The organism is Streptomyces sp. NPDC015242, from assembly GCF_043079125.1.
Lineage (GTDB): Bacteria > Actinomycetota > Actinomycetes > Streptomycetales > Streptomycetaceae > Streptomyces.
The window spans coordinates 997,307-1,054,231 of record NZ_JBIBUF010000002.1 but is presented as its reverse complement, the minus strand read 5'-3'; the positions used below and the strand labels follow the sequence as shown (position 1 = coordinate 1,054,231).

50 protein-coding genes (2 of these 50 only partly in view) are annotated in these 56,925 nt (G+C 73.4%); 35 read left to right on the top strand and 15 right to left on the bottom strand.

All coding sequences use genetic code 11. The features are described from left to right. On the top strand, nt 1-863 hold the 3' portion of the coding sequence (locus ACF07N_RS10210; RefSeq protein ID WP_392110557.1) for a hypothetical protein. 163 nt of this gene lie to the left of the window's left edge; 863 of the gene's 1,026 nt are visible here — the last part of the coding sequence; the start codon falls outside the window, past its left edge; it ends in the stop codon at nt 861-863. Between the two features lie 103 nt (nt 864-966). Here the strand turns inward: ACF07N_RS10210 and ACF07N_RS10205 are convergent, their stop codons facing one another. Together ACF07N_RS10205 and coaA are read right to left on the bottom strand one after the other, a co-directional pair. Further along, nucleotides 967-1,902, bottom strand: a complete 936-nt coding sequence (locus ACF07N_RS10205) for a DUF389 domain-containing protein (protein ID WP_392110554.1) — start codon at nt 1,900-1,902, stop codon at nt 967-969. A 16-nt stretch (nt 1,903-1,918) separates the two neighbouring features. Next, on the bottom strand, nt 1,919-2,887 hold the full coding sequence (gene coaA / locus ACF07N_RS10200) for a type I pantothenate kinase (RefSeq protein WP_392111124.1): 969 nt from the start codon (nt 2,885-2,887) through the stop codon (nt 1,919-1,921). A 232-nt stretch (nt 2,888-3,119) separates the two neighbouring features. On the opposite strand from coaA, the gene glmS reads away from it, so the two are divergent. Beyond that, complete coding sequence (gene glmS / locus ACF07N_RS10195) at nt 3,120-4,967, top strand: glutamine--fructose-6-phosphate transaminase (isomerizing) (RefSeq protein ID WP_392110551.1); 1,848 nt, start codon at nt 3,120-3,122, stop codon at nt 4,965-4,967. Between the two features lie 58 nt (nt 4,968-5,025). Here glmS and ACF07N_RS10190 read toward each other — a convergent pair whose 3' ends face one another. Continuing rightward, the gene (locus tag ACF07N_RS10190; protein ID WP_383335003.1) at nt 5,026-5,373 is read right to left on the bottom strand and encodes a hypothetical protein; all 348 of its coding nucleotides are present in this window, start codon (nt 5,371-5,373) and stop codon (nt 5,026-5,028) included. Nucleotides 5,374-5,571: 198 nt separating this feature from the next. Between ACF07N_RS10190 and ACF07N_RS10185 the strand changes: the two genes are divergently transcribed. Next, entirely contained in the window at nt 5,572-5,943 is a 372-nt protein-coding gene (locus tag ACF07N_RS10185; RefSeq protein WP_383335005.1) for a holo-ACP synthase, read from the top strand. 14 nt (nt 5,944-5,957) lie between these two features. On the opposite strand, the gene ACF07N_RS10180 is transcribed toward ACF07N_RS10185, so the two are convergent. Further along, complete coding sequence (locus tag ACF07N_RS10180; protein ID WP_392110547.1) at nt 5,958-6,230, bottom strand: hypothetical protein; 273 nt, start codon at nt 6,228-6,230, stop codon at nt 5,958-5,960. 92 nt (nt 6,231-6,322) lie between these two features. On the opposite strand from ACF07N_RS10180, the gene ACF07N_RS10175 reads away from it, so the two are divergent. Continuing rightward, the gene (locus tag ACF07N_RS10175; RefSeq protein WP_392110544.1) at nt 6,323-7,312 is read left to right on the top strand and encodes a BtrH N-terminal domain-containing protein; all 990 of its coding nucleotides are present in this window, start codon (nt 6,323-6,325) and stop codon (nt 7,310-7,312) included. 44 nt (nt 7,313-7,356) lie between these two features. On the opposite strand, the gene ACF07N_RS10170 is transcribed toward ACF07N_RS10175, so the two are convergent. Then, nucleotides 7,357-8,517, bottom strand: coding sequence for a hypothetical protein (locus ACF07N_RS10170; RefSeq protein WP_392110541.1), 1,161 nt, complete (start codon nt 8,515-8,517; stop codon nt 7,357-7,359). A gap of 160 nt (nt 8,518-8,677) precedes the next feature. Here ACF07N_RS10170 and ACF07N_RS10165 point away from each other — a divergent pair, with 160 nt between their 5' ends. The 5 genes from ACF07N_RS10165 (at nt 8,678) to ACF07N_RS10145 (ending at nt 13,953) form a co-directional block, all read left to right on the top strand. Next, nucleotides 8,678-10,240 carry an NAD(P)H-hydrate dehydratase gene (locus ACF07N_RS10165; RefSeq protein ID WP_392110538.1) on the top strand — a complete coding sequence of 521 codons (1,563 nt, stop codon included), beginning with the start codon at nt 8,678-8,680 and terminating at the stop codon, nt 10,238-10,240. Between the two features lie 335 nt (nt 10,241-10,575). After that, the gene (gene alr, locus ACF07N_RS10160; protein WP_383336958.1) at nt 10,576-11,745 is read left to right on the top strand and encodes an alanine racemase; all 1,170 of its coding nucleotides are present in this window, start codon (nt 10,576-10,578) and stop codon (nt 11,743-11,745) included. A 128-nt stretch (nt 11,746-11,873) separates the two neighbouring features. Next, on the top strand, nt 11,874-13,130 hold the full coding sequence (locus ACF07N_RS10155; RefSeq protein WP_392110535.1) for an alpha/beta fold hydrolase: 1,257 nt from the start codon (nt 11,874-11,876) through the stop codon (nt 13,128-13,130). Next, entirely contained in the window at nt 13,096-13,620 is a 525-nt protein-coding gene (gene tsaE / locus ACF07N_RS10150; protein WP_392110532.1) for a tRNA (adenosine(37)-N6)-threonylcarbamoyltransferase complex ATPase subunit type 1 TsaE, read from the top strand. The genes ACF07N_RS10155 and tsaE overlap by 35 nt, the downstream gene beginning before the upstream one ends. 165 nt (nt 13,621-13,785) lie before the next feature. Beyond that, a complete protein-coding gene (locus ACF07N_RS10145) occupies nt 13,786-13,953 on the top strand; it encodes a hypothetical protein (RefSeq protein WP_392110529.1) in 168 nt (55 codons plus the stop codon). Here the strand turns inward: ACF07N_RS10145 and ACF07N_RS10140 are convergent, their stop codons facing one another. Then, nucleotides 13,954-14,508, bottom strand: coding sequence for a hypothetical protein (locus tag ACF07N_RS10140; protein ID WP_392110527.1), 555 nt, complete (start codon nt 14,506-14,508; stop codon nt 13,954-13,956). Between the two features lie 136 nt (nt 14,509-14,644). Between ACF07N_RS10140 and tsaB the strand changes: the two genes are divergently transcribed. The 4 genes from tsaB to ACF07N_RS10120 are packed head-to-tail and all read left to right on the top strand — an operon-like array spanning nt 14,645 to nt 17,151. Next, nucleotides 14,645-15,298: a tRNA (adenosine(37)-N6)-threonylcarbamoyltransferase complex dimerization subunit type 1 TsaB gene (gene tsaB / locus ACF07N_RS10135; protein ID WP_383335025.1), complete on the top strand. Its 654-nt coding sequence runs from the start codon at nt 14,645-14,647 to the stop codon at nt 15,296-15,298. A gap of 41 nt (nt 15,299-15,339) precedes the next feature. Then, nucleotides 15,340-15,813, top strand: a complete 474-nt coding sequence (rimI, locus tag ACF07N_RS10130; protein ID WP_383335139.1) for a ribosomal protein S18-alanine N-acetyltransferase — start codon at nt 15,340-15,342, stop codon at nt 15,811-15,813. Then, nucleotides 15,806-16,897, top strand: coding sequence for a tRNA (adenosine(37)-N6)-threonylcarbamoyltransferase complex transferase subunit TsaD (gene tsaD, locus ACF07N_RS10125; protein ID WP_392110523.1), 1,092 nt, complete (start codon nt 15,806-15,808; stop codon nt 16,895-16,897). Before rimI ends, tsaD begins: the two co-directional genes overlap by 8 nt. Beyond that, complete coding sequence (locus ACF07N_RS10120; RefSeq protein WP_383335029.1) at nt 16,894-17,151, top strand: hypothetical protein; 258 nt, start codon at nt 16,894-16,896, stop codon at nt 17,149-17,151. The genes tsaD and ACF07N_RS10120 overlap by 4 nt, the downstream gene beginning before the upstream one ends. Here the strand turns inward: ACF07N_RS10120 and ACF07N_RS10115 are convergent. Next, nucleotides 17,102-17,632 (bottom strand): hypothetical protein, encoded by a 531-nt coding sequence (locus ACF07N_RS10115; RefSeq protein WP_392110520.1) that lies wholly within the window; start codon nt 17,630-17,632, stop codon nt 17,102-17,104. The genes ACF07N_RS10120 and ACF07N_RS10115 overlap by 50 nt on opposite strands. Nucleotides 17,633-17,647: 15 nt before the next feature. Then, nucleotides 17,648-19,966 (bottom strand): glycoside hydrolase family 3 N-terminal domain-containing protein, encoded by a 2,319-nt coding sequence (locus tag ACF07N_RS10110; protein WP_383584865.1) that lies wholly within the window; start codon nt 19,964-19,966, stop codon nt 17,648-17,650. Nucleotides 19,967-20,151: 185 nt separating this feature from the next. Between ACF07N_RS10110 and ACF07N_RS10105 the strand changes: the two genes are divergently transcribed. The 4 genes from ACF07N_RS10105 to ACF07N_RS10090 all read left to right on the top strand — a co-directional run bounded on the left by ACF07N_RS10105 (nt 20,152) and on the right by ACF07N_RS10090 (nt 24,419). Continuing rightward, on the top strand, nt 20,152-21,213 hold the full coding sequence (locus ACF07N_RS10105) for a LacI family DNA-binding transcriptional regulator (RefSeq protein ID WP_383335034.1): 1,062 nt from the start codon (nt 20,152-20,154) through the stop codon (nt 21,211-21,213). A gap of 343 nt (nt 21,214-21,556) precedes the next feature. Then, on the top strand, nt 21,557-22,615 hold the full coding sequence (locus ACF07N_RS10100; RefSeq protein ID WP_392110515.1) for an LCP family protein: 1,059 nt from the start codon (nt 21,557-21,559) through the stop codon (nt 22,613-22,615). A gap of 125 nt (nt 22,616-22,740) precedes the next feature. Continuing rightward, nucleotides 22,741-23,097 (top strand): YciI family protein, encoded by a 357-nt coding sequence (locus ACF07N_RS10095; protein ID WP_383335038.1) that lies wholly within the window; start codon nt 22,741-22,743, stop codon nt 23,095-23,097. Between the two features lie 47 nt (nt 23,098-23,144). Continuing rightward, the gene (locus ACF07N_RS10090) at nt 23,145-24,419 is read left to right on the top strand and encodes an RNA polymerase sigma factor (RefSeq protein WP_392110512.1); all 1,275 of its coding nucleotides are present in this window, start codon (nt 23,145-23,147) and stop codon (nt 24,417-24,419) included. A gap of 3 nt (nt 24,420-24,422) precedes the next feature. On the opposite strand, the gene ACF07N_RS10085 is transcribed toward ACF07N_RS10090, so the two are convergent. Next, nucleotides 24,423-25,583 (bottom strand): methyltransferase domain-containing protein, encoded by a 1,161-nt coding sequence (locus ACF07N_RS10085; protein WP_383335042.1) that lies wholly within the window; start codon nt 25,581-25,583, stop codon nt 24,423-24,425. A 119-nt stretch (nt 25,584-25,702) separates the two neighbouring features. On the opposite strand from ACF07N_RS10085, the gene ACF07N_RS10080 reads away from it, so the two are divergent. From ACF07N_RS10080 to ACF07N_RS10060, 5 genes are all read left to right on the top strand, one after another. Then, nucleotides 25,703-26,629 carry a polysaccharide deacetylase family protein gene (locus tag ACF07N_RS10080; RefSeq protein ID WP_392110509.1) on the top strand — a complete coding sequence of 309 codons (927 nt, stop codon included), beginning with the start codon at nt 25,703-25,705 and terminating at the stop codon, nt 26,627-26,629. Then, entirely contained in the window at nt 26,626-27,336 is a 711-nt protein-coding gene (locus ACF07N_RS10075) for a polysaccharide deacetylase family protein (RefSeq protein ID WP_392110506.1), read from the top strand. The genes ACF07N_RS10080 and ACF07N_RS10075 overlap by 4 nt, the downstream gene beginning before the upstream one ends. 225 nt (nt 27,337-27,561) lie before the next feature. Continuing rightward, complete coding sequence (gene groES, locus ACF07N_RS10070) at nt 27,562-27,870, top strand: co-chaperone GroES (RefSeq protein ID WP_053135717.1); 309 nt, start codon at nt 27,562-27,564, stop codon at nt 27,868-27,870. Nucleotides 27,871-27,986: 116 nt separating this feature from the next. Continuing rightward, nucleotides 27,987-29,612 carry a chaperonin GroEL gene (gene groL, locus ACF07N_RS10065; RefSeq protein WP_383335049.1) on the top strand — a complete coding sequence of 542 codons (1,626 nt, stop codon included), beginning with the start codon at nt 27,987-27,989 and terminating at the stop codon, nt 29,610-29,612. A 197-nt stretch (nt 29,613-29,809) separates the two neighbouring features. Continuing rightward, a complete protein-coding gene (locus ACF07N_RS10060; RefSeq protein WP_392110501.1) occupies nt 29,810-30,862 on the top strand; it encodes a hypothetical protein in 1,053 nt (350 codons plus the stop codon). Between the two features lie 62 nt (nt 30,863-30,924). Here ACF07N_RS10060 and ACF07N_RS10055 read toward each other — a convergent pair whose 3' ends face one another. The 3 genes from ACF07N_RS10055 to ACF07N_RS10045 all read right to left on the bottom strand — a co-directional run bounded on the left by ACF07N_RS10055 (nt 30,925) and on the right by ACF07N_RS10045 (nt 33,335). After that, nucleotides 30,925-31,632, bottom strand: a complete 708-nt coding sequence (locus tag ACF07N_RS10055; protein WP_392110498.1) for an ester cyclase — start codon at nt 31,630-31,632, stop codon at nt 30,925-30,927. Between the two features lie 166 nt (nt 31,633-31,798). Beyond that, nucleotides 31,799-32,572: an SDR family NAD(P)-dependent oxidoreductase gene (locus tag ACF07N_RS10050; protein ID WP_392110496.1), complete on the bottom strand. Its 774-nt coding sequence runs from the start codon at nt 32,570-32,572 to the stop codon at nt 31,799-31,801. A 94-nt stretch (nt 32,573-32,666) separates the two neighbouring features. Further along, entirely contained in the window at nt 32,667-33,335 is a 669-nt protein-coding gene (locus tag ACF07N_RS10045) for an MOSC domain-containing protein (RefSeq protein WP_392110493.1), read from the bottom strand. A 90-nt stretch (nt 33,336-33,425) separates the two neighbouring features. Here ACF07N_RS10045 and ACF07N_RS10040 point away from each other — a divergent pair, with 90 nt between their 5' ends. Continuing rightward, nucleotides 33,426-34,322 (top strand): LysR family transcriptional regulator, encoded by an 897-nt coding sequence (locus tag ACF07N_RS10040; protein WP_383336988.1) that lies wholly within the window; start codon nt 33,426-33,428, stop codon nt 34,320-34,322. A gap of 98 nt (nt 34,323-34,420) precedes the next feature. On the opposite strand, the gene ACF07N_RS10035 is transcribed toward ACF07N_RS10040, so the two are convergent. Continuing rightward, nucleotides 34,421-34,750, bottom strand: coding sequence for a WhiB family transcriptional regulator (locus ACF07N_RS10035; protein WP_031119978.1), 330 nt, complete (start codon nt 34,748-34,750; stop codon nt 34,421-34,423). Nucleotides 34,751-35,130: 380 nt separating this feature from the next. Between ACF07N_RS10035 and ACF07N_RS10030 the strand changes: the two genes are divergently transcribed. From ACF07N_RS10030 to ACF07N_RS10015, 4 genes are all read left to right on the top strand, one after another. Beyond that, complete coding sequence (locus ACF07N_RS10030; RefSeq protein WP_003948568.1) at nt 35,131-35,742, top strand: response regulator transcription factor; 612 nt, start codon at nt 35,131-35,133, stop codon at nt 35,740-35,742. A 481-nt stretch (nt 35,743-36,223) separates the two neighbouring features. After that, nucleotides 36,224-36,811 (top strand): sigma-70 family RNA polymerase sigma factor, encoded by a 588-nt coding sequence (locus ACF07N_RS10025; RefSeq protein WP_383335062.1) that lies wholly within the window; start codon nt 36,224-36,226, stop codon nt 36,809-36,811. A 149-nt stretch (nt 36,812-36,960) separates the two neighbouring features. Next, entirely contained in the window at nt 36,961-38,463 is a 1,503-nt protein-coding gene (gene guaB / locus ACF07N_RS10020; RefSeq protein ID WP_383335064.1) for an IMP dehydrogenase, read from the top strand. Between the two features lie 105 nt (nt 38,464-38,568). Continuing rightward, nucleotides 38,569-39,693, top strand: a complete 1,125-nt coding sequence (locus tag ACF07N_RS10015) for a GuaB3 family IMP dehydrogenase-related protein (RefSeq protein WP_365093145.1) — start codon at nt 38,569-38,571, stop codon at nt 39,691-39,693. A 644-nt stretch (nt 39,694-40,337) separates the two neighbouring features. Here the strand turns inward: ACF07N_RS10015 and ACF07N_RS10010 are convergent. After that, the gene (locus ACF07N_RS10010; RefSeq protein WP_392110488.1) at nt 40,338-41,546 is read right to left on the bottom strand and encodes a nucleotide sugar dehydrogenase; all 1,209 of its coding nucleotides are present in this window, start codon (nt 41,544-41,546) and stop codon (nt 40,338-40,340) included. Between the two features lie 271 nt (nt 41,547-41,817). Here ACF07N_RS10010 and ACF07N_RS10005 point away from each other — a divergent pair, with 271 nt between their 5' ends. Further along, a complete protein-coding gene (locus tag ACF07N_RS10005; protein WP_392110485.1) occupies nt 41,818-43,524 on the top strand; it encodes a glycerol-3-phosphate dehydrogenase/oxidase in 1,707 nt (568 codons plus the stop codon). Between the two features lie 85 nt (nt 43,525-43,609). Here ACF07N_RS10005 and ACF07N_RS10000 read toward each other — a convergent pair whose 3' ends face one another. After that, a complete protein-coding gene (locus tag ACF07N_RS10000; RefSeq protein ID WP_392110482.1) occupies nt 43,610-44,653 on the bottom strand; it encodes a serine hydrolase domain-containing protein in 1,044 nt (347 codons plus the stop codon). A gap of 304 nt (nt 44,654-44,957) precedes the next feature. On the opposite strand from ACF07N_RS10000, the gene ACF07N_RS09995 reads away from it, so the two are divergent. The 7 genes from ACF07N_RS09995 to ACF07N_RS09965 form a co-directional block, all read left to right on the top strand. Next, nucleotides 44,958-46,979, top strand: a complete 2,022-nt coding sequence (locus ACF07N_RS09995) for a serine/threonine-protein kinase (protein WP_392110479.1) — start codon at nt 44,958-44,960, stop codon at nt 46,977-46,979. Between the two features lie 153 nt (nt 46,980-47,132). After that, nucleotides 47,133-49,640: a protein kinase gene (locus tag ACF07N_RS09990; RefSeq protein ID WP_392110476.1), complete on the top strand. Its 2,508-nt coding sequence runs from the start codon at nt 47,133-47,135 to the stop codon at nt 49,638-49,640. A gap of 167 nt (nt 49,641-49,807) precedes the next feature. After that, a complete protein-coding gene (locus ACF07N_RS09985; RefSeq protein ID WP_392111120.1) occupies nt 49,808-51,805 on the top strand; it encodes a protein kinase in 1,998 nt (665 codons plus the stop codon). Nucleotides 51,806-51,897: 92 nt separating this feature from the next. Then, nucleotides 51,898-53,133, top strand: coding sequence for a serine/threonine-protein kinase (locus tag ACF07N_RS09980; RefSeq protein ID WP_392110473.1), 1,236 nt, complete (start codon nt 51,898-51,900; stop codon nt 53,131-53,133). Nucleotides 53,134-53,217: 84 nt separating this feature from the next. Next, on the top strand, nt 53,218-54,594 hold the full coding sequence (locus tag ACF07N_RS09975) for a protein kinase (protein ID WP_392110470.1): 1,377 nt from the start codon (nt 53,218-53,220) through the stop codon (nt 54,592-54,594). Between the two features lie 135 nt (nt 54,595-54,729). Beyond that, entirely contained in the window at nt 54,730-56,367 is a 1,638-nt protein-coding gene (locus ACF07N_RS09970; protein ID WP_392110467.1) for a succinic semialdehyde dehydrogenase, read from the top strand. Nucleotides 56,368-56,420: 53 nt separating this feature from the next. Further along, nucleotides 56,421-56,925 carry the 5' portion of a GMC family oxidoreductase N-terminal domain-containing protein gene (locus ACF07N_RS09965; protein ID WP_392110464.1) on the top strand. The gene runs 1,280 nt beyond the window's last position, so 505 of the gene's 1,785 nt are visible here — the first part of the coding sequence; its start codon is at nt 56,421-56,423; its stop codon lies off the right edge, out of view.

The following is a 56,925-nucleotide window of genomic DNA, read 5'->3' as shown; positions in this document are numbered from 1 at the left end:
AGCCGTGGCCGCATTGCGAGGAACCGCATGTGGTGGATGGCATCAACCCAGCCCTGTCCCCGGCGGATCTGCGGCTGGAACGAAGGATCTTCGCCGCCTCGCACGGCCGGGACCTGACTTCGGAAGAACGGGAGACTCTCGAGCGGATCCGGCCCCCTCGGACGTATCCGGTGAGGCTGGCGGTCCAGTCGTACGACGGCCCCATAGCGATGCTGCCCGTCGCGCAACTGTACGCACGGGATGTGCCCGATCTGAGCCCGCCGGAGGGCAAGGACCTGCTGCAGGTTCTGTGGTGCCCTTTCGATCATCCGATCATGCCCAGGACCCTGCTCTTCTGGCGTTCGGCGGCCGCCGTCACCGACATTCTCGACACGCCCCCCGAGCCGCCCGCAGTGCAGTTCGACGGCTATCTGCCGGATCCGTGCGTGCTCGAACCGGAGCAGATCACCGAGTACCCAGACCATCTGGAGCTGAGCGAAGAACTGCGGGAGCAGCTCAAGCGATGGAGTGTGCCGCAGGCGGCAGAGGAAGACATGGACCCGGTCACGTACTACGACTGTGTGTTGTCCAACGCACCCGGCTGGAAGGTCGGCGGCTGGCCCGCTTGGAACTCCACCGACCCCAGCCCTCTGCCCTGCTCCGAGTGCGGCACCGGCATGGAGGTCCTGATGACCGTCGCCACGTTCGAGGAAGGGGACGACGCCGGGAACAGCTGGTCTCCGCACCCCCACCCAGGTGCTGGACCGTACCCCGGCCACCGCGGCTACAACGCGACCGGGGTCCAGATAGGCAGCGGTTACCGGCAGCACCTGTTCGTCTGCCCGGCGGAGCCCGAGCATCCGCATATCGAGTTGATGACGTAGCCCGTCCGCAGTGTGGAGCCGGGGCGTCACGGCGCGGGCATGCCGTGACGCTGGATGGCCGCGAGGCTCAGGGTGCCTACCCGCGGTCTTTGCGGGACAGCCCCTAGGCGCGCTGCCGTTGCCGCTGGCGTCGCCAGAGCCACTTCTGGGTCAGCAGGGTGAGGGTGCCGGCCAGGATGATGCCCAGCAGGTTGAGCAGGAGCTGTTCCGTCGAACCCAAGGTCTGCTTCATGTCGCCGTAGCTGAGGGCCACCGCCGCGTTGGCGGCGGCCGGGACCGTGGTCACCGAGATCGCGACGCCGACCAGGGCGCCGGACTTGGCGGAGGTCAGCGAGAGCGTGCCCGCGGCGCCGGCGAGGACCGCCACGACGAAGGAGAACCAGTCGGGGGCGTAGACGAAACCGGTGTTGGGGCGGTCGCTCTCCAGCTTCTCCTCGCTGAACAGGTCCACCGCGTCCATGAAGTGGCTGAAGCCGACCGTCACCACCATCGCCACGGCGAAACCCACCAGCAGGGCGGTCAGCGAGCGCAGCGCCAGGCGGGGCGCGCGCTGCACCACCGCCGTGCAGATGCCCGCGAGCGGGCCGAACTCCGGGCCCACCGCCATCGCGCCCACGATCAGGATGGCGTTGTCCAGCACCACGCCGCAGGCCGCGATCATGGTGGCCAGGGTGAGAAACGCCAGGTAGGTGACCGACAGCGTCGACTCCTCGTGCGTGGCGTCGGTCAGGTGCTCCCACAGCACCGCGTCCGCGCCCTCGCCCGGCGCCTCGGCCTCCGCCTCGTCGGCCCGCTTCGACATCGACAGGTCGATGTTCTCCACGGAGATCGAGCCGCACTCCTCCAGTTCCAGTTCCCGCAGGCGGTCGAGGAGTTCGTCACCCGCCTCCCGGGCCACGTCGCACATCACGACGTCGCCGGCGGGGTCACGGGCCGCGCCCGGCAGCACGACGAGGTGCGTGGTGCCGACCGTCCCCTCGATCAGACGGACCACGTCACCGGTCTTCTCGGACGGCGTGATCAGGCGCAGATGCAGCATGGCGGCAGCGTAACGGTCACAGCTTGCGCAGGCTCAGGCGCTGCACCTTGTGGTCCGGGCCCTTGCGCAGGACGAGGGTGGCGCGGCCGCGGGTGGGGGCGATGTTCTCGACGAGGTTCGGCCGGTTGATCGTGCGCCACATGGTGCGCGCGTAGTCGAGGGCCTCCTCCTCGGAGACCTGGGTGTACTTGCGGAAGTACGAGGACGGGTTCTGGAAGGCGGTCTCGCGCAGCTTGCGGAAGCGGTTGAGGTACCAGTGCTCGATGTCCTCGACGCGGGCGTCGACGTAGACGCTGAAGTCGAAGTAGTCGGCGAGGCCGACCCGGGTGCGGCCGTCCTTGCCGGGCAGGGCGGGCTGCAGCACGTTCAGGCCCTCGACGATCAGGATGTCCGGGCGGCGGACCGTCAGGCGCTGGTCGGGGACGATGTCGTAGATGAGGTGGGAGTAGACCGGGGCCGTGACCTCGTCCTTGCCGGCCTTGATGTCGGCGACGAAACGGGTCAGGGCGCGGCGGTCGTAGGACTCGGGGAAGCCCTTGCGGGACATCAGGCCGCGGGCCTGCAGTTCCCGGGTGGGCAGCAGGAAGCCGTCGGTGGTGACCAGCTCGACGCGCGGGTGCTCGGGCCAGCGGGAGAGCAGGGCCTGCAGCAGGCGGGCGACCGTCGACTTGCCGACGGCGACCGAGCCGGCGACCCCTATGACGAACGGGGTGCCGGACTGGGAGCCCTGCTCGCCGAGGAACGTGTTGAGCGCCCCTCTCAGGCCGTCCGTGGCGCCGACGTAGAGGTTGAGGAGCCGGGACAGCGGGAGGTAGATGTCCCGTACCTCGTCCAGGTCGATCACGTCGCCGAGACCGCGCAGCTTCTCGACCTCCTCGGCCGTCAGGGGCAGCGGCGTCTTGTCACGCAGCGCGCTCCATTCGGCTCGGGTGAGGTCGACGTAGGGAGTCGCCTCCGGGCGGGGCCGGTGGGCGCTCCGGGGCATCGAGGAGACCGGGGAGATCACAGTCCATTGTTACGGGCGTACGAACGGACGGTGAGGTGGGATCCGTCACGCGGGTGCTTCACGCCGCACAGCGGGGGAGGAATCAGGCCAACGGGAGGAACGGCTGTGGCGTGCGTCACGGGGGCCGAGCCGTTCGTACCCCGGCGGGAATTTCCGATTTCGGGCACGCAACGGCCCGTTCGGCGCGGAGATCGACCCTAAGCTGCCGCCCATGTGTGGAATCGTGGGATACGTGGGGCCGCAGTCGGCGCTCGAGGTCGTGACGGCCGGGCTGAAGCGGCTGGAGTACCGGGGCTACGACTCGGCGGGCGTCGCCGTCCTGGCCGACGGCGGGCTCGCGACGGCCAAGAAGGCCGGCAAGCTCCTCAACCTGGAGAAGGAACTGGACGGCAGGCCGCTGCCGACGGGCACGACGGGCATCGGCCACACCCGGTGGGCCACCCACGGCGGACCGACCGACGCCAACGCCCACCCGCACATCGACAACGCGGGCCGGGTCGCGGTCGTCCACAACGGCATCATCGAGAACTTCGCGGCGCTGCGGGCCGAGCTCCAGGAGCGCGGCCACGCGCTGTCCTCCGAGACGGACACCGAGGTCGTGGCGCATCTGCTCGCCGAGGAGTTCTCCTCCTGCGCGGACCTCGCCGAGGCGATGCGGCTGGTGTGCCGGCGGCTGGAGGGCGCGTTCACGCTGGTCGCGGTGCACGCCGACGAGCCCGACGTGGTGGTCGGCGCCCGGCGGAACTCGCCCCTGGTGGTGGGGGTCGGCGAGGGCGAGGCCTTCCTCGCCTCGGACGTCGCCGCGTTCATCACCCACACGCGCAACGCGATCGAGCTGGGGCAGGACCAGGTGGTGGAGCTGCGCCGGGACGGCGTCGTGGTGACGGGCTTCGACGGCCGTCCGGCCGACGTGCGCTCCTACCACGTGGACTGGGACGCCTCGGCCGCCGAGAAGGGCGGCTACGACTACTTCATGCTCAAGGAGATCGCCGAGCAGCCCAAGGCGGTCGCCGACACCCTGCTGGGCCGGATCGACGGCTCCGGATCGCTGACCCTGGACGAGGTGCGGATCCCGCCGCGGGTGCTGCGCGAGATCGACAAGGTCGTCATCGTGGCGTGCGGCACGGCCTTCCACGCCGGGATGATCGCCAAGTACGCCATCGAGCACTGGACGCGCGTCCCGTGCGAGGTGGAGCTGGCCAGCGAGTTCCGCTACCGGGACCCGATCCTGGACGCGCAGACGCTGGTGATCGCCATCTCGCAGTCCGGCGAGACCATGGACACGCTGATGGCCCTGCGGCACGCCCGCGAGCAGGGCTCCAAGGTGCTGGCGATCTGCAACACCAACGGCTCGACGATCCCCCGCGAGTCCGACGCGGTGCTGTACACGCACGCCGGTCCGGAGGTCGCCGTGGCCTCCACGAAGGCGTTCCTGACGCAGCTCGTCGCCTGCTACCTGGTCGCCCTGTACCTCGGCCAGGTCCGGGGCACCAAGTGGGGCGACGAGATCCGGGCGGTGATCCGGGACCTGTCGTCGATCTCCGGTGCGGTGGAGCGGGTGCTGGGGACGATGGAGCCGGTGCGGGAGCTGGCGCGCACGCTGGCCTCGAAGGACACGGTGCTGTTCCTGGGCCGGCACGTCGGCTACCCGGTGGCCCTGGAAGGCGCCCTCAAGCTGAAGGAACTCGCCTACATGCACGCCGAGGGGTTCGCGGCGGGCGAGCTGAAGCACGGGCCGATCGCGCTGATCGAGGAGGACCTGCCGGTCGTCGTGGTGGTGCCGTCGCCGCGCGGGCGGTCGGTGCTGCACGACAAGATCGTGTCGAACATCCAGGAGATCAGGGCGCGCGGTGCCCGGACGATCGTCATCGCCGAGGAGGGCGACGAGGCGGTCGCGCCCTACGCGGACCATCTGATCCGGATCCCGGTCACGCCGACCCTGCTGCAGCCGCTGGTGGCCACGGTGCCGTTGCAGGTGTTCGCGTGTGAGCTGGCGACGGCGCGCGGCAACGAGGTGGACCAGCCGAGGAACCTGGCCAAGTCGGTGACCGTGGAGTGAGCGGACGGGGCGGACGGCCGCTGCCGTCCGCCCCTCCTTCAGCCGGCCGCGCCGGTGATCACCAGTTGATGCAGGTCTTCGGGACCCAGCCGTTGACCTTGTCGCCGCCGTAGTACCACAGGTTGCTCTTCTTGCCGCAGGCCTTGTACGAGCCGCCCTTGTAGGCCTTGCCGTCGTTGCAGATGGCGCCGCGCTTGCCCTTGCCCCAGATGCCGAGGGCCGTGGCGGAGGTCTTCGGCGCGGTGCGGACCTTGACGGTCTCCTTGGCCTTGACGTTCACGATCGCCTTGCTGCAGTCCTTCGGCGGGGCCGCGGCGGCGGTGCCTGCGGTGGCCACGGTGCCGGTCAGGGCCGTGGCGAGGAGAGCTATCGAAGTGGCCGCGGTTCCCAGCGACTTGACCTTCATGGTGGTGCGTTTCCTCCCGTTGCGTGCGATGCCGTGTGCACATCGCGGTCATCGCGAACTGTACAAGTCGGAGGGGCAGTTCAAGATCGCGGGTCCGGGGACCGGCCGGCTCCGTCAGCTGCCGGTCCCCGTGGCGTTCGCGGCCGGTGAGGCCGTCCCTTCCGTGCCCGGCGCGCTGGTCGCCGTAGGGTGCTGCGCATGAGCATCATCGGGGTCGGGATCGACGTCGCCGAGATCGATCGGTTCGCGGCGTCACTGGAGCGTACGCCCGCGATGGCCGAACGGCTTTTCGTGGAGCGGGAGTTGTTCTTGCCCAGCGGGGAGCGGCGGGGAGTCGCCTCCCTGGCGGCCCGGTTCGCCGCCAAGGAGGCACTGGCCAAGGCGCTCGGCGCCCCGGGCGGGCTGCTGTGGACGGACGCCGAGGTGTACGTCGAGGACAGCGGGCAGCCCCGGCTGCGGGTCACCGGGACGGTCGCCGCGCGGGCCGCCGAACTCGGCGTACGGACCTGGCACGTGTCGCTGAGTCATGACGCCGGGGTGGCCTCGGCCGTCGTCGTCGCCGAGGCGTGACGCGGGCCGGCGGCTCAGAACATCGCCCACAGGAGGATGAGGGTGCCGAGGAAGCCCGCCGCGCCCAGCACGGTGCCGGTCGCCGCCGTCCACATCCGGCCCGTTCCCTTGCGGGCGTAGTGCATGCCCATCGCGCCGAAGGTGACGGCCAGCGCCCCGGCCGGCACCGACCAGGGGATCAGGAACACCCAGGTACCGACGGCGGAGAGGGTGCCGAGGACGAGGGCCGTGGGGCCGAGGGCGGTGGCGGGTGAGTCGCTCGCCGTGGTCGTGGTGGTTCCGGCCATGTCTGGCCTCCCCTTGAGGACGATACTCGGACCGAACTTTTGAACAGGTTCAAATCACAGGTCGATCGTAGCGTATCGGCAGGAGGCGCGGCATGGTCACGGTGCAAGGTGTCGACACCCGCGGCGGGCGGCACTGCGAGACGACGGCGGTGGGAGTGCTGCTGCGGCACCAGGGCATCGATCTGTCCGAGCCGATGCTCTTCGGCCTCGGCTCCGGGCTGTCCTTCGTCTACTGGGACAGCAGGCAGCTGGACTTCCCGTTCCTCGGAGGACGGGTCAAGCCGTTCGAACTCACCCGGAACCTGGCCGCCCACCTGGGGCTGGACCTCGACGTCCGGGAGACCGCGTCCGCCCGCAGGGGATGGGAGAACGTGACGGCGGCCGTCGACGCCGGGCGGCCCGTCGGACTCCAGCTCGACAGCTACCACCTGGACTACTTCACCACCGAAGTGCACTTCGGCGGCCACGTCGTCGCCCTGTACGGCTACGACGAGCACCGGGCCCTCCTCGTGGACACCGAACAGCAGGGCGGCGCGGTGACCACCGGCCTGGACGGGCTCGCCCGGGCCCGGGCCGCGCGCGGGCCGATGACGGCCCGGCACCGGTCCTTCACCCTCACCGCCCCGGGGCAGCCGCCGGACCCGCGGGCCGGGATCGTCCCCGCCGTCACCGCCTGTGCGGACGCCTTCCTCGACCCGCCCATCGCCAACCTGGGCCACCGGGGCATCGAGAAGGCCGGCAAGCTCGTCCCACGCTGGTTCGAACGCGCCGCCGACCCGCGGCGGGACCTGCCGCAGGCCGCCCTCCTGATGGAGCGGGCCGGCACCGGCGGCGCCCTGTTCCGCAACCTCTACCGCGACTTCCTCGCCGAGTGCGCCCAGTGGCTCGACAGCGAGCCGCTGCGCACCGGGCACGCCCTGTACACCGAGGCGGCCGCCCTGTGGACGGACGTCGCGGCGCTGATCGCACGGGCCGGCGAGACGGGGGACGGCCAGTGCCTCGCGCGGGCGGGCGCCGCGCTGTCCGACCTCGCGCGCATCGAACGCGAGGCGATGGAGGCGCTGGTCCGCCTGCGCGTGTGAAGCCCCCGCCGGGTGCGGGGCGGGGGCTTCCGGACGCGCCGGGGTCAGCAGATCGACTGGCTGGTGTTGACCCGCGTGATGTTGCGGAACGTCGTGTTCTCGCCGCACGGGCTTTCCCTGATGGCCGAGTTGGTGACCGTCAGGTTCTGGATGGTGATGTCCTTGTTGTTCGGGAACTCCGAGCGTGCGGCCAGGCGCAGTTCGCCGCCGCCGGTGATGGTGCCGCTCTGGGCGGCCAGGCTGACGTTGTAGCAGTTCTCGATCAGCACCGAGTTGTTGCCGGTGCCGGAGAGCGTCACCCGGTCGATGACCGCCCCGCCGCTCTCCGAGACGCAGAACACGCCGCGTCCGCCGCCGCGGGCGACGACCTCGCCGACCCGGATGTTGGTGGGGTAGCCGCTGCCGACGCGCCCGTTGCGGTTGGCCATGCGGAAGGCGGCGTAACCCGTGCCGGTGCCCGCGTTCTCCGCGTCCACCTTGCCGACGGTGGCGTTGACGGTCTGGTTGAGCAGCAGCCCGGACTCGCCGACGTCGCGGGCCGTCACCGTGCCGACGGTCAGGCCGTCCACGCCGTAGGTCTCGACGGCGTGGCTGGACGCGCCGGAGACGTAGACGTTGTCGATGCGGACGTTGCGGGTCCACTGGCTGGTGTCCCCGCGGTTGTCGATGCGCACGCCCAGCCCGGAGGACAGGCGCATGTCGATCTGGCCGAGCACGACGTTCTGCACGTTGCGCAGGAAGACGCCGTACAGCGGCGTGCCCGTGAGCCTGAGGTTCTGGACCTCGACGTCCCGCGTGCCGCGCGAGTACACCGGCGCCTGGTCGCCCGAACCGCTGCCGGTGACGTTGATCGTCCCGCAGACGTCGAGGACGGTGTAGCTCGGCAGCGAGATGCGGGAGCCCGCCGGCATCGAACCCGAGCCGCGGACCACGACCCGCTCCTTGACGGTACGGCCGGGGGTGAGGCTGCTGACGGCCGCCTGCACGGCGGCGCGCAGGTCGGTGCCGGTGTAGACGGTGCTGCCGCCGCGCCGGGCGGTCCATGTGCTGCCGCTCTGCACGGCCTCCGCCTGGAAGGAACCGTCCCCGCAGGCCAGGGCGCGCGTGGGGGCGGCGGTCGCGGAGGCGGGGGCGGTGAGGGTGCCGGCGGCGGTGAGGAGGGCGGTGGCGCCGGCGGCGGCCAGTAATGCGGCTCTGCGTCCCATGGGGGCCTCGGTTTCGTGTGGACGTGGGGGGTGTGCAAGCGCTTTCTGCGCGGCCGGGAGTCTGGCAAAGGCGCGCCGGAGCGTCAATGGACGCGACACGGGAAGGAGGTGCGCCGGTGCGGGGGAGTGGTGGGGCGGCCGTACGGGAAACTCGACCCTCATGCGGAATGCGTACAGCGTGGACACGGTCAGGACCGCCGAACGGGAGCTGATGGCGCGGCTGCCGGAGGGGGCGCTGATGCAACGCGCCGCCGCCGGACTCGCCGCGGCCTGCGCCGACCTGCTGGGGCGGGTGTACGGCAGGCGGGTGGTGCTGCTGATCGGCAGCGGCGACAACGGCGGTGACGCGCTGTACGCCGGTGCCCGGCTGGCCCGGCGCGGGGCCGGGGTCACGGCGGTGCTGCTCGCGCCGGAGCGGGCGCACGCGGCGGGGCTCGCGGCGCTGAAGCGGGCCGGGGGGTGGGCCGTGGGGGTCGGTGCGGCGGGCGGGGGCTGTGGCGGTGACGCGGACAGGGATGGTGCCGGGGGTGCCGGAACCGGCGGGGGCGAGGGCGCGGGGACCGGTGGAGCCGGGGTAGGTGGTGCCGGAACCGGTCGGTCCGCGGGCGGTGGTGTCGAGGAGATGATCGAGCGGGCCGATCTCGTCGTGGACGGCATCGTCGGCATCGGCGGAAAGGGCGGGCTGCGGCCCGAGGCGGTGCCGCTGGCCGCCGCTGCCGCGCGGTCGCGGGGAGCCGTCGTGGCCGTCGATCTGCCGAGCGGGGTGGACGTCGCCACCGGGGAGGTGCGGGGCGTCGCCGTCCGGGCCGATCTGACGGTGACGTTCGGGACGCACAAGCCGGGGCTGCTGATCGACCCGGCGCGGGAGTACGCCGGGTCGGTGCGGCTGATCGACATCGGGCTGGACCTGCCCGCCGAGCCGGAGCTGGAGGCGCTCCAGCACGCGGACGTGGCCCGGCTGCTGCCGGTGCCGCGGGCGGAGAGCGACAAGTACCGCCGGGGCGTCGTCGGCATCGCGGCCGGGTCGGCCCGGTACCCGGGGGCCGCCGTGCTCGCCGTCGCCGGGGCGCTGCGGGGCGGGGCCGGTGCCGTGCGGTACGTCGGGCCGGCCGGGGACGCGGTGCTCGCGCGGTTCCCCGAGACGCTGGTGTCGGACCGGGGGCCGAAGCACGCCGGGCGGGTGCAGGCCTGGGTCGTCGGGCCGGGGGCCGGGGACGACGCGGCGACCGTCGGGGAGGTGCTGGCGGCGGACGTGCCGGTGCTCGTCGACGCGGACGGGCTGCGGCTGGCGGACGTGGAGGCCGTGCGGGCGCGCCGGGCACCGACCCTGCTGACGCCGCACGCGGGAGAGGCGGCGGCGCTGCTCGGGGTGGAGCGCCGGGAGGTCGAGGAGGGGCGGCTGGCCGCGGTGCGGGAACTGGCGGGGCGGTACGGGGCGACCGTGCTGCTGAAGGGATCGACGACGCTGGTGGCCGACTCGGCGGGCGGGGCGGTGCGGGTCAACCCGACGGGGACGCCGTGGCTCGCCACGGCGGGCAGCGGGGACGTGCTGTCGGGACTGACCGGTTCACTGCTGGCGGCGGGGCTGTCCGCGGTGGACGCGGGGAGCGTCGGGGCGTACGTGCACGGGCTGGCCGGGCGGCTGGCGGCGGGCGGGGCGCCGGTGGGGGCGCATGATGTGGCCGCGGCGATTCCGGAGGCGTGGCGGAACGTGGTGGGGTGAGGGGCTGATGCCTTCGGCGTCCTGTGGCGGGCTTGCCGCTCCGGGCTCGTGCCGGGGCTTGGACGGCCCCTGCCTGTCCGCAGCGGCCGGGCCGGGGGCCTGGACGCGGGTCGGCCGGGCACGGGACCCAGACGGCGGGCTCTGCTGGGCCTGGAGGGCCCCTGCCCGTCCGCAGCGCCGGGCCGGGCGCCGGACGTGGGGCGGCCGGGCACGGGACCAGATGGCGCCAGGAGAACAGTCGGCCGGCGCGGTGCGGCACCCCGGCGCCCTGCGCCCGGTCGTTCGGCGGGGCCGGTGCCCCGGGCGGGTGGGGGCCCTCTGAGACACTGGGCGCGATGAGCGAGAGAACAGCCCCGCGGACCGCGCCCCTGCGGGCCCGCGCCGAGATCGACCTGGCCGCCCTGCGGGCCAACGTGCGGGCCCTGCGTGCCCATGCCCCGGGCGCGGCCGTGATGGCCGTGGTGAAGTCGGAGGCGTACGGCCACGGGGCTGTCCCGTGCGCCCGTGCCGCCGTCGCCGCGGGGGCGAGCTGGCTGGGCACGGCCACCCCCGAGGAGGCCCTCGCCCTGCGCGCCGCCGGACTGCCCGGCCGCATCATGTGCTGGCTGTGGACGCCCGGCGGACCCTGGCGCGAGGCGATCGAGGCCGACCTGGACGTCTCCGTCAGCGGCCTGTGGGCCCTGCGGGAGGTCACCGAGGCGGCCCGGGCGGCCGGCCGCCCCGCGCGGGTGCAGCTCAAGGCCGACACCGGCCTCGGACGCAACGGCTGCCAGCCCGGCGAGGACTGGGCCGCCCTGGTCGGCGAGGCCCGGCGCGCCGAGGCCGAGGGGCTGCTGCGCGTCACCGGCCTGTGGTCGCACTTCGCCTGCGCCGACGAGCCCGGGCACCCCTCCATCGCCGCCCAGCTCGGCCTGTTCCGCGAGATGGTCGCCCACGCCGAGGGACAGGGCGTACGGCCCGAGGTCCGGCACATCGCCAACTCGCCGGCCACGCTCACGCTCCCCGAGAGCCACTTCGACCTGGTCCGCACCGGCATCGCGACCTACGGCATCTCGCCCAGCCCCGAGCTGGGCACCCCGGCCGATTTCGGACTGCGCCCGGTGATGACGCTGTCCGCCTCGCTCGCCCTGGTCAAGCAGGTCCCGGGCGGCCACGGCGTCAGCTACGGCCACCGGTACGTGACGCCCGGCGAGACCACGCTCGGCCTGGTCCCGCTCGGCTACGCGGACGGCATCCCGCGGCACGCCTCCTCGGCCGGCCCGGTGCTGGTCGAGGGCAAGTGGCGGACGATCGCGGGCCGGGTCGCGATGGACCAGTTCGTCGTCGACCTGGGCGGCGACACACCGGCGGAGGGCACCGAGGCCGTCCTCTTCGGGCCCGGTGACCGTGGGGAACCCACCGCCGAGGACTGGGCGCAGGCGGCCGGAACCATCGCCTACGAGATCGTGACCCGGATCGGAACGCGCGTTCCCCGCGTCTATGTGAATGAGGAACAGGACGGGTAACCCGCACCGGTAGGACCGGTCACGCGAGGAACGAACGGCACCCTGGTAACAAGGGCACCACCAGGCACAGGGCATCATCCGCCCCGGTGCGTCCATCCGGCCGGCAGCCCGGCGAAGAGGAGCGGTACGTGAGCGAGAGCAGTGCGGAGGTCGTCGCGGACGTCGCCTCCGCGGCCGTCGCGGCCTCCGCCGCGGGGGCGGCGGGGGGCTGGCGCCGGGCGACCGGCCTCGCCGGTGTGGCGATAGGCGTGGTGGCCGCGGGCGCGGCCGCCGGTGTCGCCCTGGAGCGGATGACGGTCGGCCGGGGCATGCGCCAGAAGGCCCGGCTCGCCCTCGACTCGGCGGGGCCCTACGGCTCGCTGCGCGGCATGCCCGGCAAGGCGTTCGCCGACGACGGCACCGAGCTGTACTACGAGGTCGACGACGTCGACACCGAGGCCGCCCCGGCCATGGGCCCGCGCCGGCGCAGGCTCTTCGGCCGCAAGGCACCCGCGCCCGTCACCGTCGTCTTCAGCCACGGCTACTGCCTCAGCCAGGACTCCTGGCACTTCCAGCGGGCCGCCCTGCGGGGCGTGGTGCGGACCGTGCACTGGGACCAGCGCAGCCACGGCCGCTCCGGGCGGGGTGCGGCGCAGGCGCGCGGCGAGTCGGTCACCATCGAGCAGCTCGGGCGCGACCTCAAGGCCGTCATCGACGCGGCCGTGCCCGAGGGCCCGATCGTGCTGGCCGGGCACTCCATGGGCGGCATGACGGTGATGGCCCTGGCCGACCAGTACCCGGAGCTGATCCGCGAGCGGGTCGTCGGGGTCGCGTTCGTGGGCACGTCGTCGGGCCGCCTCGGCGAGGTCAACTACGGGCTGCCCGTCGCGGGCGTCAACGCGGTGCGGCGGGTGCTGCCGGGGGTGCTGAAGGCGCTGGGGCAGCGGGCCGAGCTGGTGGAGAAGGGCCGCCGGGCCACCGCGGAGCTGTTCGCCGGGATCATCAAGCGGTACTCGTTCGCGTCCCGGGACGTCGATCCGGCCGTGGCGCGCTTCGCCGAGCGGATGATCGAGAGCACCCCGATCGACGTGGTCGCCGAGTACTACCCGGCGTTCAACGACCACGACAAGACCGAGGCCCTCGCGTACTTCGCCGGCCTGCCGGTCCTCGTCCTGGCCGGGGTGCAGGACCTGGTCACGCCCAGTGAGCACAGCGAGGCCATCGCCGACCTGCTGCCGGACGCCGAGCTGGTGCTGGTGCCGGACGCGGGGCATCTGGTGATGCTGGAACACCCGGAAGTGGTCACCGACCGCCTCGCGGACCTGCTCACCCGCACGGGTGCCGTGCCCGCAGCGGCTACCGTGAAGGGCTATGGAAGCACCAGCAGCACCGCACAACCCGGCTGAGCCCGGATCCTCCGTCCAGATCGTCGTCACGTCCCCCGAGCAGATGCGGGAGCTGGGCCGCCGGCTCGCGAAACTGCTGCGCGCGGGTGACCTGGTGATGCTGAGCGGGGAGCTCGGCGCGGGCAAGACGACGCTGACCCGCGGCCTGGGCGAGGGGCTCGGCGTGCGCGGGGCCGTCACCTCGCCGACCTTCGTGATCGCCCGGGTGCACCCCTCGCTGGGCGACGGGCCGCCGCTGGTCCATGTCGACGCCTACCGGCTGTCCGGGGGGCTGGACGAGATGGAGGACCTGGACCTCGACGTCTCGCTGCCCGAGTCCGTCGTCGTCGTGGAGTGGGGCGAGGGCAAGGTCGAGGAACTGACCGAGGACCGGCTCCAGGTCGTCATCCACCGCGCGGTGGGCGACACGACCGACGAGGTCCGGCACATGACGATCACGGGCCTGGGCGAACGCTGGGCGCCGGCGGACCTGAGCGCGCTGACGGCGTGACCCGGTCGGCGTACGGGCCGGGCGCGTGATTGCGGGGATGCGATGAACGTTCCGACAAGGCGTCGGCAAGATGTTGCGTTCGGCGTCTTGTCCGTGGTCACATGGTATCCAGTCCGTAGTTAGGTCTGCCTAACTACGTCCGCCCCCGACCACCAGGAGGCGTCCATGCCGGCCGCAGAGAGCAAGAGGCAGCCGCTGCCGTTCACGGTCGCCGGGGTGTCCATGAGCGACCTGCTGGCGGCTTGTGAGGCGGCGGCGCTGATCTCCACGCCCCCGCGCGCCCCCGAGCCGGAGCTGTCCGGGCCGGCCGAGGAGCACCGCGAGGCCGCCTGATCAGCGGACCACGACCACCGTGCGGCCGATCGTCGCGAACGTCCACATCACGTCGCCGTCCGCCCGCGACTGGCGGATGCCGCCCGTGCGCACTCTCGGATCGGGCGCGGCCCTCGTCTCGTCCACGGCCGAGCTGAAGCCCACCACGATGCCGTCCACGCTGGTGAAGCGCACGACGTGCTCGACGGGCACCCCGTCGGACCCGGTGACCGAGTTCGAGCGGGACGTGACCGCGTAGCGGCCCGGGGCCGGGTCCACCGCGCTCGGGTCCACCTCGAACGTGCGGGCGACCTTGCCGTTCGCGCCGACCAGCCACACCCGGTCCCGGCGCAGCGAGTACACGACCCGCGCGCCCTCGCCCGACTCGCCGGGCAGCGCGGCCGGGTCCGTCCTGGCCGGCGGTGCCTTCGAGGTGCCGGGCGCCGGAGTGACGCCCGGCTGCGCCCGGCCCACGCCCGCGGGGAGGCTCGTGGAGGCCTGATGGGCGAGATAGCCGACCGTCGCGAGGGCCGCGGCGGTGAGCGCGGCGACGATGGACGAGCTGCTGACTGCCACCGGCGGTCACCTCCCGGTCGTACGGCTCTGCGTACGCCCCTGCGTACATGTCCCGTGACGGAAGGTGACGGTAGCAGCAGGCGGCGACCCGGCGGGCGCGGCCGTGCCGGGCCCCGGGGAGCCGTAGGCTGTTTGCGTGCTCTTGCTCGCTCTGGATACCGCCACACCCGCCGTCACCGTCGCGCTGCACGACGGGCACGACGTCATCGCCTCGTCGAGCCAGGTGGACGCGCGACGGCACGGGGAACTGCTGCTGCCGGCGATCGACCGGGTCCTCGCCGAGGCCGGACGGAAGCTCGACGCCGTCACCGGGATCGTCGCCGGCGTCGGGCCGGGCCCGTACACCGGGCTGCGCGTCGGACTGATGACCGCGGACACCTTCGGGCTCGCGCTCGGCGTCCCCGTGCACGGCGTGTGCACGCTGGACGGCCTGGCCTACGCCGCCGACCTGGAGGGCCCGTTCGTCGTCGCGACCGACGCCCGCCGCAAGGAGGTCTACTGGGCGCGCTACGCCGATTCGCGCACCCGCCTCACCGACCCGGCCGTCGACCGGCCCGCCGACATCGCCGAGCAGGTCGCCGGCCTGCCCGCGGTGGGCGCGGGCGCGCTGCTCTACCCGGACACCTTCCCCAAGGCGCACGAACCCGAGCACGTGTCCGCCGCCGCCCTGGCCCGCCTCGCCGCCGAGCGGCTGGCGGCCGGCGAGGAGCTCCCCGCGCCGCGGCCGCTCTACCTGCGCCGCCCCGACGCCCAGGTCCCCAAGAACTACAAGGTGGTCACCCCCAAGTGACCGATCCCGTGACCGATCCCGAGACGTGCGCGCTGCGCGAGATGCGCTGGTGGGACATCGACCCCGTGCTGGAGCTCGAACGGGACCTGTTCCCCGACGACGCCTGGTCGCGGGGCATGTTCTGGTCCGAGCTGGCCCACGCGCGCGGCCCCGAGGCCAACCGGCGGTACGTGGTCGCCGAGGCCGGCTCCCGGATCGTCGGGTACGCCGGCCTGGTCTCCTCCGGCGAGCAGGCCGACGTCCAGACCATCGCCGTCGCCCGGGAGCTGTGGGGCACCGGGCTCGGCGGCCGGCTGCTGGCCGAACTGCTGCGCGCGGCCACCGCCTTCGAGTGCGCCGAGGTGATGCTGGAGTGCCGCGTCGACAACGTGCGCGCGCAGAAGCTGTACGAGCGGTTCGGCTTCCAGCCCATCGGTGTCCGGCGGGGCTACTACCAGCCGGGCAACGTGGACGCCCTGGTGATGCGCCTGACCACCCCCGAGAACTCCGTACAAGGAACCGAGATCCATGGCTGACGAACCCCTCGTTCTGGGAATCGAGACCTCCTGCGACGAGACCGGCGTCGGCATCGTCCGCGGCACCACCCTGCTGGCCGACGCCGTCGCCTCCAGCGTCGACGAGCACGCCCGCTTCGGCGGCGTCGTCCCGGAGGTCGCGAGCCGCGCCCACCTGGAGGCGATGGTCCCGACCATCGACCGCGCGCTGAAGGAGGCCGGGGTGAGCGCCCGGGACCTCGACGGCATCGCGGTCACCGCCGGTCCCGGACTCGCCGGCGCCCTGCTGGTCGGCGTCTCCGCGGCGAAGGCGTACGCGTACGCGCTCGGCAAGCCCCTCTACGGCGTGAACCACCTCGCCTCCCACATCTGCGTGGACCAGCTGGAGCACGGCCCGCTGCCCGAGCCGACGATGGCGCTGCTGGTCTCCGGCGGCCATTCCTCGCTGCTGCTGTCCTCGGACATCACCTCCGACGTCCGGCCGATGGGCGCCACCATCGACGACGCGGCCGGCGAGGCCTTCGACAAGATCGCCCGGGTGCTGAACCTCGGCTTCCCCGGCGGCCCGGTCATCGACCGGTACGCCAAGGAGGGCGACCCGAACGCGATCGCCTTCCCGCGCGGCCTGACCGGCCCCCGCGACCCGGCCTACGACTTCTCCTTCTCCGGTCTGAAGACGGCCGTGGCCCGCTGGATCGAGGCCAGGCGTGCGGCGGGCGAGGAGGTGCCGGTGCGGGACGTGTCGGCCTCCTTCCAGGAGGCGGTCGTGGACGTGCTGACCCGCAAGGCCGTCCGGGCCTGCAAGGACGAGGGCGTCGACCACCTGATGATCGGCGGCGGCGTGGCCGCCAACTCCCGGCTGCGCGCGCTCGCCCAGGAGCGCTGCGAGGCCGCCGGGATCCGGCTGCGGGTGCCGCGGCCCAAGCTGTGCACGGACAACGGGGCGATGGTCGCCGCCCTCGGCGCCGAGATGGTCGCCCGCAACCGGGCCGCGTCGGGCTGGGACCTGTCGGCGGACTCCTCGCTGCCGGTGACCGAGCCGCACGTGCCCGGCCACGACCACGACCACGTGCACGAGGTCAGCAAGGAGAACCTCTACTCGTGACGGTCGCCCTGATGTGGGAGGCGCGGGCCGTGCCCGGGCGGGGCGAGGACCTGCTCGCCTGGGCCCGCGCCCAGCGCCTGCCCCGCGCGCCGCTGCGCCGCGAGACCCTGCGCGCCCCGCAGGACCGGGTCCTCGTCATCACCTGGTGGGACGCCCCCCGCGACGCCGACCTGCCCGAACTGCCCGACCCGGACGGCGAGCTGGTCACGCGGGCGGTGCACCGCTGGCGGTTCGAGTCGCTGGGCGAGGACTGACCGACAGCTCCCACGGCCTGTCCCCGACCCGGCCGCGCCACAGCAGCAGGCCGTTGCGGCGCTCCCAGTGGGCGGTCACGGCGGCCTGACCCGTCCAGTCCAGGGCCGACCACAGGAGCACGCCCAGCGCCACCGGCTCCCAGTGGGCCAGGGGCAGCGCCAGGGCCAGGTACAGCCCGAACAGCCGCAGGCTGAGCGGACGGTCGCGCAGGAAGCGGCCGGTGGGCAGGGCCCCGCCGGTGTCCTCGACGGGGACGGCCTTCTCGAAGTCCCGCACATGGCTGAACCACTTGAGCCCGGTCGCCTTCAGCAGGGTCCACACCGCCAGGAAGGCGAGCAGGCCGCCGAGGCAGAGCGCCAGTGCGCCGGGCCGGTCCGGTGCGGCGAACCCGCGGTGGAGACCCCGCACCGCCAGGGCGAGGGCGAGGGCCGCGCAGACAGACAGCACGGCCCGCAGCTCGTGGTGAAGCAGCCTGTCCATCGCCCCCCCCGAGGCTCAACCCACCCCCGACACCTCCGTCTCGCACCGCAGCCGCCGCCCGGTCCCGGTGACCCGGACCGGCCCCGTGAGCGTGAGATGCGCCGTGTGGCGTACGTCCGTGCTGGACGCGGCCAACCGTAGTTCCAGGGCGCCCGGCTCCACCACCCTGCGGCCCGAACGGTCGGTGAACGCCGAGAGGTCCGTGTGGAAACGGAACGTCACCCGCGCGGCCTCGCCCGGGGACAGCGCCACGCGCTGGTAGCCGACCAGCCGGACGTCGGGACGGGTCACCGAGGCCACCGGGTCGTGCAGGTACAGCTGCACCACCTCCGCGCCCTCGCGGTCACCCGTGTTGCGGACGGTCACGGACAGCGCGCAGGAGCCGTCCGTGCCGATCTCGGTGTGCCCGCCGCCGGTGACGTCCTCCCAGGCGAACGCCGTGTACGAGCGGCCGTGGCCGAAGGGGTACAGCGGTGTCGGGTCGAGGTTGCTGACCTCGCCGGCCAGTCCGAGGGGCGGCTGGAGGTAGGTCCAGGGCTGGCCGCCGGGCTCGCGCGGGACGCTCACCGGCAGGCGGCCCGAGGGGTTGACGCGGCCCGACAGCACTCCCGCCACCGCCGGGCCGCCCTCCTCCCCCGGGAAGAAGGCCTGGACGACCGCGCCCAGGCGGCCCTGCCAGCGGCCCAGGGCGTAGGGGCGCCCGGTCAGCAGGACCAGCACCACCGGCACACCGGTGGCGACGAGGGCGTCCAGCAGTTCGCCCTGGACGCCCGGCAGGCCAAGGTCGCTCGCGTCGCAGCCCTCGCCCGAGGTGCCGCGCCCGAACAGGCCCGCCCGGTCACCGAGCACGGCCACGCACACGTCCGCCTCGGCGGTGCGGGCGATCGCCTCCTCGAAGCCCGCGGTGTCCGGGTCCGTCACGTCGCAGCCCGGTGCGAACGTCACCTTCGCGTCCGGCAGTTCGGTGCGCAGCGCGTCGAGCACGGTCGGGATCTCGATGCCGGCCGGCACCCCGGGGTGGTGGGTGAGGACGTGGGAGGGGAAGGAGTAGCAGCCCAGCATGGCCAGGGCGTCGGCGGCCCGGGGGCCGACCACCGCGATCCGGGTGTCGGGGGCCAGCGGGAGCAGCCCGTCCGGGTTGTCCAGCAGGACCACCGACTCCTCGGCCAGGCGGCGGGCCAGGATCCGGTTGCCCGTGGAGTCCAGGGTGACGGGGCCGGCGGGCTCGGGCGTCCAGTCCTCGTCGAGCAGGCCCAGTTCGCACTTCTGCAGCAGCACGCGGCGGACCGCCCGGTCCACCAGCTCCTCGGGGACCTGCCCGGCGCGCACGGCGTCCACCAGCGGCTGCCCGTAGCACTTGACGGTGGGCAGCTCGACATCGATGCCGGCGGCGAGGGCCGCGTGGGCCGCCTCGGCCGGGGTGCCGGCGACGCGGTGGAGGGTCTGCAGGAAGTTGATGCCGAAGTAGTCGGCGACGACCGTGCCGGTGAAGCCCCACTCCTCGCGCAGCAGCCGGGTCAGCAGCTCGGGGTCGGCGGAGGCCGGGACGCCGTCGGTCTCGTTGTACGCGGCCATCACCGAGCGGGCCCCGCCCTCGCGCAGCGCCATCTCGAAGGGCGGCAGGGTGACGTCCGCGAACTCGCGGACACCCGCCCGCACCGGGGCGAGGTTGCGGGCGCCGGCCGAGGAGGCGTACCCGGCGAAGTGCTTGAGCGTGGCGACGATCCCGGCGGCCTCCAGGCCCCGCACATAGGCGGTGCCGATCGTGCCGACCAGGTAGGGGTCCTCGCCGATCGTCTCCTCCACCCGGCCCCAGCGCGGATCGCGCACGACGTCCAGGACGGGCGCGAGGCCCTGGTGGACGCCGACCGAGCGCAGGTCCTCGCCGATGCGCCGGGCCATCTCCTCGACCAGCGGGGGGTCCCAGGCCGCGCCCCAGGCCAGCGGGACCGGGTAGGCGGTGGCCTGCCAGGCGGTGAAGCCGGCCAGGCACTCCTCGTGGGCGACCGCCGGGATGCCGAAGCGGCCGGCCGCGGCGATCCGGCGCTGGGCGCGGGCCAGGGCCTGCGCGCCGACGGCCGGGTCCACGGGGGCGGTGCCGAAGGAGCGGGTGAGCTGGCCCAGGCCGCGGGTGATCAGCTCGGCCCACTCCTCCTCGGAGTGCTCGACGGTCATGTCGTGCTGGTGCGGGGCGACCCCGTCGCCGTCCGTCGCGGCGCCCACCCACACGCCGTAGAGCTGGGCGGTCTTCTCCTCCAGGGTCATCCGGGAGAGCAGGTCGTCGACGCGGGTGGCGGCGGGCAGGGCGGGGTCACGCCAGGGCGCGGTGGTCATGAAGCTCCTGTCGGGTGGACGGGACGGCCCTCTCACGAACGGTGCGGGCGAGCGCGTGAACGCCGCTGGCGACCGTTCCCGAGCCCGCTGTCTTCGAATGTTTCGATACCAATGTCGAATGTTCCGGGAACCTATGGCGCAACGGGGACTTCGTCAAGGGGGCCCGCAGGGATACGATCGCCGCCATGACATCCCCGGAGCCCGTTGAAAGCCGGACGCAAATCCGGACGCAGGGGCGCACCGCGCAGACCGCCACGCTCGCCGAGATCGCCCGAGAGGCCGGCGTGTCGGCGCCGACTGTTTCGAAGGTCCTCAACGGCCGGGCCGACGTCGCCCCCGCCACCCGCTCCCGCGTCGAGGGCCTGCTGCGCGCCCACGGCTACCGGCGCCGGCGGGCCGAGGCGACCCGCTCGCCCCTGATCGACCTGGTCTTCCACGAGCTGGAGAGCGCCTGGGCGATGGAGGTCATCCGGGGCGTGGAGAACGTGGCCCGGGACGCCGGGCTGAGCGTGGTGCTGTCGGAGAGCGCGGGGCGGCTCACCCCGGGGCGGACCTGGGCCGACCAGGTCGCCGCCCGCCGGCCGCACGGCGTGGTGCTCGTCCTGTCCGGACTGGACGAGTCGCAGCGGGCGCTGCTCACCAGCCGGTCCATCCCGTTCGTGGTCATGGACCCGGCCGGCGACCCCGGCGCCGACGTGCCGTCGATCGGCGCGACGAACTGGCAGGGCGGCCTCGCGGCCACCCGGCACCTGGTGGAGCTGGGGCACCGCAGGATCGGCGCGATCAGCGGACCCACGCAGATGATGTGCAGCCGCGCCCGCGTCGACGGCTACCGGGCCGCGCTGGAGACCGCGGGGCTGCCGGTGGACCCCTCCCTGATCGCCGACGGCGACTTCCACCACGAGGCCGGCTACCGGCGCGGCCTGGAGCTGCTGCGCCGCCCCGACCGGCCCACCGCCGTCTTCGCCGGCAACGACCTCCAGGCGCTGGGCCTCTATGAGGCCGCGCGAGAGCTGGGGTTGCGCATCCCCGAGGACCTGAGCGTGGTCGGCTTCGACGACCTGCCGGTGGCACCGCTGGTGGGGCCGCCGCTGACGACCGTGCGGCAGCCGCTGACGGAGATGGCCGAGGCCGCCGCCAAGCTCGTCCTCGACCTGGGGCGGGACGACGACATCCCGGCGGCGACGCGGGTGGAGCTGGCCACCAGCCTGGTGGTGCGCAGCAGCACGGCGGCGCCCCCGGCGTGAATCCGCCGCTTTCGGCCGGTGCGGTGTCCGGTTCCCAGCGGTGGCGAAGCGATTCGGTTACATCGCCGAAACTTTCGGCGGCTCTGGGGTGAGGGGCGGGATCGCCGGCGTTCGACGGCGGACCCATCGGCCTCGGCAAGGCCTCGGGTGCGGCGGCCCGTTGGGCGAAGGTCCCCGCAACGGACAGGTTCCGGACGGCGCTTCGCGGCGCCCGGCGCCAACGCCCCGTGGAGTGGGAGCAGTCAGGGGCGCCTGGGGGTGGTGGGGCGCGTTCCGGACGTGAAGTCTGAGAATTTCCGAAGAAATCGCGTCCCGGAGCCCCTGCCCGTAATAATTCGGACTTATGTTCCTGTCTGTGACGGGAGACGACGCGAACGGGGACGAGGGCGCGAAGCGGGGCCGGCGGTCGATCGCCCTGCGGACCGCCGGCCTCACCCTGGCGGGGCTGCTGGTGCTCGCCGCGGGCGCCGCGGGCTGGGCCTACTGGCACCTCAACAGCAACATCACCAGTGTCGACATCGACAACGCGCTGGGCGACAACCGCCCGCCGAAGCCGGTCACGACACCGTCGCCGTCGGCGCCGGACCTGCCCAGTGAGGCGCTCAACATCCTGGTGCTGGGCTCGGACACCCGCAGCGGCGAGGAGAACCGCAGGCTCGGCGGCGGTGACAGCGGCGGCGCACGCTCCGACACGGCGATGGTCGTCCACCTCGACGCCGGCCGGACCAGCGCGACGGTGGTGAGCATCCCGCGCGACACCCTGGTCACCCGCCCGTCCTGCCCGCGCGCCGACGGCGACGGCTCGACCGCGGTCGCGCCCTCCTCCATGTTCAACAACGCCTACGCGGTCGGCGGCCCGGTCTGCGCGGTGAAGACGGTCGAGTCGATGACCGGCGTGCGGATGGACCACTACGTCGAGATCGACTTCTCGGGCTTCGCGAGGCTCGTCGACGCGCTCGGCGGGGTCACCGTCACCACCGAGGAGGACATCGACGACGACGACAGCCACCTGCACCTGGAGGCCGGCATCCACCACCTGGACGGCACCCAGGCCCTGGGCCTGGCCCGCACCCGGCACGGCATCGGCGACGGCAGCGACCTCGGCCGCATCGGTCTGCAGCAGAAGCTGGTGAAGGCCCTGCTCGACCGCATCGCCGCCCAGGACCTGCTCACCGACCCCGCCCGGCTGTACCGGGTCGCGGACGCGGTGACCGCCGGTCTCACCACCGACACGGGCCTCGACTCCCTGAGCGAGCTGACCGGCCTGGGCCAGAGCCTGCAGGGTCTGTCCTCCAGCCGGGTGCGGACGGTGATGATGCCGGTGGTGCGGGCGCCCTCCGACCCGAACCGGGTGGTGGCCGACGAGCCCGAGGCGCGGGAGCTGTGGGAGTCCCTGCGCTGACCTGCCATGACGCGGCCCGGGAAAATTCTTCGAGAGAAATCGGCGCGGGTGTCGATCCGGCGGTCTCCCGTTCGACGCAGGGGTGAGAGCGGGGACGGGCCCCGCTCCGGAACCGAGGAGTCACCGTGCCGCGCTTCATCACCCTGATCCGCATCGACGAGAAGAACGCCCCCGCCGAGGGCCCGAGCCCCGAGTTGCAGGAGCGGATGGGCAAGCTCCTGGAGGAGATCACCAAGGCCGGGGTCATGCTCGACACGGCCGGGCTCACCCCGACCGCGGACGGCAGCCGGGTGACCTGGGAGGGCGGGCAGCTGTCCGTCACGGACGGGCCGTTCACCGAGTCCAAGGAGGTCATCGGGGGCTACTCCATCAGCCAGTGCAAGGACAAGGCCGAGGCGATCGAGTGGACCAAGCGGTTCCTGTCCCTGCACGAGGACTACTGGACGATCACCGCGGAGGTCCGGCAGATCGCCGAGGCCTGACCGGTCCCGCTTGGCGGAGAGGTGCCAGGGGTGTCTGATGGTGGGCTGTGACACCGCAGCCCACCGCCGGCCCCGGCGCCTCCCGGACCGCCCAGGCGATCGAGACCGTCTTCCGCATGGAGTCGCCCCGGATCATCGCCGGCGTCACCCGGGTCGTCCGGGACGTCGGCATCGCCGAGGAACTCGCGCAGGACGCTCTGGTCGCCGCCCTGGAGCAGTGGCCGCGCGACGGCGTGCCCGACAACCCCGGGGCCTGGCTCATGGCCACCGCCCGCAACCGCGCCGTCGACCTGGTGCGCCGCCGGGAGAACTACGCCCGCAAGCTCGCGGAGATCGGCCGCGACCTGTCGGCCACGCCTGTCCCGGAGGAGCCCGCCGACCCCGAGGACATCGACGACGACCTGCTCCGCCTGGTCTTCACCGCCTGCCACCCGGTGCTGTCCACCGAGGCCCGCACCGCCCTCACCCTGCGCCTGCTCGGCGGCCTGACCACGGCCGAGATCGCCCGCGCCTTCCTCGTCCCGGAGGCGACCGTGGCGCAGCGCATCGTGCGCGCGAAGCGCACCCTGGCGACCCGGAACGTCGCCTTCGAGGTGCCCTACGGCCCCGACCGCGCGGCCCGTCTCGGCTCGGTCCTCGACGTCATCTACCTGATCTTCAACGAGGGGTACGCCGCCACGGCCGGCGACGACTGGCTCCGCCCGGGCCTGTGCGAGGACGCCCTGCGCCTGGCCCGGGTGCTCGGCGCGCTCATGCCGAAGGAGCCCGAGGTGCACGGCCTGGCCGCGCTCCTGGAGTTCCAGGCGTCCCGTACGGCGGCCCGCACGGGGCCCTCAGGCGAACCCGTCCTCCTCAAGGACCAGAACCGGGCTCGCTGGAACCGCATGCTCATCGCCCGCGGCATCGACGCGCTGGGCCGGGCCGAGGCGGCCTCCTCCGGCGGTCCGGGGCCGTACACGCTCCAGGCCGCCATCGCCGCCTGCCACGCGCACGCCCACACCTACGAGGAGACGGACTGGTCCCGCATCGCCACCCTCTACGGCCTGCTGGCCGCCCGCTCCCCCTCCCCGGTCGTGGAGCTGAACCGCGCGGTGGCCGTCTCGATGGCAGCGGGCCCGGAGGCCGCCCTGCCCCTCGTCGACGCCCTGGCGGGCGATCCCGCCCTGCGCGACTACCACCTGCTGCCCAGCGTGCGCGGCGACCTGCTCGCCCGCCTCGGCCGGACGGACCAGGCCCGTGCGGAGTTCGAGCGGGCGGCGTCCCTCACCCGCAACGAACGGGAGCGGGCCCTGCTGCTGCGGCGGGCGGCGGAGCAGCTCTGAGCGTCAGGCGGGGTGCCCGATCAGCATCGCCGGCGCTCCGGCCACCCGGGTCAGGAACACCGTCGCCGCGTGCGGCCCCTGCGGCTTGACCTTCCGGCGCAGCTCCTCCGGCTCGACAGCCGAGCCCCGCTTCTTCACCGTGAGCGTGCCGACCCCGCGCTCGCGCAGCAGCGCCTTCAGCTTCTTGACGTTGAAGGGCAGGTGGTCGGTGATCTCGTAGGCGGTGGCGTACGGCGTCGGGCGCAGGGCGTCGGCCGTGACGTACGCGATGGTCGCGTCGAGGAGTCCGCCGCCGACCTCGTCGGCGACCTCCGCGACCAGATGGGCGCGGATGACGGCGCCGTCGGGCTCGTAGAGGTAGCGGCCGGGCGGGCGGACGCCGGGGTCGGGCAGCCCGCGGGAGAGCAGGGTGCGCGGGCCGGGCAGCAGGGTGGCCCGGACGGCGCCCGGCGCGGTGCCGAACCACAGCACCGCCTCCTTCACGTCCCCGCCGTCGGAGATCCACTCGGCCTCGGCCTGCTCGGGGACGGCCTCGTGCGGGATGCCCGGGGCGACCTTCAGCGCGGCGCGCGGGGCCCGCAGGGCGGCCGACACCGCCCAGGACAGCGGCGGCGAGTAGGCCTCGGGGTCGAAGATCCGGCCCCGTCCGCCGCGCCGCGCGGGGTCGACGAAGACGGCGTCGTAGCCGGCCGTGTCCACCTCCGTGACGTCCGCCTCGCGGACCTCGATCAGGTCCGCCAGCCCCAGCGCCTCGGCGTTGGCCCGGGCCGTCGCGGCCGTGAGCGGGTCGCGGTCCACGGCCAGCACCCGGATCCCGGCCCGGGCCAGCGCGATCGCGTCACCGCCGATGCCGCAGCACAGGTCGGCGACCGAGGTCACGCCCGACTCGGCCAGGCGCCGCGCCCGGTGGGCCGCCACGCTCGCCCGGGTCGACTGCTCCACCCCGTTCGGCGTGAAGAACATCCGGCCCGCGTCCCCGGCGCCGAACTTCACCGCCGCCCGCTGCCGCAGCCGTGCCTGCCCGAGCGCCGCCGACACCAGCTCCGCGGGGTGCTCGCGCCGCAGCCGGGTCGCGACGGCCAGCTCCCGCGCCGGGTCGGTGTCGCGCACCTCGTCGAGGAGGGCGCGGCCTTCGGGGGTGAGGAGGAGGGCGAGGTCGTTCACCCGGTCATTGTCGGCCACGGACGTCCGGGGGGTGTCGTGTGGGCCAGTCGGTGGATGCCGGTCGGACGGCCGCTGTGTCGGGGCGGGTTCGCGAGGGCCGGCTGCGAGGATCCGGCACCATGCGAGCAGTCGTACAAAATGACAAAAGCCGGGCCTCGGGCGGTGCACGGATCGGCCTGGCCGTGCTCGCCCTCGCCGCCATCGCCTCGGGCTGCGCGCAGGGCGGCGGCAGCGACCGGGTCACCCCGGCCGGCGGACAGCAGCCCCTCGACGCGCCACCGGCCCGCGCGCTCGACTCCTACGCCTCCAAGCTGCGCGCCGCGCACGCCGCCCGGGTCGCCGCCACGCACCGCTGGGAGCTGAAGCGGGTCCCGCTGCCCGCCCCGCCGCCCCCCGAGCGCAAGCCGAGGATCAAGACCCGCAAGGGCTTCCAGGTGGCCGGGCACCGGGAGTCGAACCTGCCGCCCGTCTTCACCCGGATCCCCACCCGGGACAAGGTCGTCTTCCTCACCATCGACGACGGCGCCGAGAAGGACCGCACCTTCCTGCGGATGATGAGCGACCTCGACGTCCCCTACACCGCGTTCCTCAGCGGCTACCTGGTCAAGGACGACCCCCGCTACTTCAAGAAGATGCAGGCGAGGGGCGTCGTCCTGAACAACCACACCCTCTTCCACCGCTACATGCCCGGACTGTCCTACCGCGCGCAGAAGCGCGAGATCTGCGGCATGCAGCGCTACATGGAGAAGCGCTTCGGCAAGCGCCCCACCCTCTTCCGCCCGCCCTACGGCAGCTACGACCGGGCGACCCTGCGCGCCGCCAAGGCCTGCGGCATCACCCACGTCCCGCTGTGGAACGAGGAGGTCTTCGCCGACCGCTGGGAGTACCGCGAGGGGGACCGCGAGCTGCGCCCGGGTGACATCGTCCTCACGCACTTCCGGGGCCCGGAGCAGTGGAAGGGCACGATGCCGGACATGATCCGCCGCTTCCTGAACAAGGTCACGGCCGAGGGATACGCGGTGGGGCGGCTGGAGGACTACCTGTGAGGCGCCCGGCCGCCGCGCTGCTCTGCGTGCTGCTGGTCCTGCTGACCGGCTGCGCCGGGGCGGCGGGGGAGCGCCCCGCCACCGCCGACGGCCGGGCCCGGGACCCGGCCCCCGCCGCCCGCCGCCTGCCCCCCGTCGTCGACCACGTCCCCACCCGCGACCCGGTCGTCTTCCTCACCTACGACGACGGCGCCGAACGCGACCCCCGCTTCGTCGCCCTGGTCCGCGCCCGGCGCCTGCCGGTCAGCATGTTCCTCACCGACAGCGTCGTGGGCCCCGGCTACGGCCACTTCGCCCGGCTGCGCGCGGTCGGCGCGTCCCTGCAGAACCACACCCTGGACCACCCGGCCCTGCGCGGCCTGCCCTACGCGGGCCAGCGCGCCGAGATCTGCGGCCAGCAGCACAAGCTCCACTCCCGCTTCGGCGTCCGGCCCCACCTCTTCCGCCCGCCCTACGGCACCTACGACACGACCACCCTGCGCGCCGCCGCCGACTGCGGCATCGCGGCGGTCGTGCTGTGGCGCGCGTCCCTCGGCTCCGACGGGAAGCTGACCTACACCCGCGGCGCGCCCGGCCTGCGCGCCGGCGACATCGTCTCGGTGCCGTCCGGGGAGGCGTCCCCGACCCTGACGGACCGGACGCTGCGGTTGCTGCGGGAGATCGAGGGGAAGGGCCTGCGGGTGGGACGGCTGGAGGACCACCTGTGAGGGTCCGGACCGTCCCGCGCGGCAACCTGCCTGGCCGACGCGCCGCCCGCAATTAGCAGTCCGCTTGACCGAGTGCTAATCACGGTCATAGTCTCGGCTCTGGCACTCGACACAGGAGAGTGCCAACACAGCGACGGGCAGGTCCGGCACCCGCGACGACGGATCCACCTGGTCGCCACCTCAGACAGTTAACCCCGTGAGATCTCCGAAGGGGGAGGTCGGATCGTGACGACCACCAGCTCCAAGGTTGCCATCAAGCCGCTCGAGGACCGCATCGTGGTCCAGCCGCTCGACGCCGAGCAGACCACCGCCTCTGGCCTGGTCATCCCGGACACCGCCAAGGAGAAGCCCCAGGAGGGCGTCGTCCTGGCCGTGGGCCCGGGCCGCTTCGAGGACGGCAACCGTCTTCCGCTCGACGTCTCCGTCGGCGACGTCGTGCTCTACAGCAAGTACGGCGGCACCGAGGTGAAGTACAACGGCGAGGAGTACCTCGTCCTCTCGGCCCGCGACGTGCTCGCGATCATCGAGAAGTAATTCACCCGAAGCACCTTGCTTTGAACTGCGCCCCTGGCCCCCGCGATCGCTAAGAAGCCGGGCGCCCGGGGCGCAGTTGCCGTTATCCCAGATTCCGGAAGAGGGCTCACGCTCCCATGGCGAAGATCCTGAAGTTCGACGAGGACGCCCGTCGCGCCCTCGAGCGCGGCGTCAACAAGCTTGCCGACACGGTCAAGGTGACGATCGGCCCCAAGGGCCGCAACGTCGTCATCGACAAGAAGTTCGGCGCCCCCACCATCACCAACGACGGTGTCACGATCGCCCGTGAGGTCGAGATCGAGGACCCGTACGAGAACCTCGGTGCCCAGCTGGTCAAGGAGGTGGCGACCAAGACCAACGACATCGCGGGTGACGGTACGACCACCGCGACCGTGCTCGCCCAGGCGCTCGTGCGCGAGGGCCTGAAGAACGTCGCCGCCGGTGCCTCCCCGGCCGCCCTGAAGAAGGGCATCGACGCCGCCGTCAAGGCCGTCTCGGACGACCTGCTCGCCTCGGCCCGCCCGATCGACGAGAAGTCCGACATCGCCGCCGTCGCCGCGCTGTCCGCCCAGGACCAGCAGGTCGGCGAGCTCATCGCCGAGGCGATGGACAAGGTCGGCAAGGACGGTGTCATCACCGTCGAGGAGTCCAACACCTTCGGTCTGGAGCTGGACTTCACCGAGGGCATGGCCTTCGACAAGGGCTACCTGTCGCCGTACTTCGTGACGGACCAGGAGCGCATGGAAGCCGTCCTGGACGACCCCTACATCCTCATCACGCAGGGCAAGATCTCCGCCATCGCGGACCTGCTGCCGCTGCTGGAGAAGGTCATCCAGGCCAACGCCTCCAAGCCGCTGCTGATCATCGCCGAGGACGTCGAGGGCGAGGCCCTGTCCACCCTCGTGGTGAACAAGATCCGCGGCACCTTCAACGCCGTCGCCGTGAAGGCCCCCGGCTTCGGCGACCGCCGCAAGGCGATGCTGCAGGACATGGCCGTCCTCACCGGCGCCACGGTCGTCTCCGAGGAGGTCGGCCTCAAGCTCGACCAGGTCGGCCTCGACGTCCTCGGCTCCGCCCGCCGCGTCACCGTCACCAAGGACGACACCACCATCGTCGACGGCGCCGGCAACAAGGACGACGTCCAGGGCCGCGTCGCCCAGATCAAGGCCGAGATCGAGACCACGGACTCCGACTGGGACCGCGAGAAGCTCCAGGAGCGCCTCGCGAAGCTGGCCGGCGGCGTGTGCGTCATCCGCGTGGGTGCCGCCACCGAGGTCGAGCTCAAGGAGCGCAAGCACCGTCTGGAGGACGCCATCTCCGCGACCCGCGCCGCGGTCGAGGAGGGCATCGTCTCCGGTGGTGGCTCCGCCCTGGTCCACGCCGTCAAGGTCCTGGAGGGCAACCTCGACAAGACCGGCGACGAGGCCACCGGTGTCTCCGTGGTCCGCAAGGCCGCCGTCGAGCCGCTGCGCTGGATCGCCGAGAACGCCGGCCTGGAGGGCTACGTCATCGTCTCCAAGGTCGCCGAGCTCGACAAGGGCAACGGCTACAACGCCGCCACCGGCGAGTACGGCGACCTGATCAAGGCCGGCGTCATCGACCCGGTCAAGGTCACCCGCTCCGCCCTGGAGAACGCCGCCTCCATCGCCTCCCTGCTCCTCACGACCGAGACCCTGGTCGTCGAGAAGAAGGAAGAGGAGGAGCCGGCCGCCGCGGGCCACGGCCACGGCCACTCCCACTGAGGCAGCACGGCTGAGGCCGAACGGCTGAGGCGGCACGGCTGAGGGCCGACGCGCGTCGGCCCGCCCGAGCCCGAGCGAAGGCCCGGCACCCCGGACGACGGGGGGCCGGGCCTTCGCCGTGCCGTCCGCCGGGCCGGGAACCGCGCGGGGCCCTCGCCGGTCTATGACCAGGGCGGCCGGATCAGGAGGGGGCTGGAATGAACGAGGTGCTCTACGCGGAACAGTCCCGCAACCCGCTGGCGCGGACGGTACGGCTCACCGAGGACGGACTGCGCAGGGGCGGCAGGACGACTCCGCTGGACGAGCTGAACCTCGTGGCCATGGCGGAAGCGTTCCTGCGGGGCCGCTGGCTCGGCGGCGGGGGCACCGAGCGCCCCCTGGACGCGCTGCCGCAGGGCCCCGGCCCGGTCCCGGTCACCCGCGTGACCGGCACCACCACCCCCCTGAGGACCCGTCAGGCCGCCGCCTTCGCCCGGGCCCTGGGCGACCTGGCGGTACGCAGATGCGGCGGCCCGGACCACGTGGCCGCCGTCGCCGCACAGGCGCGGGCGGAGGGCGTCCCGCTGTGGATCGCGCGCCGCCGCGCACCCGGCCCCGCCGGACCGGTGACCGTCGCCGTGGACCGCCGCTCGGTACGCGTCGACGTCTGGGGCCCGCAGGCCCCCGCCGTACGGCTGCGGGCACCGTACGGCTACCGCCCCGACACGGCCGACCCGGCCCACGGCCTGGTGCTCTCCGTCGGTGACGTCACCGCGGCCCTCGAACTGCACAAGAGGATGCGCAAGTCCAAGAGCAAGGTCGGCATCCGCCTGCCCGACCGGCTCTGGACCCTGCGCCGCGAGAACGCCGACAGCTCGTGGCTGCTGCGCGACGACCGGCCGGTCGCCCTGCTGACCCGCCCCTCACGGTGGCCCGGCCCCCCGTCCGGCTCGGTGCTGCTGCCGCTGGCCGACGTGCGCCACGAGAGTCCCGACCCCCTGGACGCCGTCATGGCCCACGCCGTCGCCGTGTCCTTCGGGCTCGGTGACACCACCGGCCTGGCCAGGTTCCGCGCCGTGCAGCGCCGCCGCGCCACGGACGAGGACACCTGGGACAGCCCCTGGTACAGCAACCTCGGCAGGGACCGCGCCGACAACGAACCAGGGGGCGGCGACGGCTGGGGCAGCGACGGAGGCGACGGCGGCGACGGCGGCGGGGGCGGCAGCGACGGGGGCGGTGGGGACGGAGGGGGCGGCGGCGGAGGCGATTAGTCCGGCGGCCGCCCGCCCGCCCGCTCCGCGACCGGCCGCCGCCCGGACGCGCCCGTCACCGGTCAGAGCTCCGTGGGCTCCAGCGCGCCCAGCTGCTGCATCAGCCCCAGCCGGTCGTACTGCCACCAGCCCTCGGCGAGCTTCCCGTCCGGGCTGCACCGGTGCACGGTCGTCCCGGTCATGGTGACGTCCTTGCCGGTCGGCGGGATGCCGAGGAACTCGCCGGTGTGGCGCCCGTGGAAGGTCCACCGGGTGCACACCCGGTCGCCCTGTGCCATCTGGTCCTCGACGGTGAAGGAGAAGTCGAACCCGCCCCGCCAGACCTCCACCTCGCGCCGCACCGCGTCCAGCCCGATGACGTCCTGCACGTTGGCGGGGTCGTGGTCGTGGTAGCCCTCGACGAACACGTCGTTGAACGCCGGCGCGTCACCCCGCCCGGGCGCCAGCTCGAAGAACCGGCGCGCGGTGGCCGCGTTGAGCTGCTCGTCCCGTACGACGTCGAGGTCCGTGAAGGTCGGCGTCCCGTCGCAGAGCGCCACCATCTCCTGGAAGATCCGGTCGGTCTCCGGAAGCCCGGAGTTGCGCATCGCGTCCTCGTACGACGGGAACTCCACGATCTCCACGACGTGCGACGAGTCGGCCCGGTCCTTGGCCACCACACTGTGCGTGGCGGTCCGCTTGCCGCGGGTCTGCTCGACCCACCGGTCCATCAGCCGGTTCATCTCGTCGAGCCGGCTGGTCCTGCATTCGATGAGCTGCACGAAGGTCATGCTCGCCCCACCTCCGGCCCCCCTGGGTCCGGCTGAACAGCACCATTGTCGTCCCCGCGGGGGCGCCGTGCGCGTCGGGCCGGGACCGGAGGAGCCGCCCGGCGCCGGGCCCGGGGCTGACCGCCGGACGGACCCGGACCGGCCGGAGAGGAAGGGGGGGGAGTGCCTACTGCGGCCCGTACTTCCGCCCCGTCCGGGACGACACCGCCCCGAGCATCCCCCGCGGCACCAGCTTCGCCGCCCCCATGAGCGCCTTGTACCGCGGGTCCGGGATGGACAGCGTCTTGCCGCGGGCCAGGTCGTGCAGGGCCGCCGCCACCAGCTTGTCCGCGTCCAGCCACATCCAGCCGGGGATGTTGTCCGTGCCCATGCCGGCCCGCTGGTGGAACTCGGTGCGGACGAAGCCGGGGCACAGCGCCATCAGCCGTACGCCGCTGCCGGCCAGGTCCCGGGCGGCGCCCTGGGTGAACTGCACGACCCACGCCTTGGACGCCCCGTAGGTGCCGCGCGGCACGAACGCGGCCACCGAGGCCACGTTGACGACACCACCGCGGCCCCGCTCCCGCATGGCCGCCGTCGCCGCCGACGTGAGCCGCAGCACCGCCTCGCAGTGCACCTTCAGCATCCGCAGCTCGTCGGCCATGGGGACCTCGAGATAACGGCCCTTGTTGGCGAAACCGGCGTTGTTGATCAGCAGGTCGACGGGGTTCCTGCGTTCGCCCAGGCGGTCCGCCACCGCCTCGATGCCCTTGTCCTCGGAGAGGTCGGCCGTCAGCACCTCCGCCTCGATGCCGTGCCGGTCGTGCAGCTCGGTCGCCTGTTCCCGCAGCCGCTGGGTGTCGCGGGCGACCAGCACCAGGTTGTGCCCGTCGGCCGCCAGTCGCCGCGCGAACGCGGCCCCGATGCCTGCCGTCGATCCCGTAATCAGAGCCGTTGTCATGGCAGAAGGGTAGTGACCTGCACCGGGTGCATCCGGTTGCCCGCGGGCCCTTCCCCGGTGAAGGGTCGGTGGAGACGGGCCCGGTGACCGGCGGTCAGCTCCCGTACTTCTCCGTGTACTCCCGCGCCGCCCGCAGTATCTCCGGGTGCAGGGCCTCGCCCGCCGCCGGCAGCCGCGGCAGCAGCGTCCGCTCGGTCGTCACCGCCCGGAACTGCAGGGCCACCGTCACGTCGTGGCCGGGCCGGTGCACGATCTCGACGGCGTCGCCCGCCCGGATCTCGCCCGGCTCGATCACCCGCAGATACGCCCCCGGCGCGCCCTTCTGCGTGAACCGCTTCACCCAGCCCTTCTCACCCAGATGGCCCTGGAAGGTACGGCACGGAATGCGCCCGCTGGTCACCTCGAGCACCACCTCGGGCCCGACGCGCCAGCGCTCGCCGATCAGGGCGCCGGAGACGTCGAGGCCCACCGTGGTGAGGTTCTCGCCGAACGCGCCGTCGGGCAGGGGCCGGCCCAGCTCGCGCTCCCACGCGTCCAGGTCCTCGCGCGCCATCGCGTACACCGCCTGGTCGTCGCCCCCGTGGTGTTCCAGCTTGCACACGGCGTCCCCGGCGAGCCCGCTGCCGCCGACGCCCTTGGGCCCCGGCGCGGCCACCCGCACCGGTCCCGCCACCGGCCGCTTGTCGATCCCCGTGACCCCCTCCGGGTTGTCCGTGTACGGCACCGCCCGGGCCTGGCCCAGATTCACAGACAGAAGCTTCATGCCCGCACGGTAGGGGAGCCGCCCCCAAAGCGTCGACGCATTTTCCGGAGGAGATCCAAAGGCTCGCTTATTCTCGCTTATTCTCGAAGGGTGATCGAAGCACGTCATCTCCGCGTCCTGCGCGCCGTCGCGGCCACCGGCTCCTTCTCCGCCGCGGGGCGGGAACTGGGCTGCACCCAGCCCGCCGTCAGCCAGCAGATGAAGGCACTGGAAACCTCCGTCGGCACCCCGCTGCTGATCCGCACCGGGCGGGAGATGCGCCTGACCCAGGCCGGTGAGGCCCTGGTGCGGCACGCCGCCGGCATCCTCGCCGGCCTCACCGCCGCGGAGGAGGAGGTCGCGGCCATCGCGGGGCTGCGGGCGGGCCGGGTCCGGCTCGTGTCCTTCCCCAGCGGCAGCTCCACGCTCGTCCCCACCGCCCTCGCCGCCCTGCGCGAGGCCCACCCGGGCACCCGGGTCTCGCTGGAGGAGGCCGAGCCCCCCGCCTCGGTCGGCCTGCTGCGCGAGGGTGACTGCGACGTGGCGCTCGCCTTCCGCTACGAGGGGGCGGCGGGCGCCGAGGAGTGGGACGACCTGGTCGTACGGCCGCTGCTGTCGGACCGGCTCGTCGCGCTCGTGCCGGACCGGCACCGGCTCGCGGGCGCCGAGTCGGTCGCCATCGGCGAACTCGCCGGGGAGCCGTGGATCGCGGGCTGCCCGCGCTGCCGCGGCCAGCTCGTCGAGGTGTGCGCGGCGGCCGGCTTCACCCCGCGCATCGACTTCGCCACCGACGACTACCCGGCGGTGGTCGGCCTGGTCGGCGCCGGCCTCGGCGTGGCCGTCCTGCCCCAGCTGGCCGTCGAGTCCGTACGGCCCCGGGGCGCGCGCACCGTGACGCTCGAGCCGGCGGTGCGGCGGGAGATCGTCGCGCTGACGCTGCCCGACCTCGCCCAGGTCCCCGCGGTGGCGGCCACCCTCGACCAGCTGGCGCGGGCGGCCCGCCGCTAGCCCGGCCCGGCCCGCGCGCGCCGGGACCGGCCGGCGGCCCGCACGCGCGCCAAAAACCAACGGCACGCGTGCGCGTGCCTGTGAGCAGAAACGTTCCTTCAGTTGTTCGAGGCGGCGTGCCCGCCGGATGTCGACGCCGACACCAGCCGGTTGCGCGCCCGCCCCATCAGCTCTTCACGCTCGTCCTCGGTCAGCCCGCCCCACACGCCGTACGGCTCGCGCACCGCGAGCGCGTGGGCGGCGCACTCGGCGCGCACCGGGCACCTCATGCAGACCTCTTTGGCCGAGTTCTCGCGAGCGCTTCGAGCCGCACCGCGCTCCCCTTCCGGATGGAAGAAGAGCGAGCTGTCCACCCCGCGACAGGCAGCCAGCAGCTGCCAGTCCCACAGGTCCGCGTTCGGTCCGGGAAGGCGGGAGAAATCTGCCATTACGTGACCCCTTGTAGCCGTTCTTGGCGGATCCGGTGTCCACGACCGTACAACTACGATCTAAGGAGATGAAAATATGACTCATTGCGAATCTAGCTCCAGACACTGCCAAAGCGGAAGAAATAGGTCTGAATGGGGCATAGGTTGTGATGAAAGTTCGAGGGTCTGCCGCGCATATCTGCACCGTGTCCGCGCCCTCACGTAGAGTGCCGAAGATGGCAGTCGGCCCCGTAACTCTTTCGAGTGACCGTCGTTGAGAGTGCGAGGCGGTTGAAGCAACAAGCGCTCGGGCAGGCGTCCGAGGCGGTCGACCGCACAGGTGACGATTTCGTACCAGCCTGGAGGCTCAAGGTGACGCGCATCAGCTGCGGAGGGCGGCCATGACTTCCGTCCTCGTCTGCGACGACTCCCCGCTTGCCCGAGAGGCGCTCCGCCGCGCGGTCGCGACCGTGCCCGGCGTCGAGCGCGTGACGACGGCGGCCAACGGCGAGGAAGTCCTCCGCCGCTGGGGGGCCGACCGCTCGGACCTGATTCTGATGGACGTACGCATGCCCGGACTGGGCGGCGTCGAGACGGTCCGGCGGCTGCTGTCCGCCGACCCCGGTGCGCGCATCATCATGCTCACCGTCGCCGAGGACCTGGACGGTGTGGCCCTCGCGGTCGCGGCCGGGGCCCGCGGCTATCTGCACAAGGACGCCTCCCGCGCGGAGCTCCGCGCGACGGTGACGCAGGCCCTGGCCGACCCGACCTGGCGGCTCGCGCCGCGCCGGCTGCGCTCGGCCGAGATGGGCGCGGCGCCCACGCTCACGGCGCGTGAGATCCAGGTGCTCGAAGGCATGAGCCACGGCCGTTCGAACGCCGAGATCGGCCGCGAGCTGTTCCTCTCCGAGGACACCGTCAAGACGCACGCCCGGCGCCTGTTCAAGAAGCTCGGCGCCTCCGACCGGGCCCACGCCGTGGCGCTCGGCTTCCGGTGGGGCCTGGTGCGCTAGGGCCTGTCGTTCGGACCGGGCCGGCTTCGACACGCGGCCTCCGGCACCCGCCGGAGAGCGGGGGCACACGGATGCCCCCGCGTGAGCCGCACCCGCCCGTGCGGGAGCCGGCGGCCGACGGCGGTGGGGGTTCCCTCCCCCCGTCCGGGCGAGGTGGGCCCGGGCGGGCACGGGCGAGGGCCCACGTCCCCGGGATCATCCGAACGGCAGGTCCCGGCAGCGGCCCCACAGGCCGCGGCGATGGTGGTGAGGGCACGGAACCCCAGGTGAGCCGGGGTGGACCGGAGGTCCGCCCGAGGCCCGCTGCTGGTTTCGCCGCGGATGCCGCATCCTTGAGGGTGTGGAGTTCCTCGGGGACGAGTCGGTCGAGCGGAAGGGGAGGGCGCAGGGGATGAGTTCCGGCGCACCTGCTCATAACGCTTCGGTGCACAACAACGGGCGCGGTGCCGCGGACCCGGCGGCCGCAGGGCACCATGGACCGATGCGTGACGACGAGGCGACCCATGCCCAAGGGGCGATCGGCGCGCTCGTCCACCGCGCCGTCGACGGAGACGAGCAGGCCACGCACGACCTGCTCGCCCACGTCCACCCCCTGGCGCTGCGCTACTGCCGGACCCGGCTGTCCCGCCTCCCGGGCGACGCCCGGCACTTCGTGGAGGACCTCGCCCAGGAGGTCTGCGTGGCCGTGCTCCTCGCACTGCCCCGCTACCGGGACACCGGGCGCCCCTTCGAGGCGTTCGTCTTCGCCATCGCCGCCCACAAGGTCGCCGACCTGCAGCGCGCGGCGATGCGTCACCCGGGCTCGACGGCGGTCCCGTCCGACGAGATGCCCGAGCGGCCCGACGACTCCTTGGGGCCGGAGGAGCGCGCCCTGCTCAGCAGCGACGCGGAGTGGGCCAAGAAACTGCTGGCCAACCTGCCCGAGAACCAGCGGGAGCTGCTGCTGCTGCGGATCGCGGTGGGGCTGACGGCGGAGGAGACCGGCCAGATGTTGGGAATGTCACCCGGCGCCGTCCGGGTCGCACAGCACAGGGCGCTGAGCCGGCTGCGGGCACTGGCCGAGCAGTAGGCCTACGGCAGCCCTTCGTTGAACAGGCGGTGCGCCGCTTCCGTACGAACATACGAAGCCCGGTGCGGGCCGGAACCGTGGAATGAGACAGCCCTGCTTCCCGTTAGCATGGACATCCGCACCGATCAAGGCCATTTGGGGAAGGTGTCATGACTGCCAACGTCGACGGAGTGCCCGGTAAATTCGCGACACTCGGGCTGACCTACGACGACGTGCTGCTGCTGCCGGGTGCATCGGAAGTGCTCCCCAACGCGGTCGACACCTCGTCCCGCATCTCCCGCAACGTCCGGGTGAACATCCCGCTGCTGTCCGCCGCCATGGACAAGGTCACCGAGTCGCGCATGGCGATCGCGATGGCCCGCCAGGGCGGCGTCGGCGTCCTGCACCGCAACCTGTCCATCGAGGACCAGGTCAACCAGGTCGACCTGGTGAAGCGGTCCGAGTCGGGCATGGTCACCGACCCGATCACGGTGCACCCGGACGCCACCCTCGGCGAGGCCGACGCGCTGTGTGCCAAGTTCCGCATCAGCGGCGTCCCCGTCACCGACGGCAACGGCAAGCTGCTCGGCATCGTCACCAACCGCGACATGGCCTTCGAGTCCGACCGCACCCGTCAGGTGCGCGAGGTCATGACCCCCATGCCCCTGGTGACCGGCAAGGTCGGCATCTCCGGCCCCGACGCCATGGAGCTGCTGCGCCGTCACAAGATCGAGAAGCTGCCGCTGGTCGACGACGCGGGCGTCCTCAAGGGCCTGATCACCGTCAAGGACTTCGTGAAGGCGGAGCAGTACCCCAACGCGGCCAAGGACGCGGAGGGCCGGCTGATCGTCGGCGCGGCCGTGGGCGCCAGCCCCGAGGCGCTGGAGCGGGCCCAGGCGCTGGCCGCCGCCGGTGTGGACTTCCTGGTCGTCGACACCTCGCACGGCCACAACAGCAACGCCCTCAGCTGGATGTCGAAGATCAAGTCCAGCGTGAACGTCGACGTGATCGGCGGCAACGTCGCCACGCGCGACGGCGCCCAGGCGCTGATCGACGCCGGTGTCGACGGCATCAAGGTCGGTGTCGGCCCCGGCTCCATCTGCACCACCCGCGTGGTCGCCGGCATCGGCGTCCCGCAGGTCACCGCCATCTACGAGGCCTCCCTGGCGGCCCGCCCGGCGGGCATCCCGCTGATCGGCGACGGCGGTCTGCAGTACTCCGGCGACATCGGCAAGGCCCTGGCCGCCGGCGCCGACACGGTGATGCTGGGCAGCCTCCTCGCGGGCTGTGAGGAGTCGCCGGGCGAGCTGCAGTTCATCAACGGCAAGCAGTTCAAGTCGTACCGCGGCATGGGCTCGCTGGGCGCGATGCAGTCCCGCGGCCAGGGCCGGTCCTACTCCAAGGACCGCTACTTCCAGGCCGAGGTCGCCTCGGACGACAAGCTCGTGCCCGAGGGCATCGAGGGCCAGGTGCCCTACCGCGGCCCGCTGGCCAACGTGCTGCACCAGCTCGTCGGCGGTCTGCGCCAGACCATGGGTTACGTGGGCGCGGCCACCATCGAGGAGATGGAGTCCAAGGGCCGCTTCGTCCGCATCACGTCGGCGGGCCTGAAGGAGAGCCACCCGCACGACATCCAGATGACGGTCGAGGCGCCGAACTACAGCCGCAAGTAGCGGTCAGGCCTCCCGAGGGCGGCCCCGGAGCATCCGGGGCCGCCCTCGGCGTGCCCGTCGGCGATACTGGAAGACGCTGAAACGCATCAGGGAAAGGCCACCAACGTGACTGAGATCGAGATCGGGCGCGGCAAGCGCGGCCGCCGGGCGTACGCCTTCGACGACATCGCCGTCGTCCCCAGCCGCCGTACGCGGGACCCGAAGGAGGTCTCGATCGCCTGGCAGATCGACGCCTACCGCTTCGAGCTGCCCTTCCTGGCCGCCCCCATGGACTCGGTCGTCTCGCCGGCCACCGCCATCCGCATCGGCGAGCTCGGCGGCCTGGGCGTGCTGAACCTCGAAGGCCTGTGGACGCGCTACGAGGACCCGCAGCCGCTGCTCGACGAGATCGCCGAGCTGGACTCGGAGACCGCGACCCGCCGTCTGCAGGAGATCTACGCCGCTCCCATCAAGGAGGAGCTGATCGGACAGCGCATCAAGGAGGTCCGCGACTCCGGCGTCGTCACCGCCGCCGCGCTCTCCCCGCAGCGCACCGCCCAGTTCTCCAAGGCGGTCGTCGACGCGGGCGTGGACATCTTCGTGATCCGCGGTACGACGGTCTCGGCGGAGCACGTCTCCGGTTCGCACGAGCCGCTGAACCTGAAGCAGTTCATCTACGAGCTGGACGTCCCGGTGATCGTCGGCGGCTGCGCCACGTACACCGCCGCCCTGCACCTGATGCGCACCGGCGCGGCCGGTGTGCTGGTCGGCTTCGGCGGCGGCGCCGCGCACACCACGCGCAACGTGCTCGGCATCCAGGTCCCGATGGCCACGGCCGTCGCCGACGTCGCCGCGGCCCGCCGTGACTACATGGACGAGTCCGGCGGCCGGTACGTGCACGTGATCGCGGATGGCGGTGTCGGCTGGTCCGGCGACCTGCCCAAGGCGATCGCCTGCGGCGCGGACGCGGTGATGATGGGCTCCCCGCTGGCCCGTGCGACGGACGGCCCGGGCAAGGGCCACCACTGGGGCATGGAGGCGGTGAACGAGGAGCTGCCGCGCGGCAAGAAGGTCGCCCTCGGCACGGTCGGCACGCTGGAGGAGATTCTCACGGGCCCGTCCCACACGCCCGACGGTTCGATGAACCTCTTCGGCGCCCTGCGCCGCGCCATGTCCACGACGGGCTACAGCGAGCTCAAGGAGTTCCAGCGGGTCGAGGTCACGGTGGCGGACTCGCAGCACCGGCGGTAACCCGCTCCGCAGGCAAAAGGGCCCGGCCACTCAGGGGAGTGGCCGGGCCCTTTCGCTTGCCCAAGTGGCTCGGCCGGGGCGCTTGTTGGCGCCAGGGGGCGCACGGTTGCCTTCGGGCCGTTCCGGTCGGTGAGGGGCGGTGGTGAGCCGCTAAGGTCCGTGATCGGCGCCCCGGTTCTTCTGGGTGCCCCCTTCCAAGGACACGGTCCGGACCCCGCCCTCGGGGCCCGGCCCGACACCGACGAGCCGTTCACCGGGCCACTGGGCGGCGTCGTGGAAGGGGGCGCCCATGGGTCGCCACCGCAAGCCCACCCGCTGGGACCGACTCCGTCTTCGGATGGTGCAGTGCCGGAGGAGGTGGATCTTGCGGATTTTCGGATGGTGAGCGGCCGCCCCCACAAGAACTAGGGGCGGACACTCCGTGATCCATCCAGGAGCCTGCCGCAGTGCCCCCTGCGGTGGGCTCCACCCTTTTCGGATGGTGAGCGGCCGCCCCCAAGGAACCTAGGGGCGGACACTCCGTGATCCATCCAGGAGCCTGCCGCAGTGGCCTCTGTGGTGGGCTCCGTCTGTTCTCGTAAGGTACCCGGGCCGGGTGCCGGGTGCCAGCAGTCCCCTGGTTGCCGCACCTCGCGCGCCCCCCTTCACAACCGGTGCGCCGCCCCCGTCGGGGTCGCCCCCCGCGTGTCCAGCAGGAGCTGGGCCTTCACCGACAGGCCCTGGAGGTCGTACGTGCGGTGCTGCTGGAGGAGGATCGTCAGGTCCGCGTCGGCCGCCGCCTCGTAGAGGGAGTCCGCGCGCGGGACGGGGCGGTCCAGGACGCTCCAGGCGGGGACGTGCGGGTCGTGGTAGCTGACCGCGGCGCCCAGTTCCATCAGGCGCTGGGCGATCTCCTGGGCCGGGGTGGCCCGGAGGTCGGCGAGGTCCGGCTTGTAGGTGACGCCCAGCAGGAGCACGCGCGCGCCCCGGGCCGACTTGCCGTGCTCGTTGAGGAGCGTGGCGGCGCGCTGGACGACGTAGCCGGGCATGCGGTTGTTGACCTGCTGGGCCAGCTCCACCATGCGCAGGCCGCGGCCGGCCCGGCCGGTCAGGTCCTGGGGGACCGAGTGGCCGCCGACGCCCGGGCCCGGGCGGAAGGCCTGGAAGCCGTACGGCTTGGTCTCGGCGCAGCGGATGACGTCCCACAGGTCGACGCCGAGGTCGTGGCAGAGGACCGCCATCTCGTTCACCAGGGCGATGTTCACGTGCCGGTAGTTCGTCTCCAGCAGCTGCACGGTCTCCGCCTCGCGGAGTCCACGCGCGCGTACCACCTTGTCCGTCAGCCTGCCGTAGAACGCGGCGGCCGACTCGGTGCAGGCCGGAGTGAGACCGCCGATGACCTTCGGGGTGGTGGCGGGCACGGCCTCGCGGTTGCCGGGGTCGATCCGGCTGGGGGAGTACGCCAGGTGGAAGTCGCGGCCCGCGCGCAGCCCCGAACCCTCCTCCAGCAGCGGGCGCAGGAAGTCCTCCGTCGTCCCCGGGTGCACCGGTGACTCCAGGATCACGGTGGTGTGCGGGCGCAGGTGTGCGGCCAGGGTGCGGGCGGCCGTTTCCAGCTGGCCGAGGTCGAGCGTGCCGTCCGCGCCCGGCGGGGTCGGCGGGCAGAGCACCGCCGTGCGGACCCGGCCCAGCTCGGCCGGGTCGGTGGCCGGCCGGAAGCCCCCCGAGAGCATCCGGCGCAGCTCGGCGGGGCTGAGCGAGCCGGCCTCGGGGCCGGTCCGGTAGCCCAGCGTGGGGATGCCGGCGGCGACGGCGGCCTGGGCAAGGGGCAGGCCGTACGGGCCGAGTCCGATGACGGCGAGATCTGCGGGCATGGCGTGGCCGTCCTTCCCGATAACCGAAGTGGGACAGGTGCGCAAGCCCTGTGGACAGGACGGGCGAGCGCAATGTCAGACTAGGAGTAAATATGACCGATATGCGGCATTGGCCGGCCGAGTTTCGGTGAGTGTTCCGTGACCGTTGTCCACAGGCTGAGGGTCCGTGGTGGCTGAAGTGGGGCAACGCGGTCAGAATCTGGGCAGGGGGATACGGACGGGGCTGTGCCCGACGGGTGCGGTCGGCGCGACCGATGAGCGGGAGGCAGCGGTGAGGACAGCGACACTCGGACCGGCGCAGCGCGCCGAGTCACTCGCATCGATGGCCGAGCGCGAGCTGGACGTGCTGGTCGTGGGTGCAGGCGTGGTCGGCGCGGGCACCGCCCTCGACGCGGTCACCAGAGGTCTGTCCACGGGCCTGGTCGAGGCGCGGGACTGGGCGTCCGGCACCTCCAGCCGGTCGAGCAAGCTGATCCACGGCGGCCTGCGCTATCTGGAGATGCTCGACTTCGCCCTGGTCAGGGAGGCCCTGAAGGAGCGCGGTCTGCTGCTGGAGCGGCTCGCCCCGCACCTGGTGAAGCCCGTGCCGTTCCTGTACCCGCTGCAGCACAAGGGCTGGGAGCGGCTGTACGCCGGATCGGGCGTCGCCCTGTACGACGCCATGTCCATGGCGCGCGGGCACGGCCGGGGCCTGCCGATGCACCGGCACCTGACCCGCAGTCACGCCCTGCGTGTGGCGCCCTGCTTGAAGAAGGACGCGCTGGTCGGCGCGTTGCAGTACTACGACGCCCAGATGGACGACGCCCGGTACGTCGCCACGCTGGTGCGCACGGCGGTGGCGTACGGCGCCAAGGCCGCCAACCGCGCGCGGGTGACGGGCTTCCTGCGCGAGGGCGAGCGGGTCGTCGGCGCGAAGGTGCAGGACGTCGAGGGCGGCGGCGAGTACGAGATCCGCGCCCAGCAGGTCGTCAACGCCACCGGCGTGTGGACGGACGACACACAGGGCATGGTCGGCGAGCGCGGGCAGTTCCACGTCCGGGCGTCCAAGGGCATCCACCTGGTCGTGCCGCGCGACCGGATCCACTCCACGACCGGGCTCATCCTGCGCACGGAGAAGTCCGTCCTGTTCGTCATCCCCTGGGGCCGGCACTGGATCGTCGGCACCACCGACACCGACTGGGACCTCGACAAGGCCCACCCGGCCGCCTCCAGCGCGGACATCGACTACCTGCTGGAGCATGTGAACTCGGTGCTGGCGGTGCCGCTCACCCGCGACGACGTCCAGGGCGTGTACGCGGGCCTGCGGCCCCTGCTCGCCGGCGAGTCGGACGCCACCAGCAAGCTGTCGCGCGAGCACACCGTGGCCCACCCGGTGCCGGGGCTGGTCGTCGTGGCGGGCGGCAAGTACACCACCTACCGGGTCATGGCCAAGGACGCGGTGGACGCGGCGGTGCACGGCCTCGACATGCGGGTCGCCGAGTGCGTCACCGAGGAGGTGCCGCTGCTGGGCGCCGAGGGCTACCGGGCGCTATGGAACGCGCGGGCGCGGATCGCCGCCCGGACCGGCCTGCACGTGGTGCGCGTGGAGCACCTGCTCAACCGGTACGGGGCGATGACCGAGGAACTGCTCGCACTCATCGCCGAGAACCCGTCGCTGGGGGAGCCGCTGCCCGCGGCCGACGACTACCTGCGCGCCGAGATCGTCTACGCGGCCTCCCACGAGGGCGCGCGGCACCTGGACGACGTGCTGACCCGGCGCACGCGCATCTCGATCGAGACCTTCGACCGGGGCACGCGCAGCGCGCGGGAGGCCGCCGAGCTGATGGCGCCGGTCCTCGGCTGGGACAAGGACCAGATCGAGCGCGAGGTGCAGCACTACGAGAAGCGGGTCGAGGCCGAGCGGGAGTCGCAGCGGCAGCCGGACGACCTGACGGCGGACGCGGCGCGGCTGGGGGCACCGGACATCGTGCCGTTGTAGAGACCCGGCGCGCCCCCGCCCCGCACCGGCCCGTTCACCCGAACGAGTGTCCGGAGGTGGGATCTTCGTTCGGGACCGGGGCGTTCTACGAGGTGCGGGGGCAGAACTCGGCCGCGAGCACCGCGGGTTCGAGACCGGGATCGGCTATCGCGTCCGTGTTCACGCGGAAGGTGAGGACACGTCGGCCGTCGACGGTGGCCGCGCTGCGCACGTAACTGCCGGATATGTGCCCGTTGTGCCCCCACACCGTCGTGCCGCACGGGAGCTTCTCGGGGAACAGCCCCATGCCGTACGCGCCGTGTGCGGCACGGGTGTCGAGCATCTCGCGCAGCCAGCGCGGGGGCAGCAGCCGGCCGCCGAGCAGGGCCGCGTAGAAGCGGTCCAGGTCGGCCAGCGTGGTCACCAACTCGCCCGCGGCTCCGGCCGCCCGCGGGTCGAGGTCGGTGACGTCGGTTCCGTCGGCGGCGTAGGCGCGGCCGTGCGGGGAGGGCAGCCAGGAGCGCGATCCGGGGAAGGAGGTGCCCGTCAGGCGCAGGGGAGTGAGGATGCGGCGCTCGGTCTCGGTGGCGTACGAGGCGCCGGTGACCTGCTCGACGACCATGCCGAGCAGCACGTAGTTGGTGTTCGAGTAGGAGAAGCGGCCGCGTTCGGCCGGGGGGTGGGTGAGAGCTATGCGGACGGCCTGATCGGGGGCGACGGGCACGGTGCCGTCGGTGGCCGCGGTGAAGTCGTACAGGCCGCTGGTGTGGGTGAGCAGGGAACGCAGGGTCAGCGCGCGGCCGTCGTTGCCCGCGCCCCGCACCAGGCCGGGCAGGTGCCGCTCCACGGTGTCGGACAGCGACAGACGGTGCTCGGCGGCCAGTTGGAGCACGACCGTGGCGACGAACGTCTTCGTGACGCTGCCGGCGCGGAAGTGGTCCGACCGGGCGATTCCGTCCCCGGCCGCGGCGTACCGGGTCGTGGTCCCCTCCCGGGCCAGCAGGGCCGCGGCGGGTGCCCGGCCCCGGGTCACCAGCAGCGGCAGCACGGCGTCGGGGGGCGGTGCGGACAGTGCCGAGGAGTCGGCGGGCGGCAGTCCGAGCAACAGCAGGGACACGGGCAGGGCCAGCAGCGCCCGGAAGGACGGCATGCGGGCACCTCCCTGGTCGGGGTGTCGGGGTGTCAGGGCGTGGGGGTGTCGGGGGAGCGGAAGGGAAGTGTGGCGAGGTCGGGGCGTCGGAACGCCGGGACGTGGCGAGATCGGGATGCCGGGCGTGGCCGGTCTCGGACGGCGGATTCCGGGGGCCATCATGCAGGGCGGCGCCGGGTGGGCCGCGGCCGGGTTCCGGTGCTGTGAGCCCGCGGGGGCATCACCTGGGGCCCCCTGGGCACTGGGCACTTGTCGGGTGAGAGACAATGGAGGCTCTGTCAGGGCGGGTTGTATGAGGGGACGCATGTCGGAGGCGGAGCGGGCGGGCACATCTCGTCAGGACACTCGTCAGGACAACAAGGAGCGTCTCCTCGCGGGGCGTTACCGGCTGGGCAAAGTGCTGGGCCGCGGGGGCATGGGCACGGTCTGGCGGGCCCAGGACGAGACCCTGGGACGGACGGTCGCCGTCAAGGAACTGCGGTTCCCGTCGAACATCGACGAGGACGAGAAGCGGCGCCTGATCACGCGGACGCTGCGCGAGGCCAAGGCGATCGCGCGCATCCGGAACAACAGCGCCGTGACGGTGTACGACGTGGTCCAGGAGGACGACCGGCCCTGGATCGTCATGGAACTCGTCGAGGGCAAGTCGCTCGCCGAGGTCATCCGCGAGGACGGGCTCCTGGAGCCGAAGCGGGCCGCGGAAGTCGGGCTCGCCGTCCTGGACGTGCTGCGGTCCGCCCACCGCGAGGGCATCCTGCACCGCGACGTGAAGCCGTCGAACGTCCTGATCGCCGAGGACGGCCGGGTCGTGCTCACCGACTTCGGCATCGCCCAGGTCGAGGGCGACCCGTCCATCACCTCGACCGGCATGCTCGTCGGCGCGCCCTCCTACATCTCCCCGGAGCGGGCGCGCGGGCACAAGCCGGGCCCGGCCGCCGACCTGTGGTCGCTCGGCGGGCTGCTGTACGCGGCGGTGGAGGGATCGCCGCCGTACGACAAGGGGTCGGCCATAGCGACGCTGACGGCCGTGATGACCGAGCCCCTGGAGGAGCCGAAGAACGCCGGCCCGCTGACGGACGTCATCCACGGGCTGCTCACCAAGGACCCGGCCCAGCGGCTCGACGACGCGGGCGCCCGGGCGATGCTGAACGCGGTCATCAACGCGCCCGCGAGGGCCGGGGGCGAGCCGCTGGACGCGACGAAGGTCGTGCCGCTGCCGGCCCAGCCGGACCGGTCCTCGGGCAAGGGCGGTTCGGCCGGCACCGGGGCCAAGCGGGGCGAGGAGGCCGGGGAGCGGCTGCGCGGCGCACTGCGGTCGGTGCGCAAGGCCGCGGCCGGATCCGCCGCCGCCACCACCGCCAAGCCGGAGACCGCCGAGACCTCCGAAGCCTCCTCCGGTTCGGCCGGGCGGCCGGAGCGGGCCGGGTCCGCCGGCGCTGCCGCCGGGTCGCCGTCGGGTGCGGCGGCCTCGGGTGCGGCCGCCGGAGCCGGTGAGAAGGAGAGCAAGACGGCGTCCGGGGGCCGCAGTTCGGGGTGGCCCGTGATGCCGCCGCCGGACCTGCCGCCGAGGCCCGCGCCCCGGGCGCCGCTCACCGACGTGGTGCCGCGGCGGACGCTCCTGATCATCGCGGTGGTCGTGGCGCTCGCCGTGATCGGCGCCGTGCTCGCCATCACGCTCAGCGGCGACGACAAGGACCCGCAGGGCGCGGGCAAGGGCGGCGGCCGGCCCGCGGCCAGCGCGTCCGGCAGCGACCGCACCAAGGGCGACGAGAGCGACGGCACGCGCACGGACGGCGCGCAGAGCCCCGCCCCGTCCTCCCCGGCGCAGAACAGCACGCCGGGCGACGGATCCGGCGGTTCCGCCGGGAGCGGTTCCTCCGGCGGGGACGGCACGGCGGCCGAGTCGACGCACCAGGGCAACCAGGGGTACTCGATCGGCCTGCCCAAGGGCTGGGCGTACCAGTCCACGGGTGCGGCGGGCGACCGCTTCACCGGCCCCGGCGGGCAGAAGCTGCTCATCGCCTGGACGTCCACGCCCAAGGGCGACCCGGTGGCGGACTGGGAGAACCAGGAGCGCTACATGCAGCGCGCCCAGTACAAGAAGATCCGAATAGAGAAGGTGGACTACCGCGGCTGGAACACCGCCGACTGGGAGTTCACCTACACGGACGGCGGCACCGCGTACCGGACGATCGACCGCGGTTTCGTGGTCGACGAACGGCAGGGGTACGCGCTGATGTACACGGCGAAGGCGGCCGACTGGGACGGCGAGCTGCGCAAGGACACCTGGCGGACGCTGACGAAGACCTTCGAACCCAAGTCCTGAGCATGAGCGGCCGCGGGTTTGGGGAGGCAGATCTGGCATCCCCACAATGCGGGTTGCCTGCGGCACGTATCGTAAATGTTTGCGGACCGTGCGCAGTCGGAACGGACCGTGGGGCGAACGGATGTGACCGACCGGGCCGACGGGGGAGGCAACGTGGACGACTATGCGGGACGGGTACTCGCCGACCGCTACCGCCTGCCGCTGCCGCCGTCCGACGAGTACGAACTCACCGAGACCAGGGCCTTCGACACCTACAGCGGACAGGAAGTCCTGGTCCGGCAGGTGCCGTTGCCGGAGGTCGTCGAGGCGGAGGTCCTCGACGCGGAGGGGCTGCCCGACGGTTTCACCGCACGTGACGGGGGAGCGCGGCGGCCCGGTGCGCGACCGGGGGTGCGGCGGCCCACGGACCCGGTGGTGCGGCGCGCGGTCGAGGCCGCGCAGGCGGCGGCGGCCATCCCCGACCATCCCCGTCTCGACCAGGTCTTCGACGTGTTCGCCGAGGGCGGCTCCCTGTGGATCGTGAGCGAGCTGGTGGCCGCGCGTCCGCTCGCGGCGCTGCTCGCCGAGAAGCCGCTGACGCCGTACCGGGCGGCCGAGGTCGCCAGCGACGTGCTCACGGCGCTGCGCGTGCTGCACGCCCACGGCTGGGTGCACCGCAACATCACCGCCCGGACGGTGCTCGTCTGCGACGACGGCCGGGTGATGCTGACCGGTCTCGCGGTGGGGGCGGCCGAGGAGGCGCTGTGCGGCTACGACCCGGTGCCGCCTCCGCCGTTCGAGGAGTCCGCACCCGGGCAGGGACCGCAGGGCGCCGGGCCCGGTCCGGCCGGCGGTGCCGGTGGCCCCGGCGGCGGGAGCGGTGCCGGTGCCCGCAGCGGTACCGGCGGCCCGGGTGATCCCGAGGCCGCGCGGCGGGCCGCCATAGAGGCGCGGGAGTCCAGGGGGCTTCCGACGGCCGGGCGGGACACCGGTGGCGCCGGCGCGGTGGTGCCGGTGCGCCGGACCCCGGACGACAGCGACCCACGGGCCGCGCGCGCCGGGGCCATCGCGGCCTACCGGGCGGGCGCCCGGGCCGCCGCGCGGGTGCAGGAGGCCCAGCAGAACGGCCGGGCGGCGCTGCCCGGCGCCCGGCCCGCCCCGGACGGCGGCCCCGGACCCCACGGCAACGGCTCGGCGCACACGCCGTACGTGCCCGGGCAGGGCACCGCGCCCGACGCGTCCCCACCCGGCCGGATAGCCGACCCCTACGGTGTGGGCGGCAAGCCCCGCACCACCGCCTGGCACGGCGCCGCACCGCGCGGCGCGGCGGCCTCGCCGCAGAGCCAGGAGCAGGCGGCGCTCCCCCCGGCCCAGGACCCCTCCGAACCCGCCCGCTGGGACGACCTGGTCGCCCACACCCCCGCACCCCGGCGCGGTCCGGCCACGGCCCTGGCCGCCGAGCGGGCGCGCCAGGCGCGGATGGCGGTCGTCGGACCCGTCACGGAGCGCTGGGCGCCGGAGCAGGCCGGACCCGTGCACGAGAACTGGCAACTGGCCGCGCCCATCGGCCCCGCCACCGACCTGTGGGCGCTCGGCGCGCTGCTGTTCCGGGCCGTGCAGGGCCACGCGCCCTACCCGGAGGAGTCGACGGCCGAACTGGTGCAGATGGTGTGCGCGGAACCGCCCGCGTACGCGGAGGAGTGCGGGCCGCTGCGGCCGGTCGTGGAGTCGCTGCTGCGGCAGGACCCCACCGAGCGCCTCGACTTCGAGGAACTGCGCGGCTGGCTGCGCTCGCTGGTGCGCTCGGCGCCGGAACCGGAGGCCGGGCTGCACGTCGTCCCGGCGCCCCCGGCCGACGCCAGCCGGCTGCCCGTCGTACGCCGCAGGGGCGAGCTCGTGCGCAGGCGCCGGGCCGGGCTCCCGGCGCATCACGGGCGGCACAAGCGGGCCAAGGAGTCCGGTTCGCCGCACCGGCTGGGCCGCACCCTGCTCGTGCTGGTGCTGCTCGCCATGGCCGCGGCGATCGCCTACGCCATGCTGTTCATGCCGAAGTCGGACACCGGCGGCGCGCAGGGCGCGGACCGCACCGGTGCCGCCGGTGAGGTCGGCCAGGCGCCCGAGCCCGACGCCAGCGGCGAGCCGAGGCCGGACCAGACCTCGCCCGCGCCGGAGGGGAGTTCGTCGGCCTCGGCCGGTTCCTCCGAGACGCAGACGACCGGCCCGGGCGTCGCCGACGGCTTCACGCTGCGCAAGGACTCGGCCGGTTTCCAGGTCGCCGTCGCCAAGGGCTGGGACCGCACCCCGCGCAACGGCAACGGCCAGGTCGTCTACGCCAAGGGCGACTTCGAGCTCATCGTCGTACCGGGCCGGGACAGCGCGTCGGAGTACGGCAGTGACCCGATGGCCTACCAGCGGGAGCGGGAGCGCGAGTTGCAGCCGTACCGCGACTCCAGCTGGGCCACCTCGACGGGGCTGAAGACGATCGAGGTGGGCGGCCGGAGGATGGCCGAGGGGCAGTTCACCTGGACCGCCGACGACGGGGGCGAGTTGTACGTGCGCAACCTCGCGATGCTGGTCGAGGGGCGCTACCACGTGCTGCAGGTGCGCGGTCCAGAGGCCGACCGGGACGAGGTGACGCGGCTGTACGAGCAGGCGGCGGCGACCTACCGGGTGACGGGATGAGCGGCGGGCGGTCCGGCCGGACGCCGTGACCGCGCCTTCGTTCACCTCCCACCCCGGCGGTGGACAACCGTCACAGTGCGGTCACCGTGGCACCCCGCTTGTTCCCTGCGGAAGGGCGGGTCCTTACCCTGACCCTGTCAAGACCATTGCGGGGCAACGTGAATCAGATGCAGGGCCGGCTCGTGGCGGGCCGCTACCGGCTGGCCGACGCCATCGGCAGCGGCGGGATGGGCCGGGTGTGGCGTGCGCACGATGAGGTACTGCACCGGTCGGTCGCCCTCAAGGAGCTGACGGCCGCCCTCTACGTCTCCGAGAGCGAGCAGGCCATCCTGCTGGCGCGCACCCGGGCCGAGGCCAGGGCCGCCGCGCGCATCAACCACTCCGCGGTCGTCACCGTGCACGACGTGCTGGAGCACGACGGGCGCCCGTGGATCGTCATGGAGCTGGTCGAGGGCCGTTCGCTGGCCGACGCGGTCAAGGAGGAGGGACGCGTCGAGCCACGCGAGGCGGCGCGCGTCGGGCTGTGGGTGCTGCGGGCCCTGCGCGCCGCGCACGCCGCCGGTGTCCTGCACCGCGACATCAAGCCGGGCAACGTGCTGCTCGGGCGCGACGGGCGGGTCCTGCTCACCGACTTCGGCATCGCCCAGATCGAGGGCGACACCACCATCACCCGGACCGGCGAGGTCGTCGGCTCGGTCGACTATCTGGCACCCGAGCGCGTCCGCGGCCACGACCCCGGCCCGTCCTCCGACCTGTGGGCGCTCGGCGCGACGCTCTACACGGCCGTCGAGGGGCGCTCGCCGTTCCGCCGCACGACCCCGCTGACCACCATGCAGGCCGTGGTCGAGGAGGAGGCCGAGGAGGCCCGTCACGCCGGTCCGCTCGCGCCCGTCATCACCGCGCTGCTCCGCAAGGATCCCGCCACCCGGCCGGACCCGTCCGAGGCCGAGCAGATGCTGGCCGAGGCGGCGGAGGGGCGGCGGCCGAGCGGGGCGCAGGCGTACGTGCCAACGCAGTACGGGGGGACGCGGCCCTACCGGGACGACCACGGCGGCGCGGGCCCGGCCGTCGCCGGTGCGTCCCGTCCGTCGGGTGCGTCCCGTCCGTCCGGCCCGTCGGGCCCATCCGGTGCGTCCGGTGCGTCCGGCGCGGGCGCCGTGGGTACGCACTCGAACGGCACGGGCTCGAACGGCACCGGCCCGAACGGCACGGGACTCAACGGCAGCGCACCCCGTGCCACCGGACCCCACACCGCCGGACCTCACGGCGCGGGTCGGTCCGGCTCCGGCCCGTATTCCGGGACGCCGTTGCCGCCGCTGGCCGGCGCCCCGTCCACCGGAACGCCCCGGCCCGGCGCCCCGGGTGCGGGTGCGTCGACGACCGGCCCCAGGGTGACAGGCCCCACCGGGACCGGTCCGGTGACGACGGGCCCGCACGCCTACGGACCGCATCAGCCGTACGGCGCGGCACAGCCGCAGACGCAGTCGCAGTACGCCGGACAGCGGTCGGGCCCGGCGCTGGCGTCGGGGCCGGGCAGGCGCCGGCGGTTGCGCACCCTCGCCCTCGTCGTCGCGCTGGCGGCCGTCATCGGCGGGGGCACGGCCGTGGCCTTGCGGCAGTGGGACGACAGCCGCCGGACACCGGACACGGCGTCGGGGTCCGTCGGTCCCTCGGCCAGGCCGGGCGGTTCCGTCCCGGACGGCTGGACCCGCCGTGACGACCCCGCGGGTTTCAGCCTCTACCTGCCCGCGGGCTGGAAGCGCAAGCCCTTCGGACCGCAGGGCGAACTCCGGCAGATCGACTACACACCGGACGGCGGGCGGCACTTCGTCCGGATCGCCGTCGACACCTCACCGGACTTCGCCGACCCCTACGCCCACCAGCTCGACCTGGAGGAGCAGTTGAAGGGACTGGCCGACTACCGGCGGGTCGCGCTGGAACGCAACGTCTACCGCGACCGGGAAGGCGCCCTGTGGGAGTACACCTGGACGGCGCGGGCGAAGGACACCCCGTTCCCCGGACCGCGCCGGGCCATCGAGGAGACGTACGTCGCCCGCGACGGCACCGAGTACGCGCTGTACATGTCGGCGCCCGCGGCGGACTGGGCGACGGCGCGCAAGCAGTTCACCGCGGTGCTGCAGGGGTGGCAGGAGAAGACCTCCTGAGGCGGCCCGGCCGCTGACCGGGGGCTGTCTGTTTCGGCCACCGGCGTTCCGCCGCCCCGGAGGGGCCCGGTCCGGTGGGGCATCATGGCCGCATGGGGACCGAGGGGCACAACGTGCGTGTCGTCGCGGGCCGTTACCGGCTCGAGGAGAGGCTCGGGCGTGGGGGCATGGGCGTGGTCTGGCGGGCGACGGACCAGCTGCTCGGCCGGAGGGTGGCCGTCAAGGAACTCCCCTACGACGAGACGCTCTCGGCGGCGGAGGCGCGCCGCCAGCGGGACCGCACGCTGCGTGAGGCCCGGGCGGTGGCCCAGTTGAGCCACCCGCACATCATCGTCGTGCACGACGTCGTCGAGGACGCCGAACGCCCCTGCATCGTCATGGAGCTGATCGAGGGGGGCTCCCTCGCCGACCGGCTCGCGGCACGGGGACCGGTCGACGCGGCCGAGGCCGCGCGCATCGGCGTCGACCTGCTCGGCGCCCTGCGCGCCGCGCACGCGGCCGGGGTCCTGCACCGCGACCTCAAACCGGAGAACGTGCTGCTGGAAGAGGGCACCGACCGGGTCGTCCTCACCGACTTCGGCATCGCCCAGGTCCAGGGCGCCCCCACGCTCACCGAGAACGGGTCCTTCGTCGGCTCGCCCGAGTACACGGCGCCCGAGCGGATGTCCGGTGCCAGGACCGGGCCCGAGTCCGACCTGTGGTCGCTGGGCGCACTGCTGTGCACGGCCCTCAGCGGCGAGTCGCCGTTCCACCGTGACTCGCTGGGCGGCATCCTGCACGCGGTCGTCGTCGGGGACATCCAGCCGCCCCCGCAGGCCGGGCCGCTGCTGCCCGTCGTCCGGGGCCTGCTGGAACGGGACCCGGACCGGCGGCTGGACGCCGACCGGGCCGAGCGCATGCTGCGGGCCTTCCGCGCGACGGGCCGGACGCCGTCGGCGCCGCCGCCCGGGTACGCGCCACCGCCCGGGTACGCGTCGCCGACGGTGCGGGACGCGCCGCGCGGCCGGCCGCAGGACGCATCCGGTCTGCCGCCACTGCCGTCGCACCCGGGCGCGGCGGATCGGCGCCTGCCCGAGGAGCCTTTCATGCGGCAGCCGGCACGACGCGTGCTCGTCGCCGCGCTGCTGGTCGCGGCGGTGGCGGGCGCGGGGGTGTCCGCGGCGGCGCTGCTGCGGGACGAGAACAACGGCGACGGCGTCACCCCGTCCACGAGCCCGGCCCCCTCCACCCCGGGGCCGTCCACCGGCCGTTCGTCCTCCCCGACCGCCCCCGCCCCCGTCCCCGCGCCCACCCTCACCCCGGGCCGGTCGAATCCCGGAGCGCCGTGAGAGGTTCGGACATCGAGGGGACGTGAACCGGCCGCCGTCCGTCCCGCGTCGACATACCCCCGCTCCGCAGGGTACTGATGGGGCATGAGCAACGACGGGGGCGGGGCGAAGGCCGTCCAGGGCCGGCTGGTCGGCGGACGGTACCGGCTGGTGGAGCGCATCGGCTCGGGCGGCTCCAGCACGGTCTGGCGGGCCCACGACGAGAGCGCGCAGCGTGAAGTCGCCGTCAAACAGCCCCGGTTGCCCGGTGCCCCGCAGGACGAGGAGCACCGGCGGGCGGCCCACCGGCTCCATCGCGAGGCCCGTGCCGCCGCCCGTGTCGACCATCCCGCCGCCGTCACCATCCTCGATGTCGTCGTCGAGCCCGAGCAGCCGGGTGAACGCCCGCGCCCGCTCGGCCCGGACGAACTCGACGCCACCGAACTGCTCGACGGGCTCCCGTGGATCGTCATGGAACTGGTGCCGGGCGAGTCCCTGCACGACACGCTGCGGCGCGGCCCGCTCGAGCCGCGGGAAGCCGCGCGCATCGGCCTCCACCTGCTCGGCGCGCTGCGCGCCGCACACGCGGTGGGCATCGTGCACCGGGACGTGACGCCCGCCAACGTGCTGCTCGGACCGCACCGGCGGGTCGTCCTCACCGACTTCGGCATCGCCCCCGCGCAGGGCGACGAGGCGCCCACGGCCCGCGGGGAACGCGCCGCGACGCCCCGACTCGTCGCCCCCGAGCGGCTGTCCGGCCGCATCGCCGGGCCCGCGTCCGACCTGTGGTCCCTGGGCGTGCTGCTGTACGCGGCCGTGGAGGGCTCGGCCCCGTTCCGCCCAACCGGCTCCGGGGAACCACTGGCCGCGATCCTCGCCGCCGAGCCGCCCGAACCACACCGGGCCGGACCGCTCGGCCCCCTGCTCGCCCGGCTGCTCGTACCGGACCCGGAACGGCGGCCGGACGCCGAGGAGGTCGCGAAGGAACTGGAGGCGGTCGCGGCACCGGCAGCTCCCGCCGCAGCCGTACCGCCCGCGGTAGCCGCGGCCGTACCGCCCGCCGCAGCCGCAGCCGTACCGCCCACCGCGGTCGAGGCCATACCGCCCGCCGCAGCCACAGCAATATCCCCCGCCCAGCCGGAGGCGATACCGCTGCCCCAGCCGCAGGCGATACCGGCCGGGACAGCCACACCACCCTCCGCGGAAGAGGCGGCTCCGACCTCTCCGCCAGAAGGCGCCCACCCCGGGGAGCCGGGGGAGCCGGTGGAGCCGGTGGAGCCGGCCCCCGCACCCGCCAAACGCCAGACCCTCCCGCGCCCCCGCCCCCTCGCCCTCCTCAGCGCGCTGCTCGCCGGTGGCATGGGAGCCGCCTCCCACCTCGCCGGCACCGGCAGTGCCGAAGCCGGCGCCGAGCACGTCGCCGAACCGGCCGCCGACCGCGTTGAGGACACTGAGGACCGGCACGGGATCGTAAAAGGCTGAATCACCCCGGCACCACCGGTCAACGCCCTGATCAGGGGGTTTGTTGCCAGCAGCCACTGGCGCCGTGTGTGCAGTCGGTGAAGCCGTATTACCGACGGGTACCCAAAGCCTGCGCCGCGGCATACCCTGCGCGTCATGACGGACGCGCAGGCCGTGGAGAAGACGGCAGAGACCGGCTCGGCACAGACCGGTACCAACCCCCTCGCCCCCGCCCCGGAGGGCGCCCGCACCGCCGCCGACGTGGTGACGCCCGAGCTGGTTGCCCAGCTCACCAAGGGCGTGGTCGGCTCCGGCCGGACCGCCAACCACACGCCGTTCACCGGGGAGAAGCTCGCCGACCTCCCCGAGGCGACGCCCGAGGACGTGGCCGAGGCCTTCGAACGGGCCCGGGCCGGCCAGCCGGTGTGGGAGCGGATCCCGGTACGGCAGCGCGCTTCCGTCCTGCTGCGCTTCCACGACCTGCTGCTGGAGCGCCAGGCCGAGGTGCTCGACCTGATCCAGCTGGAGACCGGCAAGGCCCGTCTGCACGCCCACGAGGAGGTCCAGGCGGTCGCCGTCGCCGCGCGGCACTACGGCCGAAAGGCCCCGGCCTACCTCCGCCCCAAGCGGCACACCGGCGCGGTGCCGACCCTGACCAAGGTCACCGAACTGCGCCACGCCCGCGGTGTCGTCGGCCAGATCGCCCCCTGGAACTACCCCCTGGAACTCTCCGTCGGCGACGCGCTCCCGGCCTTCGTCGCGGGCAACGCGGTCGTCATGAAGCCCGACACGGAGACCTGCCTGACCGCCCTGTGGGCCCGTGACCTGCTCATCGAGGCCGGGCTGCCCGCCGACGTCTTCCAGGTCGTCCTCGGCGACGGCCCGGTCGTCGGCCCCGAGGTCGTCCGCCACGCCGACTACGTCTCCTTCACCGGCTCCACCCGCACCGGCCGCGAGGTCGCGCAGGGTGCCGCCGCCCGGCTGATCGGCGTCTCCCTCGAACTCGGCGGGAAGAACGCCATGCTGGTGCTGGAGGACGCCGACATCGAGAAGGCGGCGGCCGGTGCCGTGCGCGCCTGCTTCTCCTCCGCGGGCCAGCTGTGCATCTCCATCGAGCGGCTCTTCGTCCACGAGTCGATCGCGGACGCCTTCCTGGAGCGCTTCGCCGCCCGGACCAGGGCGATGCGCCTCGGCACGTCCCTGGCGTACGGCGCCGACATGGGCTCCCTGGTCGGCGAACGCCAGCTGGAGACCGTCACACGGCACGTGCAGGAAGCCGTCGCCAAGGGTGCCGAGGTCGTGGCCGGCGGTGTGGCCCGCCCGGACATCGGCCCCTACTTCTTCGAGCCGACGATCCTCGACGGGGTCGGCACGGACATGTCGGTCTGCGCGGAGGAGACCTTCGGCCCGGTCGTGTCGGTCTACCGCTTCGCCGACGAGGACGAGGCGATCGAACGCGCCAACTCCACGCCGTACGGCCTCAACTCCTCGGTCTGGACGAAGAACGCCCGTCGCGGCCAGGAGGTCGCCGCCCGGCTGCGCACCGGCACGGTCAACATCAACGAGGGGTACGCCCCCGCCTACGGCAGCGTCCAGTCGCCCATGGGCGGCATGAAGGACTCGGGCCTCGGCCGCCGCCACGGCTCCGAGGGCATCCTCAAGTACACCGAGGCGCAGACGGTCGCCCACCAGCGGGTCCTCCCGATGGCCCCGTCCCTGGGCATGGACGACGAGCAGTACGCCCGGTTCATGAGCCGGAGCCTGCGCCTGATGAAGGCGTTCCGCTTCCGCTGACGCCCCCGCACACCACCACTGACGGCCCGCACGAGACTCAACGAGGAGAACACGTGCCTCAGGACGCATACGACTACGACGTCATCGTGGTCGGCTCCGGCTTCGGCGGTTCCGTGACCGCCCTGCGCCTCACCGAGAAGGGCTACCGGGTGGGTGTCCTGGAGGCCGGCCGCCGCTTCACCCGCGAGACGCTCCCCAAGAACTCCTGGGACCTGAAGAACTACCTGTGGGCCCCCAAGCTCGGCATGTACGGCATCCAGCGCATCCACCTGCTGGGCAACGTCATGGTGCTGGCGGGCGCGGGCGTCGGCGGCGGCTCCCTCAACTACGCCAACACCCTCTACGTCCCGCCGAAGCCGTTCTTCGAGGACCCGCAGTGGCGTGACATCACCGACTGGCAGGACGAACTCGCGCCCTACTACGACCAGGCCCGCCGCATGCTGGGGGTGCGGACCAACCCGACCATGACCCCCTCCGACGTGCACCTGAAGGCCGCCGCGGAGCGGATGGGCTGCGGCGACACCTTCCACCTCGCCCCCGTCGGCGTCTTCTTCGGCG

Coding starts and splice junctions, on each gene's coding strand:
- ACF07N_RS10205 (WP_392110554.1), bottom strand. CDS start 1,902: ATGCTGCATCTGCGCCTGATCACGCCGTCCGAGAAGACCGGTGACGTG.
- coaA (WP_392111124.1), bottom strand. CDS start 2,887: ATGCCCCGGAGCGCCCACCGGCCCCGCCCGGAGGCGACTCCCTACGTC.
- glmS (WP_392110551.1), top strand. CDS start 3,120: ATGTGTGGAATCGTGGGATACGTGGGGCCGCAGTCGGCGCTCGAGGTC.
- ACF07N_RS10190 (WP_383335003.1), bottom strand. CDS start 5,373: ATGAAGGTCAAGTCGCTGGGAACCGCGGCCACTTCGATAGCTCTCCTC.
- ACF07N_RS10185 (WP_383335005.1), top strand. CDS start 5,572: ATGAGCATCATCGGGGTCGGGATCGACGTCGCCGAGATCGATCGGTTC.
- ACF07N_RS10180 (WP_392110547.1), bottom strand. CDS start 6,230: ATGGCCGGAACCACCACGACCACGGCGAGCGACTCACCCGCCACCGCC.
- ACF07N_RS10175 (WP_392110544.1), top strand. CDS start 6,323: ATGGTCACGGTGCAAGGTGTCGACACCCGCGGCGGGCGGCACTGCGAG.
- ACF07N_RS10170 (WP_392110541.1), bottom strand. CDS start 8,517: ATGGGACGCAGAGCCGCATTACTGGCCGCCGCCGGCGCCACCGCCCTC.
- ACF07N_RS10165 (WP_392110538.1), top strand. CDS start 8,678: ATGCGGAATGCGTACAGCGTGGACACGGTCAGGACCGCCGAACGGGAG.
- alr (WP_383336958.1), top strand. CDS start 10,576: ATGAGCGAGAGAACAGCCCCGCGGACCGCGCCCCTGCGGGCCCGCGCC.
- tsaE (WP_392110532.1), top strand. CDS start 13,096: ATGGAAGCACCAGCAGCACCGCACAACCCGGCTGAGCCCGGATCCTCC.
- ACF07N_RS10145 (WP_392110529.1), top strand. CDS start 13,786: ATGCCGGCCGCAGAGAGCAAGAGGCAGCCGCTGCCGTTCACGGTCGCC.
- rimI (WP_383335139.1), top strand. CDS start 15,340: ATGCGCTGGTGGGACATCGACCCCGTGCTGGAGCTCGAACGGGACCTG.
- tsaD (WP_392110523.1), top strand. CDS start 15,806: ATGGCTGACGAACCCCTCGTTCTGGGAATCGAGACCTCCTGCGACGAG.
- ACF07N_RS10115 (WP_392110520.1), bottom strand. CDS start 17,632: ATGGACAGGCTGCTTCACCACGAGCTGCGGGCCGTGCTGTCTGTCTGC.
- ACF07N_RS10110 (WP_383584865.1), bottom strand. CDS start 19,966: ATGACCACCGCGCCCTGGCGTGACCCCGCCCTGCCCGCCGCCACCCGC.
- ACF07N_RS10105 (WP_383335034.1), top strand. CDS start 20,152: ATGACATCCCCGGAGCCCGTTGAAAGCCGGACGCAAATCCGGACGCAG.
- ACF07N_RS10100 (WP_392110515.1), top strand. CDS start 21,557: ATGTTCCTGTCTGTGACGGGAGACGACGCGAACGGGGACGAGGGCGCG.
- ACF07N_RS10080 (WP_392110509.1), top strand. CDS start 25,703: ATGCGAGCAGTCGTACAAAATGACAAAAGCCGGGCCTCGGGCGGTGCA.
- groL (WP_383335049.1), top strand. CDS start 27,987: ATGGCGAAGATCCTGAAGTTCGACGAGGACGCCCGTCGCGCCCTCGAG.
- ACF07N_RS10060 (WP_392110501.1), top strand. CDS start 29,810: ATGAACGAGGTGCTCTACGCGGAACAGTCCCGCAACCCGCTGGCGCGG.
- ACF07N_RS10055 (WP_392110498.1), bottom strand. CDS start 31,632: ATGACCTTCGTGCAGCTCATCGAATGCAGGACCAGCCGGCTCGACGAG.
- ACF07N_RS10050 (WP_392110496.1), bottom strand. CDS start 32,572: ATGACAACGGCTCTGATTACGGGATCGACGGCAGGCATCGGGGCCGCG.
- ACF07N_RS10045 (WP_392110493.1), bottom strand. CDS start 33,335: ATGAAGCTTCTGTCTGTGAATCTGGGCCAGGCCCGGGCGGTGCCGTAC.
- ACF07N_RS10035 (WP_031119978.1), bottom strand. CDS start 34,750: ATGGCAGATTTCTCCCGCCTTCCCGGACCGAACGCGGACCTGTGGGAC.
- ACF07N_RS10030 (WP_003948568.1), top strand. CDS start 35,131: ATGACTTCCGTCCTCGTCTGCGACGACTCCCCGCTTGCCCGAGAGGCG.
- ACF07N_RS10025 (WP_383335062.1), top strand. CDS start 36,224: ATGCGTGACGACGAGGCGACCCATGCCCAAGGGGCGATCGGCGCGCTC.
- guaB (WP_383335064.1), top strand. CDS start 36,961: ATGACTGCCAACGTCGACGGAGTGCCCGGTAAATTCGCGACACTCGGG.
- ACF07N_RS10010 (WP_392110488.1), bottom strand. CDS start 41,546: ATGCCCGCAGATCTCGCCGTCATCGGACTCGGCCCGTACGGCCTGCCC.
- ACF07N_RS10000 (WP_392110482.1), bottom strand. CDS start 44,653: ATGCCGTCCTTCCGGGCGCTGCTGGCCCTGCCCGTGTCCCTGCTGTTG.
- ACF07N_RS09995 (WP_392110479.1), top strand. CDS start 44,958: ATGTCGGAGGCGGAGCGGGCGGGCACATCTCGTCAGGACACTCGTCAG.
- ACF07N_RS09985 (WP_392111120.1), top strand. CDS start 49,808: ATGCAGGGCCGGCTCGTGGCGGGCCGCTACCGGCTGGCCGACGCCATC.
- ACF07N_RS09980 (WP_392110473.1), top strand. CDS start 51,898: ATGGGGACCGAGGGGCACAACGTGCGTGTCGTCGCGGGCCGTTACCGG.
- ACF07N_RS09975 (WP_392110470.1), top strand. CDS start 53,218: ATGAGCAACGACGGGGGCGGGGCGAAGGCCGTCCAGGGCCGGCTGGTC.
- ACF07N_RS09970 (WP_392110467.1), top strand. CDS start 54,730: ATGACGGACGCGCAGGCCGTGGAGAAGACGGCAGAGACCGGCTCGGCA.